The sequence below is a fragment of the Paenibacillus sp. YAF4_2 genome (assembly GCF_052113225.1).
Taxonomy (GTDB): Bacteria; Bacillota; Bacilli; order Paenibacillales; family Paenibacillaceae; genus Pristimantibacillus.
In genome coordinates, this window is sequence record NZ_JBFRCT010000014.1 from 57,672 (window position 1) to 115,342 (window position 57,671).

Consider the following 57,671-nt stretch of genomic DNA (forward strand, 5'->3'; position numbering starts at 1 on the left):
GTCCTCCTGCATTCTTTTCCAGAATTGAAACGCACAGATTTGCGCTAAAGTGTAGTCGATATAGTAGAACGGACTGCCGAAAATATGACCCTGCCGCTGCCAATAAGCACCTTGCTCCAGGTACGTATTCTCTTCATAGTTCCGGTGAGGGAGATATTTCTTCTCGATCTCCCGCCATGCAGCCTTGCGTTCAGCCGGAGTAGCATCCGGATTCTCGTAGACGAAATGCTGGTACTCATCCACCGTTACGCCGTAAGGAAGAAAGAGTAGGGCGCTAGCCAGATGCTGAAACCGGTATTTATCAACATCCTCCTTGAAGAACAGGTCCATCCACGGCCAGGTGAAGAACTCCATACTCATCGAATGAATCTCACAAGCCTCGTAAGTAGGGAAGGCATACTCAGGAACCGCGAAGCTTCTGCTTTCGTACACCTGAAAGGCATGACCGGCTTCATGCGTCAAGACGTCAATATCTCCGGAAGTGCCGTTAAAGTTGGAGAAAATAAACGGTGCGCCGAATTCGCTGATATAGGTGCAATAGCCGCCGCCTTGCTTGCCTTTCTTGGCAACCAGGTCCATCAGGCCATTATCCTGCATAAATGTGAAGAACTGCTCCGTCTCGGAGGACAGCTCGGCATACATCTTCGCCCCGTTCTGAACGATCCAGTCCGGGTCGCCCTTCGGCTTCGCATTCCCTGTCAGGAAGGCGAGATTCTCATCATAGTAATACAATTCATCGACGCCAATCCGTTCGCGCTGGCGTTCCTTCAGCTTAGTTGCAACGGGAACGATATGCTCAAGCACCTGATTGCGGAAGTTTGCAACCATTTCCGCTGTATAGTCGGTACGGTTCATTCGGGCATAACCAAGCTCAACAAAGTTCGTGAAGCCAAGCTTCTTCGCAATTCTGGTACGAACCTTCACAAGCTCATCATAGATCCGGTCGAATTGATCTTCGTTCTCAGCCATAAAGCCGGAGGATGCAACGGAGGCGCGCTTACGGACCGAACGGTCGGTGGATTGCTGGAAAGGCGATAATTGAGACAGCGTTCGTTCTTCGCCGTCGAACATGATTTTAGCGGAAGCAATCAGCTTCGAATATTCGGTAGACAGCTTGTTCTCCTGCTGAAGATCCTCGATAATCTCTGGGCTGAATGTTTTCAATGACAGCTCAGCCAGCTGGAACAGCTGACGACCCCATTTGTTCTCCAGCTCCGCACGGAACGCCGAACCAACCAGCGCGCGGTAGTAATCCGTTATGTATTCCTGCACAACAGGTCCATTCTCATCGAAGAAATCCTGCTCGGCTTTATAAAATTCATCATTCGTGTCGATCGAGTGACGGATGTAGGCAATTTGCTGCATCGTATCGAACTCGCTCCGAAGCTTGTTCATGCCCGACATAGCGGCATCCTGCTCTTCATAATTGCCTGCTGAGCTGAATGCGGCAAGAAGCTCCTTGAATTGTTTCTCAAAAGCTGCTACATCTGGACGTTCATAACGATACTCATTAAATTTCACTTGGTACACCTGCCCTCTCCGAAAATAATTAGGAATGGGATCTTATACCATTGCCTTGTCAGTCTATTCGTTAGCTGTTGCTGCTAATCCTGCTTCTACCGCAAGGAAAGAGGCTCCCTTCACCAATGTTAAGTGGAAGAGAAGCCTCTTGTGAACTTATGTTCAACTCTGTTGTTATTTCTGTTGCAGAAGCTCGAATTCTCTCCGAATTCTGGCGAGTAGAGCCGGGTTCGCGAATACATCATACGCAGTAGCGGCGAGCGTCTTAGCAGCGAAAATCATCCGCTCGAGCGCACGCTCTGACATTGCGGCATCACGAAACTCCACGGTGTGAAGGAGGAAGCGCTCCTCGACGATTTTAACATAAGGATGAATGGCCGGGCAGCGGACGGAGACATTGCCAAGATCCAGCGAACCATGATCCTTGCCCGTCTCGATTTCTTCCGGCTGCACGCCTAATTCAAGCAGATTAGCGGTAAAGCATTCCGATAACGCTTCGTTTGTAACCAGCTCGTCATAGGAGAATTCATAATTGTTCATCTCGAGTCTACAGCCAGTCTGCAGGGCAGCACCTTCTGCGCAGCGGCGTACTTTCTCCGCAAGTTCATTGGTATACGTGCGGGATGCGGATCGAACGTAAAATTGGGCAGAAGCGTAGTCAGGAATAACGTTTGGCACTCTGCCTCCATTATTAATAATGCCGTGAATCCGTGCATCGCTGCGAGTCTGCTGACGCAGGGCATTAACGCTGTTGAACAATTGAAGTATCGCATCCAGCGCATTAACACCTTCATAAGGGCTCGCTGCCGCATGGGCAGGCTTGCCGAAGTATTCGAATTGAATAGCGTCCAAGGCAAGCGACTCGCCGGATTTCTCGAACGTATAGTAGGGATGAGCCATTAGGGCGAAGTCGCAGTCATCGAATAAGCCAGCTTCGGACATCGGTACTTTGGCGCCTTTTGTCTCTTCAGCAGGAGTACCATATACGCGGATCGTTCCGCCGAATTGCTCCAGTACGGCCTTTAATCCAACAGCCGCCGCAATGCCCATCGTACAGATCAGATGATGGCCGCAGGCATGACCAATCTCCGGCAAAGCATCATATTCACATAGAAAAGCGACCGTAGGTCCCGGCTTCCCGGATGAATAAGTTCCGATAAACGCTGTAGGGATACCAAGCATACCCCGCTCAACCGAGAAGCCCTGTCTCTCAAGCTCGGCACACAGCATATCGGCTGACTTGAATTCCTGATGGCCAAGCTCCGGATTTGCCCCGATTGTACGGGAGATTTGTTTGAATGTATCTGCATAGGAATCGATCACATCAAATACGAGTTGTTTGTTGCTGCTTGTCATGGACAAGCCTCCTTCTTTCAAGCATTATCCCCAACATTATACCTCATTTGCAGCGCCATTGTCCGTGTGCCTCGAGGTGATGAGTTACCAGTTAATGAATCCCGTGCATCTTCTTGAACTGCTCAGGACTCATGTTTTCCAGCTTCTTGAAGACGGAGCTGAAGTAGCTTGCACTCTCGAAGCCAACCATGGATGCGATCTCATGCATTTTGTACTCTCTGCTTAGAAACATCAGCTCCTTGCTGCGGTTAATCCGTTCCCGGTTCACATACTCCATTGGCCGCATCCCCATCGATTGCTTGAACAACCGGCACAAATACTGTGGAGTGACGTCTATACGAGAAGATAACTCCTGGATGGACATCATGCTGTCAATATGCTCTTCAATATACCGGATGACGGGGTTCAGCTTCGTATAATATTGCTGAGCGGACTGCGTACTGACTTGAACAACCTTCATCAGATCGAGCAGGAATAAATAGACAAGCTTCGAGCATTCTATCCCGAGAAAAGGAAGCCCGGATTGTGCCATAGCCAAAATGCCCCGCAGATGAGCTACTATCATCTCGCTGTCCGTTACGGAATAGAGGCCTGGCTCCTTAATGCCGGCTAGAGCAAGCAGCTCCTTGGACATGCTGCCGCCAAAGCTGATGAAATAGATGTCCCAAGGCTCGCGGATCGTGGAATAACGATGAGGGACGCCAGGGAATAAGCAGAAGCCCTGACCGGCTTTTACCGTATACCGTTCCTCTCCAATCCATAACTCGCCTTCGCCGCCTGTTACTTGCAGCCATTGATAGTGCGGGAAGCCTTGCGGCCGGTCAATGGTTTCTTGATTGTCCCAATGTCCGATAATATCCGTATATAGAGGGAGTTTTCGGTCGGCATCTGCCACAGTCGGAAATACCAATTTATCCATAATTGGACCACTTCCAGTTTCATATTTTATAAGTAAGGTGAATATAATGTGATTTTATTGGATCTTAAAGCGTATTACAATATTAATATCGTAATAGACAAATTATCGTTTGGAGGCAGATATCCATGACTTTGAAGTTCCCGCCAATCAGCCCAAAATTCCCGCACATGCTGCATGGAGCGGATTATAACCCTGACCAATGGCTTGATTACCCTCATGTGCTTGAGGAGGATATCCGATTGATGAAGCTGTCGAGCAGCAATGTGATGTCCGTAGGCATCTTTGCATGGGCGGTATTAGAGCCTGAAGAGGGCGTATATACATTTGAATGGATGGACCAGCTGCTTGATCGTTTTGCAGCGAATGGCATCTATGCTTTGCTGGCAACACCAAGTGGTGCAAGACCAGCATGGATGTCGCTGAAATATCCAGAGGTTCTTCGTGTTGAGGAGAATGGTATTCGCAACCTGCACGGCGCACGCCATAACCATTGCTTCACATCCCCTGTATACCGCGCGAAGGTACAGGAGATGAACCGTAAGCTGGCAGAGCGTTATTCGGAGCATCCTGCTGTAATCGGCTGGCACATCTCCAATGAATTTGGCGGAGAATGCCATTGTGACTATTGTACAGAAGCATTCCAACAATGGCTGGAGAAACGTTATGGCACCATTGAAGCATTGAATAATGCTTGGTGGACTTCCTTCTGGGCGCATAAATATACAAGTTTCGGTCAAATCGATACGCCAACATACCGCGGGGAGAAAGCCGTTCATGGCATGAACCTCGACTGGAAACGGTTCGTAACCGACCAGACGGTAGACTTCTGCCGTCATGAAATGGAGCCGCTGCGTGAGATTAATCCGGAGCTGCCGATTACGACTAATTTCATGCTGGACTTTGAGCCGCTGAACTACTGGAAATTCGCTGATCTTCTCGATATGATCTCGTGGGATGCTTATCCGACTTGGCATGATGCGAAGGATCAAAGCGAGCTTGCTGCATGGATCGGCTTCAACCATGACGTATTCCGCTCGCTCAAAGGCGGCAAGCCGTTTATGCTGATGGAAAGCACACCAAGCATGACGAACTGGCAGCCTGTCAGCAAGCTGAAGAAGCCAGGCATGCACCTCCTTGCATCGATGCAGGCTGTTGCTCATGGCTCCGATACGGTTCAATATTTCCAATGGCGCAAAAGCCGCGGCTCCAGCGAGAAGCTGCATGGTGCTGTAGTTGACCATGTTGGTCATGAGAATACCCGTGTATTCAAGGATGTTACGGATGTTGGCCAAGCGCTTGAACAATTGCATGAAGTAGTAGGGACATCGGTGAAGCCGCAAGTGGCCATCATCAATGATTGGGAGAACCGCTGGGCGGTGAAAGATTCACAAGGTCCTCGTAACGGCGGTATTCATTATGAAGAAACGTTGAAGCGCCACTATCGTCCGTTCTGGGAGATGGGTGTGCCTACAGATATTATCGATTCCGAATGTTCGTTTGACTCGTACAAATTGCTTGTTGCTCCTATGCTCTACATGGTGCGTCCTGGTGTTGGCGAACGGATTGAGAAATTTGTGCAGGAAGGCGGCACCTTTGTTGCTACTTACTGGTCGGGTATCGTGGATGAAAGCGATCTTTGCTTCCTGGAAGGCTTCCCTGGACCACTTCGCAAAACACTTGGCATCTGGTCGGAGGAGATTGACTCTCTTCACGATGGTGAAACGAACAGTATCGTGATGTCCGAAGGCAATAAGCTGGGCCTGCAAGGCGAATACGAAGCTTTTGAACTATGCGATCTGATCCATTTGGAAGGCGCTGAAGCGCTCGCTGTATATGGCGATGACTTCTATGCCGGCCGTCCTGCCTTAACCGTTAATAAGCTTGGTGAAGGCAAAGCGTATTATGTAGCTTCCCGCAACACAGAGCCGTTCCACACGGATTTCTTCAAGAAGCTGGTGGAACAAGAAGGGCTGAAGCGGGTTGTTGAAACGGAGCTTCCGCAAGGTGTTACTGCTCAACTGCGCTCTGACGGTGAGAGCGACTATGTATTCGTCATGAACTTCAGCGAAGCGAAGCAGCAAGTGAAGCTTGATGAGAAGGAATACGAAGACGTCCTTGCCGGTGGTAAAGTAGCTAATGAGCTTGAGCTGCCGCTGCATGGCGTACGTATTCTGAAAAGAAAAGCAAGCTTCCATCAATAAGCAATCTGATCTAAAATAAAAAAACTGTAAGCAAAGCGCATGATGCGCTCTGCTTGCAGTTTTTTTATTTGCTGTATCTATATACTGGATGTCTTAATATTAAATATATTAAATAAGTCTAATAAAGTCGAAATTTCCTGAATCAATACGAAAATCCTCGGAAAAATGAGTCAACTAGCCTTGTTTCATTGATTAAAGGCACAAATTTGTCGTTAAAATGTAATATTGATTATATTGAATATTTATATTAAGATGTTGGGCAAGAACTTGTACAAGCTATCAAGTATATGAACGATATCTGAAGGGCATGGTTACCCTTCAAATGCCTAACTAACGGTACGACAGTAAAGGAGGAAGCGAAGCATGGGAGTGAGTAAGAAACAGGAGCGGGCCGAGTGGACGGGATTTCAGGAATCGCGTCCCTACGGGCCAAAGTATGATCTTCGAACCGATTTTGTAATGGTGTATGGGCTGACGGATCAGTTGGAGGAACGTATCGAAGGCTGGAGAAAAGCTGGCTACACGATTCATCTCATGACCGGTGTCTCATGGGGCGAGTATCAGGATTATCTGTACGAGAAATTTGACGGCAGAAATCATTGGGATGAAGCTCAAAAGGACAGGTTCGGCAACTATATTCAACATGGCAAGGACGTGCCGTATATGGTTCCGACAGTCGCTTTCTCCGAATACTTGGCTTCCTATATCAAGAAAGCAATCGACTGCGGTGTGGAAGCGATCCATCTGGAGGAGCCGGAATTCTGGGCGCAGTCGGGTTATTCGGAGGCGTTCAAGCGGGAGTGGTTGACCTACTACGGGGAACCGTGGATAGCGCCTCACCTCTCCCCGGATGCACAATACCGGGCTTCGAAGCTTAAAGCCTATTTGTATTACCGGGCGCTTGATCGGCTCTGTGCGCAGATGAAAGAATATGCACTTGTTACCTATGACAGGGTGGTGCGATTCTACGTTCCGACCCATAGCTTAATTAATTACACGCAATGGCGCATCATCAGCCCGGAGGCGCTGCTAGTATCGATGCCTTCCTGCGACGGTTTTATCGCGCAGATCTGGACAGGGACGGCGAGAACGGCAAATGTATACCAAGGTGTCCGGCGGGAGCGTACCTTCGAGACGGCCTTCCTGGAGTATGGTGTTATGCAGGAGCTGACTCGTGGTACGGGCAGAGACATGTGGTTCCTGCATGATCCGATCGAGGATAATCCCCGTTACAGCTGGAGTGATTACCGTCATAACTATCGGGCAACGGTAGTAGCAGCCCTACTTCATCCTGGTGTATCGAAGTTTGAGGTATGTCCTTGGCCATGGCGGGTATTCACACTTGGCTATCCAACTGAAGATGGTAAAGGAAAAGAAGTCATTCCGGCGAGCTACAAGACCGTTCTTCTTACGGTCATGAATGTGCTTCGGGATCTCCACAATCATGTGGAAGAAGAGGATGACATCTATACAAGAGGAATTGGACTACTATTGTCCAATTCCGCCATGTTCCAACGAGGCGATGTTATACCTGAAGAGACGGAGCAGCCGACTGCCGGCAAAAAAGCGGATGGGGTGACAACGTCAGATATGCTGTCCCCTGAGCAGCAGGAGCTGCTTGACTGGTCTGCGTTCTATGGACTTGCGCTGCCGCTCGTGAAGCATGGTATTCCGCTGCGTCCGGTTCAGCTAGATAACGCACTGACTTTCCCAGGATACCTGGACGATTATAAAGTGCTGCTTCTCAGCTATGAGTTCATGAAGCCTGAGCATGCGGGGCTGCATCAGGCCATTGCGGGATGGGTCCGAGATGGCGGTGTGCTTATCTACGTTGGCGACGGATCAGATGACTTCCATAGTGTTCGGGAGTGGTGGAACCGGGAAGGCAGCAGGCGTATCTATGAGCGTCCGGATCAGCATTTGTTCGAGACGCTGGGGTTATCGGCGGATCAAGAGAGCGGTGAATATGCAGCAGGAGATGGATTCGTCATCGTGCGCCGTGTTCATCCAACCGTTCTATCGCGTTCGAGTGATGGTGCCGACATGGTCCGTGATAGTGTGCAGCTGGCTCTGGAGCTTAGAGGCGAAGCGGAAGCGTATCGTGAAAGCGGGATGCTCCGTATTAAGCGGGGTCCTTATGTCATTGCGCAAGCACTTGATGAGACAGAACATGTGGGGAATCGGATTGAAGGGTCTTTTATCGACCTATTCGAGCATGAGCTCCCGATTCTGACTACCGTTGAATTGAAGCCAGGCAGCAATTGTTTGTTATACGATCTGAACTCGGTAGAGACTGCGACCGGCAGCAACGTTACGAAGGTTCTTGTCAGCTCATCGCGGATTGAGGATGAGATGGTGAGCGCTAAGGAGATCACATTCCGTTCGGAAAGCCCGTCGGATATGACAGTCAGCACACGGCTTCGCGCAGCTTCGGCTCCATCTCTCGTAACGGCAGATGGTCTCAAGGCGGAACATGCGTACGACGAAGCTTCGGGAACACTGCTTATCCGATACCCCGGCAAACCGGAAGGTGTTCTGGTGAAAGCAGCCTGGAACTAAAGATAAAACTGCAAGCAAGGTGCGTATAATGCGCTCTGCTTGCAGTTTTTTTCATTTTAAATGGAATTTTAACGCAGCGAAAACATTAATATGAACTGAAATTGATTCTTCAGTCCTAAAATTAGGACCAGAGCCTATAGAGAAAGGTGAGAGACCATGACGATTGCTGTATTAGAACGTCAAGCGAAAGAGAAACAAGTCGAGAAACAAATCGAGAAACAAGTCGAAACGATTGAATCATCAACCCGTCTGCTTGAATTTATTCGTTCAGCGCCTGCTATTTTATCTTCTCAGTCTTGCAAAGAAACAATAGCTTTATTTAAACAATATCCGGATAGCGAATGCATTGTTGTGTGCGATGGAGGAGAAAAGAAGGACAAGCCAGTAGGTCTCATGATGCGCAATCAATTTTTTATGCGGCTTAGCCAGCGGTTTGGCGTTGATCTGTATTATGAGAAGCCGATCTCGGAGCTGATGGATCCTTCTCCTCTCATCGTAGACGGCAGTCATTCACCACAACAATTAATAGACAGTGCACTTAAACGTGAGGACAGCGTTCTATATAACTGTGTCATCGTGACGAAAGATGGACAAATGATCGGAATCTTAACGGTCTCTGACCTGCTTCGTATGTCCCGCCAGCTTCAGCAGGAAGCAATTGATGGACAGGTCAAGACGATACATAGTGTGGGTAACCGGGTGAAGGAAATTGATCAAGCCGTAAGCTCGGTAAGACAATCCGCTGTACAAGGCAAGGAAATATCTGCGGATATGGTGGATTTGACGTTAAGCGGCAAGAATCAGCTGGACAAAGTAACCGCTGCGTTCGGTAAGCTCGCTGCTAACTCCATGCAGCAGGAGCAGCGGATGAACGACCTGCAGAATGAAGCGGGATCCATCAGCCACGTCTCTAAGCTGATCAAAGAATTAGCTGAGCAAAGTAATCTGCTTGCAATTAATGCTTCAATTGAAGCTGCGCGTGCTGGTGAGCATGGCAGAGGTTTTGCTGTTGTGGCCGGCGAGGTCATGAAGCTGGCGAGCGAGACGAAGCGCTCCGCGGAGTCGATCACGACATTGACGAAAACAATTCTGGCGGCAATTGAGCAGACGGCTGCGCTTGCACGGGAAGGCCGGGAAGAAGCGTTCGTTAGTGAGTCTGACGTCAAGGAAGCGGGTAGTGTCTTTAGCCATTTGTTCCAGGCATCGGCGAACAGTAAGGACAGTTCGGAGCAGATTGGCCGACTGTCGGAGCAGGCATATCAGCAGACCGTACATGTAAATATGGAGATCGACAAACTGCTTGGGTCTTATTTTTAACATGGAATTTACAAAACAACAATACGCTATTTACAAACGGCTAGTAGGATAGAATGGTCAGGGATTAGCCCTGCACCTTTTTTAAACAAAAATATTTCATTTTCTCTGGGATGAACTAATGATTAGGCTTCCCATTTTTTCTATTTAAATAAGCGGAGGAGAACGATCATGCAAACGACCTTGCAGACGCAGACCCTAATTAACATTAATAAGTTGAATTTGTATTATGGAGCTTTTCATGCTCTGAAAGACGTGTCACTCACCATTCCCGAGAAAGCGATCACGGCGTTTATCGGCCCTTCCGGCTGTGGGAAATCGACACTGCTTCGTACGCTTAACCGGATGAATGACATGATCCCGGGAACAAGAATCGAAGGAAGTATCGCCATCGGCGGTACAGAAATTTATTCGAATGATGTCGATGTGGAGACGCTTCGCAAGAAAGTTGGTATGGTGTTCCAGCAGCCGAATCCTTTCCCGAAATCGATCTATGATAATGTTGCTTATGGTCCACGTCTTCATGGTATTAGCAGTAAGAAGCAGCTGGATGAGATTGTAGAGACAAGCCTGAAGGCTGCAGTACTGTGGGATGAAGTAAAAGATTACTTGAAGCGTTCGGCGCTTAGCCTCTCTGGCGGACAGCAGCAGCGGCTTTGTATTGCGCGTGCGATTGCCGTGAATCCGGATGTTCTGCTCATGGACGAAGCAACCTCGGCGCTTGATCCGATCTCGACGTTGAAGATCGAAGAGCTGGCGCAAGAGCTGAAAGACCGTTATACGATCGTGATGGTTACGCACAACATGCATCAAGCGGCTCGTGTATCGAATCAGACGGTCTTTTTCTTAAATGGGGAAGTTGTAGAGTTCTCGGATACAGAGAAGTTGTTCTCCAATCCGACGGATCAACGGACAGAGGACTATATTAGCGGACGCTTCGGCTAAGACAAAGGGGACAATGATGATGATGACTAAAAGAAAAGAGTTTGACCATGGACTTGAACAGCTTCATAATTTGCTCGTTGAGATGGGGACCTTCGTCGAAGAAGCGCTTGTTGATTCGATGAAAGCCCTGAGTGGTACGGATGTAGAGAAAGCAAGAGCAATCATTAATAATGACCAGCATTTGAATCATCTGGAGGAGCAAATAACCGAGCTTGGTTCTAAGCTGATTGCTACCCAGCAGCCGGTTGCCAAAGATCTTCGCCGGATTTTGGCTGCGTTCAAGATAGCATCAGACCTCGAAAGAATGGGAGACCTGTGCGTCAATATCGCAAAGTTCGTCGTACGTCTGGAGGGGCAGGCATTAATAAAACCCTTGATTGATTTGCCGCGTATGGCGGAGATCGTACAAACGATGACTTATGAGTCGATCCAGGCTTTCGTTCAAGAAAATGTTGATTTGGCTTATAAACTGGCTGTCGAGGATGATCAGGTCGATGCCTTGTGCGCCCAGATCTCACGAGAGCTTCTGTCGCTGATGATGGAGAATCCAAGAAACATTTCGCAGGCGACCGTCCTGAACTTAGTCGCTCGCAACATTGAGCGAATTGGTGACCACGCCACAAACATTGGCGAGAGTGTAGTATACCTCGTTACGAATAAACGCCCGGATTTGAATACTCAGCATAATATCTAAGATGTGTTATGAAAAAAGAAGCCTGTTATCCGAGCTGCTCGGGTAACAGGCTTCTATCTTGTTCACTACAGTAACCGCTCGTACAGCCAGTAGGCACCAGCTGCAGCGATGAGGATGGATGCGGCTTGGACGGTCCGGAAGTAGCCTTTGTATTTCTGTGCATATCGGATGACAGGGACAGCCAGAGCGATGAGACAGAGCTGAATGACTTCGATGCCAATGTTGAAGCTGGCTAGATCGACAGCGACAAAGCGTTTTGGAATATCCATGCCGAGCAGAATGTCAGCGAAGCCCATCCCATGAATCAAACCAAAGGCGAAGGTGACAAGCCAGCGGAAACGAACTTTTTTGAAGAAGATATTCTCAATTGCGACATACACGATGCTGAAGGCAATGATGGATTCGATAAAGGTTGAAGGGAAATGCAGGATATCGAGATAAGTCAGTGTCAGTGTGATGCTGTGGGCGATTGTGAAAGCTGTAATTGTTGCTGCATACTGCTTGAAGGTTTGTCTGCCCAGCAGAAGGGCGAGCAGGAACAATAAGTGGTCATAGCCGCCAAGAATATGATGCATGCCAAGCTTGAAGAAAGAAAACCAAGCCGAGTCTTCAAAGCTGGTTTTGTGCATTTTTTTAGAAGGGCTGGTTGTTACGGGAGTATCTTGCCCTACTGCTGGAACCGTTGTGTCTGTTGCTGCTGTCTGACCTGTCTGACCTTGCTCAAGCTGCGGCTCGGTATGGATCATTGTGAAATTCCGATCATTGCCGGTAAGAATCGCTTGGCTGACATCGGAGCCGCTGTTCGCAACAAGCAGATTGGCATAATTCGTATTATTATCGTTGTAATAAAGGCCGTCATTCAGATTGACAGTAGCGCCATAGGGAACTGCAGGATAGACGAAATGGATGGTTACATAAGTCATGCTGTTCTTTTGGCTGAACTCAATGCCTGTCATTTCGCCAGCTTGTTGCTGCTGATCAACCTCCCAAGCCGTTGAATCCTCTATAAAATGGGCAATTGTCTCTTCGTTAGTTGTTAACTCCTCCTGATCAAGCTTCCCATCGCGGTTCGTATCCACATCAACTTTCTCTAGAACAGATAGCTCATCAATGGAGAAGTCAAGCTTGGTCTGCTCCTGTTCGAATGTAATTTCCGTGTAACTTGCGCTAAGTGGATGGGCGTCAGCAGTCTTTGGCAAGGTTATGATCGGTATGGTCATGATCAAAAGCAACATTATTAGTTGCTTGCTTCGTGAAATTTTGTTCAACATAATAACCCCCGAATAGAAGAAATGTTTAATAAAATTATAAATCCGTTGGAAATGTCGTGTCAATTAAATTAACTTATGACTAAAAAGTATTTACATAAACATAACATATAACTAGGTATTTGTTTACAAAACAGAGGTTTGTTGGTTATATTTAATAATACTACATCAAATTTTAACTTAGAGTTTACAAAACGGTGTTATATTTAAGTGTGATTCGACAAAAAACGCGGGCAGGTGGTTTGGGGGAAGGTAATTTTGTGGTTTTGGCAAGTTGATTCGAATGATAGCAAATTTTGAACATATGTTCAAATAGGAGAGTGACATATGCTTATTTCTTTATCAAGAAACAAGAAGAAATGGACAAGCATGCTGCTGATCGCATCATTATCGGCCGGATTGTTGTCTAGTGTCGGTGTTCCAAGCGTGCAGGGTGCTGCAGCTGCTGGGATTGCGGAACATGTAGTGATTAGTCAGGTTTATGGAGCGGGCGGGAATAGCGGTTCTGTGTATTCGTACGATTACATTGAACTTTATAATCCGACTAACACAGATGTATCGCTAGAGGGCTGGACCGTTCAATATGGAAGCGCAGCGGGAACCGCTGCTTTAGGCAAGACGAATTTGGCAGGGACGATCCGTGCGTATGGCTACTATTTGATTCAAGAATCCAAGGGAACTGCTTCGGTAGCTGAATTGCCAACGCCGGATGCTGTAGGTGCTTTCACGATGGCAGCGGGAAGTGGCAAGGTAGCATTAGTTAGCAACTCGAATGCTCTTGCAGGTACGCCTGGAGGAGATGTATCGCAATTAAATAATCCTAACTTAATTGATTATGTAGGCTATGGCGATGCCAATCAGTATGAAACCGCGAAAACAGCCGTTATTTCGGCAACGACAGCAGTTATTCGCAAATCTTCAATTACAGATACAACAGGTACTACAGGCTCTGGAGCAGGCTACGACACCAATGATAACTCGGCCGATTTCATTGTTACTGCCCCAACCCCAAGAAACTCCGCATCACCTCTTGAGGCTCCGCCAATCGATGGCGGCAGCGAGCTGCCGGCAAGCTCGAAGGCAGTAGGTAAGGAGATTAAGCTGTTATCCGGAACATTAACAGGTTACTCCGGTGCGGCTGCACCTAGTTCGACGGTTAATGTCTACACAGCAGACACTCATACGCTGATTACCTCAACCACCTCTGACATCAACGGTGCTTTTGAAGCTACGGTAGGAGCGGCAGATTCCGTTATCATTACAGTACAAGAGACGGGGAAAACGGAAAGCGTTGACCTTTCTATTAATGAAGCGGTTAAAGCACCAGCCGTAACCGTTAACGGTTACGTTGTTGACGGCTCGAACGCCGGAACGGTAGCCGGAACAGCAGGAGCAGCAGGTGCAATTATCTCTGTCTATTCCGATGAAGCTCTAACCACGAAGCTGTCGACTAGCGGAGGTGCCCAGACAGTAACCGCAGGCAGTGACAAAGCTTTCAGTTTTACTCTTAAAGATGCGCCTGCTGCGGTCTATGTGACCCAGCAAATCAATTCTGCAAGTGGCAGAGGACTCGAGAGTGATGCGATTAAAGCGGAAAGCCTTGATTCCTCAGGAACTACGCCAATCAGCACGCTTCGTCAGGTTGATACTAATGGCTCACCTGTCTATAAAGACCAGATCTTTACAATTGAAGGTGTGGCTACAGCAACCAATAATGTTCTTGGTGCAAATACGTATTATGTGCAGGATAGTACCGGTGGTGTGAACGTTTACGGAGGTACTGCTTCCGATTTGACTATTGTGCAGGGTGACCGCCTTCGCATAACTGGATCTCTTATTTTCTATAACGGATTAACGGAGTTCCAGCCTTCTGCAGTAGAGAAATTAGGGGAAGGTGTTGTCTTACCTGACCCGATTCAGACAACCGCAGCAAGCCTTACTTCCTATAACACCGCTGAGCCTCTTGAAGGAAAGTTGGTTTCTCTGACGGCAACCGTAACGGCCCAAGCCGCTTCCGGCGCCCACTATAACATGACTGTACAGGATCCAAACGATACGACCAAGACGATCACGGTACGTGTGATTTCTACGACTGGAATTGATGTTTCGTCGTCTTTGCAAGTAGGCAAAACCTATGTCATCACTGGTCTTGTCGGGCAATATGACAGCAGCAGTCCTTACACGACTGGTTACCAGCTGTTCCCGCGTTCAACGGCGGATATTATTCCTACCCTATCGATCACACATACGCCTATCCAACAGACGTACACTAATATTGATGTTAATGTTGAAGCAAGTGTGGATGGCGCGACTTCGGTAAGCCTGTATTACCGCAAGGCAGGTGTGAGCGAATATACCAAGACAGCCATGACATTGTCTGGGACAAATACGTACTCAGCTACAATCTCCAAAGGTGCGATTGGGACTTCAAATTTCGAGTACTATATTGAAGCTACATCTGCAGTTGCTTCCAAAACATCAGGCTCAGCAGCGTCTCCTTACGTTGTAACACTGACCTCAGATGCAGTTGGTCCTGAGTATACTGGCGCTGTACCGGAACAGGATTACCGTGTAGAGAACTATCGTCCTTCTATTGCTATCGAGCTGGACGATCTGAGTGGAGTAGATCTTAATTCGATCACTCTGAAGCTTGATGAATCCGATGTTACGGCTTCGATTACGAAGACACCGAACTCTGTTACGAATCAGCATGTGAAGGTAACTTATCTTCCTTCAACTGATCTTGCGCTTGGCACTCATCAATTAAAAGTAACGTCAAAAGACTCCGTTGGTAACGATAGCACATTCGAGTGGTCGTTTATTGTAAGTGAGCCATTCACAGGCGGCAATCATTACCGCGGTACGACGCATAACCATACGAACATTTCGCATGACGGCACGGGCTCACCGGAAGATGCCCTGAAGGCTGCGGAGAAATACAACTACGACTGGTTTGCTTTCTCTGATCATTCTCATGACATCGATGCCCCTGCTTCAGGTACTTTTACCGATACGGTGAAAAACGAAGGCGGCATGGAAGAGAGAACAGGCGGCGCGGATTGGCAGCTAACGAAAACTCTTTCTAAGGAGTATACGAAAAACGATGAGTTTGTCGTATTCCCGGCATTCGAGATGACTTCGACAACTTGGGGTCATTCCAATGTTTTTGGTACGGAGAACTTTATTGACCGTAAGGAAAATGGCGGCATCTACAATACCGATGTGAATCAGTATTATGCCTGGGTGCTGACACATGACGAAGCTGTTGCCCAATTCAACCACCCGAACGATCCGAAAGGTTCCTTCAATAATATGAAGCCAAATGTGGAGGCAGAGAAGCTGTTTACCATGTTTGAGGTTGGGAACGGTTCAGGTCACTACTCGTACGCGAATGCAGAGCAAACGTATTTCGGCGCTTTGGATCTTGGCTGGAAGGTTGCTCCGACTTACGGTGAGGACAACCATGACGGTACATGGGGTCAAACGATGAAACGTACCGTGATCGTGTCTGAGGATCTGTCGCCGGAGTCGCTGCTGGATTCGATGCGTAAGAGACGGGTATACATGACGGAAGATCCAAATCTTACGTTGGATTTTATGGCTAACGGTATTTATATGGGCGGTGTAGCGGAAGGCTCCAAGCTGAACTTCAGTGTACATGGCAGCGACAACGTTGCGGAAAACCGTTCCATGACCGAATATGATTATTTGCCAGCTAACTATGTCTCCAACGACAATGTGGCGAAGGTCGAACTGATCTCAAATGGCGGTAAGGTGATTGATTCCTATGTGCCAAGCGAGAGTGCTAAGTCCTTCACTTGGGAACCATCGGTTGACGTAAAGGGCGGACAGCAATGGTACATGATCCGTATGACGCAAGTAGATGGCGAACGTGCTTATTCGGCGCCAATCTGGTCGCAGGATACAGAAGTGGATGTGAAAATATCCGCTTCCGAGGTTGTAGGAAATGCACTGATTCAAGGCACAGAAGCGACACTTAAAGCGGATATCAGCAATACCGGTACAAGTGCGCTTACGAATCTTGCAGTGAAATTCTATTATGACAGCCAAGATGAAGCGCATCTGATTGGCACAAGTACAATTGATTCGATGGCAAGCAACACGATTTCCTCCGTCTCTGTGAAATGGGCGAATCCGGTTGTAGGCGATCATAAGCTTATTGCGGTGGTGTCTTCTGTTGAAGGAGATAATCCTGCTGACAATGTGTACACCATCGATGTAACGGTGAAAGCACCACTTGGCATTACGGTGATGATTGACGCCAGCCACAAGAATGAGAATACGTCTAGCGATCCAAGCAGTACGTACAAAAATAAGCTAGGCCTGTTCAAGCAAATGCTTGCTCAAGAAGGCTATACAGTAGTTGAGAACACCTCTGCTCTTACTTCTGATGTATTGGCAGGAGTTAAAGTGCTGATGGTGACGAACGCTGGCGTGGACTTCACGGCGGATGAAAATGCAGCGGTCAAAGCATTTGTTGACGGGGGCGGCTCTCTCTTCATGTTAGGTAAAAGCAACTTCACTCTTGATCCAACACTAAATAATGATTTGCTTGCATCGATCGGATCAACCATTCAAATCTCAAATGACGGCATCTATGATGATTCTGCAACAGGCAACTATTGGTCGACGCCTGCTACAGCCAAGCATGCAGTCAAGATGCTCCCGAACATCGTAGACAATGGCATCATGGATGGCGTGAGCTGGCTGGAGTATTACAGCGGCTCAAGCTTGTTCAAGCTTGGCGGTGAGCCACTCACTAACAGCAGCTCGGTATCAATTCTGGCTGGCGGTAATGAAACCACCTACCAGACGACTGTAATAGCGCCAACCTACACGTATGATACGGTGTCGGATACAACAGGTGGTTCGGCAATTCCGGCAATAGCCTCCGAGGTGCTTCCGAATAACAGCCGAATCATAGTTACCGGTATGAATGTGGTTAATGATTTGGAATGGGATAATACGTATGGCGATTATGGCAACAATGATTTTGGCCTGAATGCAATTAACTGGCTGGCAGGCCGCGGCATGACCGTATCGGACATTGGTGCTGCACGCGATTTGCCAGACGGAACGGATGTTGTTATCCAAGGTGTTGTCACGACAGGAGCGGGTGTATTCTATGATGCCTTCTATGTTCAGGACGAGACTGGCGGGGTCATGGCATTCCATGACGTGCCGGAAGGTGCGCTGAAGGTTGGCGACATCGTGCGTGTCCATGGTGAAACACAAACCTTTGAGAATAACAAAGAACTTGTTTATGAAGCCTTTGCTAAAGATGTCGTTGTAGTTGGACATGAGGCAGCAGCAAGTCCGAAGATAATGGCCACAGGTGATGCGGACTTGCCATCAAATCTAGGCTTGCTTGTTAAAGTAAAAGGTACAGTAACAAAGAGATACGACGAAAACTCTTATATGATTAATGATGGCAGCGGCGAGATGCTGGTATTCACAGACGGTTATATTGTGAATCAGTCGGGCCCAGTTCCTCAAGCGGCTATTGGCGATGAGCTCGAAGCTATCGGATTGCTCGGCGGCTTCTCGGAAGGTTATCGGATTCGTGTACGTGATACGAAGGAGCTTAGTGTCAGAGCAATCGAACATTCGCAGGATGTTACTTTGAAAGAGTTGTCGGTCTTCGATAACACGAATGAAGTGTACAAGTCGCCTGTTGTCACTCCAGGTGTGAAGAATTATTCGGTAGAAGTAGAGAGCAACACAAAACAGTTACTGATGTGCGCAGTTCCTACGGATGCGGATGCTATGGTAACGATTACCGGGGGAGTACAGGATCCGGAAGAACCGATTAAAGCGATGTTCAACATCCCGGATAAGACGACTGTCTTCACGATTGTTGTCACATCGCCAGACGGTGCAACTACCGAGACGTATACGTTAACCGTAACGAAAAAGGATGCACCGGTTGTCACTCCGCCGACAAGCGGAGGCACAACAGTACCTTCAAGCCCGCTTGAGGAAGCTTTGAAAAATGCAACTTCTTCCACGATTACCGTTCAATTGTCCGGAACTGCCTTTAGTATTAGTGCAGATGAATTGGCTTTGTTCCTTAGTCAGAATAAAGTAAATTCGATCGTGTTTAATTCCTCAACAGGATCTTATAACTTAAATCTTGGTCAATTCGACTGGAGTAAAGTAGCGGCATTGCTTGGTCTTTCCTTAACAGATCTGCAGCTCAAGATTGAGATGAAGTCTGACCAAGCTGCATCTGATGCTGCAGGGAAATTTGGCTTGAATGCTCTTGGAGCAGTCAACTTTGAACTGAAAGCAGTGAAAAAGGACGGGCAAGAGATCGCCATGAGCGATCTTGGCCATTACATCAAACGGACCGTTAAGCTAGGCAGTCAGCCAAATGATGACCATCTGGCGGTTGTTCGTGTCGATAAGGATGCGAAAGGCAATACCGTCTATACACCTGTACCGTTTACGGTTAGTGGTTCAGAGGTTTCTATCATGAGCCGTACGGACGGAACATTCCTAATCGTACAGACAGATAAGTCGTTTAATGATACCGCAGCCCATTGGGCGAAAAAAGAGATTGACGCACTGTCTAATCTGTTGATCGTCGATGGAATAGGTAATGGCAGCTTTGATCCGAATCGTTCCATTACACGAGCTGAGTTTACAGCCCTGGTTGTTCGACTGTTTGGCCTTGCGACTCCGGCAGCAGCTGGCGGAAGCAAATTCGATGATGTGCAATCTGGTGACTGGTTCTCATCCGTTGTCGCAGCAGCTACAGGAGCCGGATTAATTAACGGCTACGCGGACGGTGAGTTCAGACCAGATCAAACGATTACTCGTGACGAAATGGCTGTTATCTTAGCACGTGGTTTAGAGTTCGCAGGGTATACCAACGATGCGGACAAAGCTGGCGACTTCGCCGACCAAGGCGATATTCCGGCATGGGCGGCAGAAGCGATCAGCCAGCTTGCAGGCTTTGGAGTTGTAAATGGCAAACCGGGCAATGAATTTGATCCGGAAGGCGATGCAACTCGTGCAGAAAGTGTAGTTATGCTGTACAGATTGCTGTCGATTCTGACGTTCACGAAGTAACTTCAAATTATCGGAGATCACCGCTGGGACATTGTCCCGGCGGTTTTCTATTTACCCCGCCTGCAGCAAGGAGTTTGCTTCATAAATATGGTACAATAGAGGGTAGAAATGTTTAGTGAGGTGTCGGAATGGACAAGTGGATATTAATTGACGGCAATAGTATCGCGAACCGTGCATTTTACGCGATGCCGCCGCTTACGAACTCAGCAGGTTTACATACGAATGCGGTATTTGGATTTACAACCATGCTGCTTAGATTACTAGAAGAAGAGAAGCCAACTCATGTGCTTGTTGCCTTCGATGCAGGTAAAGTCGTGTTCCGTCATGAAGGCTATACGGAATACAAAGGCGGCCGTGCGAAAACGCCATCGGAGTTGTCTGAGCAGTTCCCGGTTATGAAGGATTTGCTTCGAGCTTTTGGGATCTCGCAATTCGAGTTATCCGGCTATGAAGCCGATGATATTATTGGGACGTTGACGCGTATGGCAGATGAGCAAAACGTGCAGACGCTAGTTGTTACCGGTGATAAAGATATGCTGCAGCTTGCTTCGGATAACGTAACAATTGCGATTACCCGTAAAGGGATCAGTGAGGTCGAGCTGTTCTCCCCTGCAGGTATTGATGAAAAGTATGGATTGAAGCCGATGCAAATTATCGACCTGAAGGGTCTAATGGGCGATACATCTGATAATATTCCGGGTATTCCGGGTGTTGGCGAGAAGACAGCGCTTAAGATGCTGCATGAGCACGGTTCCGTTGAAGAGGTATTGGCAAACACAGACAGCCTGAAAGGCAAGATGAAAGAAAAGGTCGAGACGCATAAAGAAGATGCGATCATGAGCAAAAAGCTTGCGACCATCTTCCGTGAAGTACCGCTTGAGCATGGTGCCGACGATATTCGTTATGACGGTTATGAGCCTGCCGTGCTTGCAGAAGCATTCCGCAAGCTGGAGTTCAAGTCGCTGATCGAGCGGTTGGATCTAGGCGGTGAAGGAGCACACAGCGGAGAAGCGGCAGCCCCAGCTGTTGAACTGAATGTGATTGTCATCGAATCGGATAATGATCAGGAAGCGCTGCAGAAGCTGCTTGAAGCCTTGAACGTGGAAGGTGCTGAGCATGGCCTGTACGTCGAAGCAATCGGGGAAAATCCGCATCATGCGGATGTATTAGGCCTTGCTGCAGCAGTATCTGAGGATACGGTCTATGTCGTGCCAACAGCTGCTCTTAAACAGCCGTTCACCGAAGAACTGCGAGCCTATCTAGCTGATATGGACAAGCCGAAGTTTGGCTTTGATACACATAAGATCGAACTGGCGCTTGGCTGGAACGGGATCGAATGGAAGGGTGCGGCATTTGATGTGCAGCTTGCCGCTTATTTGCTTGATCCAACGGATACGAATCTGTCGCTTAATGCTTTATGTGACCGTTATGGCCAAGCTTCGGTGCAGCTGGATGAAGCGGTATACGGCAAAGGCGCCAAGTTTAAAGTGCCTGATAATGAAACGTTATATCGCCACCTGGCTGCGAAGGCAGATGCGGTTCGCAAGTTGACTGTTCTGATGCGTGCTGATCTTGAGAAGAGCGGAATGAACAAGCTGTATTATGAGCTTGAACAGCCGCTGTCTGTTGTACTTGCAGGGATGGAGCGCCAGGGCATTAAGGTAGAAAAGGCAGAGTTGGAACGCCTTGGCAGTGAACTTGAGAGCAAGTTGACATCAGCTGTGAGTGAAATTCACCGGTTGGCTGATATGGAGTTCAATATTGGATCTCCTAAGCAACTTGGCGAGGTTTTGTTCGAAAAGCTGGGACTTCCCGTTCAGAAGAAGACGAAGACCGGCTACTCTACAGACGCGGAAGTACTGGAAAAACTAGCGCCTTATCATGAGATCGTTCCGCTAATCCTGCATTACCGTACGTTGTCTAAGCTTCAGTCGACCTATATTGAAGGCCTCCTGAAAGAGGTTCGTCAAGAGACTGGCAAAATTCATACGTATTACCGTCAGACGATCGCTGCAACAGGCCGTCTTAGCAGCCAGTTCCCGAATCTGCAGAACATTCCGATTCGCCTTGAAGAAGGCCGGCAGATCCGTAAGGCATTCGTGCCGTCCGAGCCGGGCTGGTACATTCTAGCGGCGGACTATTCGCAGATCGAGCTGCGTGTGCTTGCTCATATTTCAGGCGATGAACGGCTGAAGGAAGCTTTTATCAACGACATGGATATTCATACGAAGACGGCGATGGACGTATTTGGCGTGTCGGCTGATCAAGTTGATTCGAATATGCGTCGTTCGGCGAAAGCTGTTAACTTCGGTATCGTGTACGGAATCAGTGATTTTGGCTTATCGCAAAACTTGAACATTACGCGGAAGGAAGCGTCGAAATTCATTGAACAATATTTCGAAGTGTTCCAGGGTGTGCGCAAATATATGGACGATATCGTTATGCAGGCCCGCCGTGACGGCTATGTGACGACTCTGCTGGAGCGCCGCCGTTATTTGCCGGAAATTAAAGCTTCGAACTTCAACCTCCGCTCCTTCGCAGAGCGGACCGCAATGAATACGCCGATCCAGGGTACAGCAGCAGACATTATCAAGCTGGCAATGGTGCGGATGGATGAGACACTTCGCGAACGTGGGCTGAAGAGCCGTATGCTTTTGCAAGTACATGACGAACTTGTATTCGAAGTTCCTGAAGACGAGCTTGAGCTCATGAAGGAGCTTGTGCCTAGCGTAATGGCGGGCGCACTTGAGCTTGATGTTCCGCTGAAGGCGGACGTGAATTACGGTGTGAACTGGTATGAGGCGAAGTAAGGCTGGACTCGGGATTGACAAAACTATCCCGACTAAGCGAAGTTTCGCCTGTCTGCTGCGGGGATAATGTCCCCGCAACAGCGAAAGTTCCGCTAAGCCGTGGGATTGACAAAAGTATCCCACGCCGAAGCCTGTACGAATCAGGTATAATGGTTGTTGAGGTGAATAGAGATGCCTGAATTGCCAGAGGTAGAAACCGTAAGAAGAACGTTAATTGAACTTGTTGCCGGTAAAAAGATAACATCGGTGACGGTTAAGCTTCCCCGCATCATACAACGACCGGCTGAGCCAGAAGCGTTCGCTGCTGCGCTTGAAGGTCGGACAATCCAAACCGTTGAGCGGCGAGGGAAGTTTTTGCGAATTATATTAGATGATCTCGTGCTTGTCTCCCATCTGCGGATGGAAGGGCGTTACGGTGTGTTCCCTAGCGATGAGCAGGTAGAGCTTCATACACATGTCCTGTTTCATTTTGAAGACGGAACGGACTTAAGATATAAGGATGTACGTCAGTTTGGCACGATGCATTTGTTTGAGCCAGGCACGGAATTTGAACTAAAGCCGCTCAATAAGCTTGGGCTGGAGCCGCTTGATAATGAAGCTTTTACAGTGGATGCATTAAGAGGCATGCTTGGTAAAAAAACCGGTCTGATCAAGCCGCTTCTGCTGAATCAGGAATATGTGGTAGGGCTTGGCAATATTTATGTGGATGAGGCACTGTTTCTCGCAGGTATTCATCCGGAGCGCGCGGCTGATTCCTTGAAGAAGGCAGAATGGGATCTTCTTCATGAAGCGATTATTTCGACGCTGGCCAAGGCAGTTGCTGCAGGCGGCTCTTCGGTGAAATCATACGTGAACGGGCAAGGGGAAATGGGTATGTTCCAGCACCAATTGCTTGTGTATGGCAGGAAGAACGAGCCTTGCACCAAATGCGGCCGCTTGCTTGACAAAACCGTCGTAGGCGGCAGAGGAACGCATACATGCGCGAGCTGCCAGCCATTAGCGAAGACCCGTAAAAGGAACGTTCGGAAGGATTAATGCACCGTAGCGGATTCCCCGCATATGCTGTTGTTGTTACGAACAATAGGCGGATGTCTAGATGATTGAGACATCTGATATGCGGGGGAGGGCTGCGGGTTGTTCGCGCATTTTGCTTCTTTGCTGGTGCTTGCTTTTGCTGTCAGTGTGGATGGCTTCGGAGTAGGCGTGACATACGGATTGCGGCGAATACGAATTCCGCTCTTGTCGATTGTCATCATTGCGATTTGCTCTGGTATGGTTATTTTTCTGTCGATGCTCGTTGGTTCATGGATTACGGGATATTTATCTCCTTTTGTCGCTAAGTTAATTGGATCTGTGGTTCTTGTAGGCATTGGGACATGGGCGCTCCTGCAGCTTAGACGGAGCGGCCGGGAAACTGGAGCTGGTGACGGTGAGGCGGATGCCGAGCAGGAATCAGGAACTGAGCCATCAACCTTGGTTGATCGTTCGCATCCGGTGCTTGTTGTCATTGTTGAATTGAAGCGCTTAGGATTGGTTATACAAATATTGCGGACTCCGCAGGCTGCCGATGTTGATAAGTCGGGGACGATCTCTGCGACTGAAGCGCTTATGCTCGGTGTTGCCTTGTCATTTGATGCTTTTGGTGCAGGTATCGGGGCTGCGATGGTCGGATTATCACCTTTGTTAACCCCTATTATGATTGCCGTAGCGAGTGCCTTGTTTCTTCTTGGCGGGATACGGTTTGGCTTCCGTTTCTCGAACTGGAAAGGCATGCAGGCGATATCGGTGCTTCCGGGTATTTTATTGATTGTAATTGGGATATTAAAGCTGTTATAGGATGATTAGAACGGGGTGAAAGCTAATGAAGATCGGTTTAACCGGCGGGATCGCTACCGGCAAGAGCACCGTTGCTGCCATGTTGGTAGAACGGGGCGCATTGCTGGTCGATGCCGATCAGGTTGCGAGAGAGGTTGTTATGCCCGGCGAACCGGCTTTAGAGGCGGTCGCCTCTACATTCGGACAAGCTGTTATACATACAGACGGAACGCTCAATAGGAAAGCGCTTGGCGAGATCGTGTTCAACAATCGTCAGCGGCTCATGCAGCTTGAGAGCATTCTGCACCCTGCGATACGAAATCGCATGCAGCAGCAGATCAGGCAATATGAGGAACAGGACCCGAGACAGCTTGTTGTAGCAGACATCCCTTTATTGTATGAGACGGGTCAGGAAGAGTTGTATGAAGGCATTATGGTCGTCTATGTTCCGCAGCAGCTTCAGCTTACACGGCTGATGGAGCGGAACGGATTGGCACAGGAAGAAGCACTACGCCGAATCGGACTTCAGTTGGATATTGAGCAGAAGAGAAGCCGTGCGGACTGGGTGATTAATAACAGTAGTTCACTTGAAGAGACTAAACGTCAGGTGGACGAGTTTTGGAAAAGTCAGGATTTGCCATGAGATGGTTAATTCGAAAAAGAGTGCTGCTTATTCTGCTCATCGGCCTCATTGGTGTGTTATTCCTGAATTCTAATTGGCTTGCCCGTATGATGTATCCAATCGAGTTCAAGGAAGACATACGTGCCAGCGCCTCTAATTATGGTGTTGATCCGCATCTGATCGCGGCGATTATTCGAACAGAAACAAATTATTCGACCGGGCAGGTTTCGAAAAAAGGGGCACTTGGCCTCATGCAGATTATGCCCGATACGGCGGATTGGATTTTTCAGAAGGCGGATTTCAAGAATGTAACAGAAGACATGCTGCAGAATCGACCGGATGTCAGTATCGAAGTTGGAGCATGGTATTTGCAGTCCTTGCATAAGCAATTTGATCAAAATACGGTTGCTGTCATCGCAGCCTATAATGCGGGTCCTGGTAATGTGAGAAAATGGCTTGATTCCGGAAAATGGGACGGGAAGCTGGAGACAGCGGATCAAATTCCATATGGAGAAACTCGCCACTATGTACAACGGGTTATTTATTATTATAATAAGTACAAAGATCTTTATCCGATTCTCTGACCTAGACAAGAAGAAGCCTTGGCCGTCCGCCGCTTCAGGACGGAACAGCCAAAGCATCTGTTATACATGACTGATGAAATGATTATTGACGACCTGCAAGAGATTGTTCGGCAATTTGCACCAAACGGCGAGTAATGTTACCCCCGATGTAGCCTGCGTCTTTTGTAAGCAGGTTGCCATAGTAACCGTCTTGCGACAACGTAATACCCAGCTCTTGAGCGACCTCATATTTCATTTGGTCTAGTGCTGCAGTAGCTTGCGGTACCAGTAGTGTGCTGCTGTTGTTGTTCGAGCTCATTGATGTTCACCTCCTTGCGGTTGGTAAATGTATTATGTGCGGAATTCGCAACTTCATTCAGGTAACGATTGGTAAATTTTTTATAACCATAAAAGCAGGATTCGGAAGGAGTGAAATAGATGAAATGCCCTTATTGCGATTACGCGGGTACAAAAGTACTCGATTCAAGGCCAGCCAATGAGAACAAATCCATTCGCAGACGTCGTGAATGTGAGAAATGCAGCAGAAGGTTCACGACCTTCGAGATGATTGAGGAAACCCCGCTTATCGTCATTAAGAAAGGCGGCAGCCGGGAAGAATTCAGCCGTGATAAAATTCTCCGCGGACTCATCCGGGCTTGCGAGAAGCGTCCGGTATCTGTTGAACGTCTTGAAGTTATCGTCTCGGAAGTGGAGAAGGAGCTTCGTACGACTGCACTTGCAGAAGTAGACAGCCGAGATATAGGTGAGATTGTAATGAGCCAGCTGTTTCCAGTTGACGAAGTTGCTTATGTGCGGTTCGCATCCGTATACAGACAGTTCAAGGATATCGATATGTTCATGAAAGAGCTGAACAGTCTGTTGTCCAAGCATCCGATTAACAATCCAGGCGGCTTGTAGCTGTACGAGATAGCCCTTCCCTTAAGCCGGGAAGGGCTATTTTTGCTTCAATAAAAATAGTGTGGGAGTGACTGTATGCTGAAAATTGAAGCATTAGATCATCTTGTGTTAACCGTAGCAAGTATCGTGAAGACGGCTGCCTTTTATGAGAAGGTGTTGAATATGGAAGTTGTTGTGTTCGGCGATAATCGTAAGGCTTTGCTGTTCGGCCAACAGAAATTTAATCTGCACGAGGCGGGCAAAGAATTCGAGCCGAAGGCAAGGAAGCCCCAGACTGGTTCGGCTGATTTCTGTCTAATTACGAAGACGCCGATGGAGGAGCTTCTCCGGCATCTGGCAGCTTGCGATGTGCAGGTGGAGGAAGGGCCAGTTGCCCGAACTGGAGCTGTAGGCAAGATTGTATCTGTGTATATACGCGATCCGGATCAGAATCTGGTCGAGATATCGAATTATATGGTGAAAATCACTTAATTTCTTATATAAAGCCTTTAATCTCTAACATGCGGCCGGACCGGATCGTTCTATATAATCAATGGAGATACGTCAAACAAGAAAAGGTGATATCTTCAGATGGATAATAAAACGACAGAAGTAACAGCTGATAATCATAGAGGCCCATCGGCTCCTAAAGATCCGACCCAGAAACGAAGCGGATTTTTCATTATGTTCGAATCCATTATAGAAGCAAGTGCCCGCCAAGACGGGAAGTTCTCGCAGGAGATTTACCTGGAAGGACGGCTGAGTGATAAAGCTAAATTTACAGGCGGGGTCGAGGATGAGGAGATACTCGCACACCTGGCTAGCTGCAGCGGGATCCGTAAGCTGGTACATAGTATTGGAGTTTCTGTGAAGGCGCATGACGAGAATCAAGGCACGGAGATCTACTTTAGCCTCGAAAACTGGGGGAAAACAAACAAATACGAGTCAGGCACCAGGATCAGAATTCCTTGTGTGGCAGATGGTTCGGAAACTTTATTGGTCCTGGATGAGTATGAGTGGTCATCGGATGATGATATACCTGGAAAATTTACTTTTGAATTTGAGCAGGCAGGTGCGCTTGCGACGGCGAGCATTATTTTGTACCTGAATGATGGGTTTGAAGTTCCGGAGATTACGCCAGAATCACCTGTTGAATTCGGATCTGAGGCTTATCACGGGATGATCGCTAAGTCATTAGTGAGCAAAGGCAATAATTATAGACTGAAAGCAGCAATTGAAAAAGCAAAAAGAGGCGAGGATGTAACGATTGCCTTCATCGGAGGCTCCATTACGCAAGGTGCCGGAGCTAAGCCGATTCATAATACCTGTTACGCTTACCAAGCTTATGAGCGGTTTAAGCAGCTGTTCGGCTATCCTGATGCTGACCATATACATCTGATCAAAGCCGGAGTTGGCGGTACGCCTTCTGAGCTTGGCATTGTTCGTTATGACAGGGATGTTCTTCGAAATGGTACCGTAGAGCCGGATATCGTAATTATCGAATTTGCCGTGAATGATGCAGGTGACGAAACTAGAGGGAATTGCTATGAGAGTTTGGTGCTGAAGGCACTAAATAAAGCAAATGCTCCAGCCGTTATCTTGTTGTTCAGCGTATTCCAGAATGACTGGAATCTTCAAGATCGGCTATCGCCTGTAGGCTGGCATTATGAGCTGCCGATGGTTAGTGTGAAAGATGCGGTGGTGGAGCAGTTCCGGTTATCGAAGGCTGAGGGTAATATCATTTCGAAAAGGCAGTTCTTCTACGATATCTATCACCCGACGAATGCGGGCCATACCGTGATGTCGGATTGTCTTGGTTACTTGCTTGAAGAAACGGATCGTTCTGAAGCCGATGGCGCAGATATTTTGATTGATAAGCTGCCGGTTATCGGGAATGATTTTGTGGAGATACGCTTGTTGGATAAGAGTAATAGCGAAGACATTGATGCTGTGATTGAAGCGGGGAGCTTTATTGAGACGGACACTGATCTGCATATGGTGGAAATGGATCTCGATCCATTTGGCACGCCGCAGTTTCCACATAACTGGATGCATACGGCTGTAGCTGGAGATGGCAGCTTCAAGCTGACGATTCACAGCAAGCGACTTATCCTGGTGTTCAAAGATTCTGGCAGTCAGGACTTTGGAAGTGCGGAAATTTTGGTTGACGGGCAGCATATGAAAGCAGCAGATCCTCATATCATCAACTGGACTCATTGCAATGCTGTTATATTGTTTAACGAGCAAGAATCCAAGGAGCATACGGTGGAGATTAAGATGGCGTCCGGCCATGAGGATAAGAGGTTTACGATCCTCGGATTTGGATATGTAAAGTAAGGTTATAGAGTCTAGTAAAAGGATTGACAATTTGGAAATGACTGTGCTATCATTTTGCTTGTCCGGGGCCATAGCTCAGCTGGGAGAGCGCTTGCATGGCATGCAAGAGGTCAGGGGTTCGATCCCCCTTGGCTCCACCAAATAAACAAACAAACCACGTCATCTGACGTGGTTTTCTGTTTAATATGGTGGAGCCCAAAAGGGGGCGAACCCCGGGGTTCAGTCCGCGCGGATGTAATGGAGTGAAAAGTCTTCGAAGGGATACTTCTAATGGAGGAGCACGGCGTCTGAATCTACCTCTTAAAGTCCTCTTCGAGTAAGCTTCGTCAGCCATTCAAATAAAAGATTCGGACATCCCAAGATGAGGAGACAGCAGAGCCAAGGGGGCGAACCCGGGTTCAGTCCGCGCGGACGGAATGGATGAAACAGCTTCGAATATTTCACTTCAAATGCAGGAGCACGGCGTCTGAATCTACCTCTATATGTCCTCTTCGAGTAAACATCGTCAGCCATTAAATAGTAGATTCGGACATCCCATGATGAGAAGATGAGCTATGCGAAGTCGAATCCCCCTTTGTCGGACGACAAGAACATAAATACAACGGAAGTCGCATAATCGGCGGCTTTTTAATTTTTTTGTATAGAAGTTCTTGTAGTGAGCTCAAGACAAGAACTTCTATACATAACCGTGGCCTATAATATCCGAGTTATTAAGCTAACGGGGAGGATACTTCCAATAGCTGTATAATTAAGTATTGAGGTAGCTGTTACTCCTAAGAGGAGGTTTTTGAATGTCTGAGTTAGAACTTCCTTATATTTGGTGTCTTGTAGGAAACATAATTGAAAAGCGTTTTTTTGGAGAAAACAAAACCATTAGAAGAGGGACCAAGAAATTCACTCCTAATACAAAGGTCTACTGTTTTTCAGCTTTATGGGGAGATGGATATGAAGAAATTCAAGTAATTGGGAAGTTAAGAGGGCGAAAGAATCTTGGGGTCATCGTTACTTCATCAGCATTCATTACGAATTGGAGACTTCAAAAAGTATTTCAGCCATATGTTGTTAGAACTATGACGGAAAGAAACGGATGAGACGGGACCGAAGAATCAAGAAGGATAATTGAGACTATGCTGGATTGGCTGCCATCTCGGACGATTGCCGTCTCGGATAGTTAAACTAACTGGGAACATTAGTTGAACGATTATGGGAGCAGATTGCCGTGGCAGCTGCTCCCTGTTTTATTATGCTAAAGGGAGGTTTACGTATTTGGTGCCTGGACTACAGGGGAACAACAAAGAGGCAATTTCTATTCTGAAGATAAATCCGAAAGAGCAATTAAAAGAAAGATTTAGTTGAGAAAACGGCAACTCATCGTATTGAGATGCCGTACTGTCTGTATTGAGCCAAAGTTCTTAAGTTAGTTTAAAACAGCAACACTTATTCAGAATTTATGGATAAGATGAACTATTCCAAATGAAATTAAGCCTAATAATAATGTAACTGTTAAAATTGAAACTATTCTTCGTGAAATAAGGGATAAAACATAAACGATCTTAAGCTATCGGGAAACTATAGTAAGACAAGGAATGGAGCAGGCATAGACCAAAGCCCTATGCTACTGTCGTGTGTTTAGCAGCATCAGACCGGAGATTTTCTTTGTAAAATAGAAGGAGACCCTTCCGGTTGGATATTGTCCAGCTGGAAGGGTCCGCATTCTGTTTACGCTTTTACTTAGCCAGATATTCGACGAACCTTACAAAGATAGTGGCTACTTCGGCGCGGGTGCCGGTGGCTTTGGGGTCAAAGAGATTGTCCGGCTTGCCTAATACAATGCCGATGCCCCGCAGCGCCTCAACGGCCTCCAACGCCCATGAGCTGATCTCACTCTCGTCCGCGAAGGACTTAGATTGGCTTTCAGGTATCTCATAGCCCTTGTACTTCATGTAGTTGTATAGTATCACCAGCATCTGCTCGCGCGTCATCGGTGAATTGGGATCAAACAGGTCTGCGTTTATACCGTTGACTATGCCGGTTTCGGCCGCCCACTCGACTGCCGCCGTGTACCACTGTCCGTCCGTCACGTCGCTAAAGCGGGAACTTGTGTAGCCGGAGCGGTTTACGTTCTCAAGATTGGCCAGTACCTGCACGAACATCGCGCGCGTCATTGAGGAGCCCGGTGAGAACGTCGTGGACGTCGTGCCGTTGAAAAGACCGTATGTGTAGGCGAATTTTACGTAGCTGTAGAACCAGTCGTCCATGTTGACATCCCTGAAAGGATTGCCCGACATCACGAGGAAGCCCAACGGGGTGTCGTCATCAATCACAAGCCCCGTACCCTCATGGATGTTCAGCGACATGCCGTTGTCTAAGCCGACATTCGCACCGCCCGGTCCTACCACAACCGCGCCGCCGCTCTGTATCTTCGAGCCGCCGTGGATATCAACCTGGTTGCCGTTCGGCAGGTTCACATGCGCGTCTCCACCGCCCACTGTGACCGTACCATCGCCCGCTATCGTCGAGCCGCCCGGAATGGTCACTGTGCTGTTGCTGCCGGGTAGTGTCACTTTGGCGCTCTTGCCCGCCGGAATGGTCGCCTTATCGTTTGAATCTATGGTAGTGCCTTCGGGTACCTTAATCTTCGTCCCACCCTTGGTCGCAATCTCGCCGCCGCCGGGAAGGGTGGTGTTGCCGTTTTTGTCTGTGACCGCGGGCTTATCCTTAGGTGTATTCACAGTGTAGTTCGACTTCGATCCCGCGTCTGTCCCGGTGCCCGTATTTCCGCTGTTGCCACCAGAAGGATTGGGCACAGTGGGAGTTGTCGGCTTCGTCGGCGTAGCCGTTGCACTGATCTCCGCGCCTTCGCCCTTCGCATTTACCGCAACGATCTTGAAGGTGTAGCCTTGGTCGTTTGTCAGGCCAGTGAAGGTATATTTGGTCTCCACCGCACCCAGTGTGACTAGCGTCTCGCTGCCGTACCAGACCTTGTAACTCGATATCGCGCTGCCACCGTCGTCAGCCGGAGCAGTCCAGCTCAATGTGACTTGACCGTCGCCCGCCGTTGCCTTGAAGCCGCCCGGAGCACCGGGCCCGTCCGTTTTTCTCTGCGCGAACATCCAATCGAAGACGTCGGTGTAGTCATTTTTCCAAGCCGGCAAGTTAGAGGACTGCGCCGTGGGAGCTATGCTCCAAGTCCCCATCGTTATCTGGTTGTAAAGAACCGCAGCTTCAACCTCGTGCGCTATATAATCAGGCAGGGCAGGTGTGTTGTCCGGATTCGGCCTCTGACTCGGTTGATCAAATTGATTGTAGGGCCATGTAAGAGCCTCATTGCTCTCAAAGCGGGAAGCTCTCGCGTTGGTCATTTTCGGCATATTGGTGTTTATAAAGGTAGCGAGGTTAGTCTGGTATATTCCAACGTTATTCGCATTGATAAACATCCAATAGGCCAGTTTGGCGTGAGCGTCGTTGGTGCTCGCGTTCGGTGATCCGTTTACCGGAGACATAGGCGCAGCGGCCGCGAAGAAGCCGGGGTAGTCGTTAACTAAGCTGTTCGTATACAGGCCGCCCCACGAGAAACCCGCCACGTAAATACGGTTAGGGTCTACTACGCCGCTGGCAACCAGGTCGTCTATAACCTTCTTAACATTAGCTGTAGAGGGAGTAGATGTGCCATTATAGGAAATATTCAGTATATGGCTGGCGTATTTCTCGGGATATTCCTCCATTTTTTTCATTAGAGCGACCGAGCCGTTGGCGGATTTCATGGCCGCTGTTTGGTCTGTTTCTGCGTTTGTGCCGCCGCGTGACCTGCCGTGAGTATAGACATACAGCGGCAATCGTTGCACCACTTTACCGTTTTCATCCTTGTGAAGGTAGAGCGCGCGATTGACCGAATCGCCCGTAGGTGTTGTAAACTTGTCAAGGATCGGATTCACAACTTTGTCCTGTTCAAAAACCACGTTGCGAAGCGAATTCCCATCTGTCAGTGCGATCTTGTCGTTCTGGACGATGTTGTAAACCTGCTTGGTCGAGTTACTGTTGCCATCCAGCGTTATATTGCCGCCGCTCTCTGAATAAAACTCAAACTCAACTACGATGTAACGGCCGCTTGCCAGTCCTTCCTGATAATCCGGTGAATGGCTTACCGTCCCCAAATAGCCGCGTACCTTTGGTTCGTTGTTGGCGTATACCCTTGTGATCTTGCGCGTCCCTTCAAAGGTCACCGAGTCGCCGCTGAGGGTCGTGTTCCTAGCCGAGACGGTAAACAAGCTCGGATTAAGATCGGAGCTTAACGCCGCCTTCCCATCGCCTAAGTCAATGATAACAGCCGTCGTGTATTCGCCACGGGCAAAGTTGTCATTCCATACGATAAAGGGAAGCTGCTTCGCATCCGGATCGTTTTTGAATGTCACGTGAATGGTATGGTCAGCCGCAACATTTAGAAAGGTATAAGTGCCAGCAGCAGATAGAGTCACGGCATTGCCGTCTACCGTTACGGTATCCACAATTTTGCCGTGATTGGGGGTAAACGTAAATTGTTTGCTTGAGTCCTTAGCTAGTCTCAGAACATCGCCGGGTGGGTTCGGCGTTATTGTACCGCCCGATCCCGCCGTGGCGGTGATTGAGAATCTGGTGTCCACTTCATTAGCTGAAGAGAGCTGCAGGCTGTCTCTAAATGAAGCATCGCTGGAATAACCCGCGTCCGGAACTCCGAAAGAGGAAACGACTTCATAGCGATCACCGCCCTTGTCCGTCGAGTTATTGATATAGACCTCAAAGGTAAGCTTGCCTTCCTGTAAGGTCAAGGTTCCTTTGGGTATTCTCATCTCCACGATATATCCTGTATCCGTGATCTGGGTCCACGCAGCTCTGCCAGGAGCGGACTGCCCTGAAAACACGCCCGTCGCGCTGACACGCCATTGGTTTGAGCCTCCGGATCCGTTGCCGACATAAAACTCCAGGCTATCGTACTGGTAATCTCCGCCGGCCCCCTTATATAGATTGCTGTCCATCACAACTACGCGGGCATACAGGTAGTCGTGGTCCCACAGGATTCTGGCCGTGCCCGTGGCATGGGGTCTGGGGTCGCCGGGCACAGTGCTTTTGTTGATGAGATGCTCCATTGTCTTGGCCCACAGTGGGTCGTCTGACCCGAGCTCGGGAGTTCCGAAAATGGCGGTCGGCGTTTCATTCGACTGCAAGCTTGTAAGAGTTGTAGAACTGAGGTCGCCATCAAGTGCTTCTGCGTACTTGATGTTGCCAGAGGCGGCGGCAAAGCTGACAGTCATTAGCGACGCCACCATTACCAAGCAACAGAGGAACGCGAGCATTCTGCCAAATCGTTTTGACATAAATGAAAATCCTCCTTATTTTTCGATCCGGTGCGCCCAAGGCTTACCCGCATCGTATTCGGACACATTGTCAATTTGACAAACGCCCAACTATATGATGTGGTATATTTATCAGGTTTACAACCTGTCAAAATATAGAATTCATGGAAGCGATTGCTTCGAGAAATCTTTAACAATAATCATAATCAATTCAAATAAATGCTGATGTTAAAGTGGCTTATTGTACGCAGAGCGAGGAGAAGCATTCATGTATGTATAGAAGTTTTTGTCGTTGTACACTTGTCTGAAAACGCTTTAGCTTTTATCATATTGATAGATAAGAAGTAAAACCAATTTCTGAACGAAGTGGAAGGAATGATTATTAAATGACTCAATATAGAATGGGCAAACCAGAAGAACGAGATGAGATTGTTGATTTAGCAAACTATGCATTTGGTATCGATTTTGAAAAAATACTCCCTAAGGTATACCATGAGAATGATCAATCTTATGAGATAACTATGGTTGCCGAGAATAAGGAAGGCAAACTGGTATCGCAAATAGCGTTGCTGCCCCAAGCTTTGCATGTGGGCACTCATGAGCTCCGCGCAAAATTCCTAGGAGGAGTTGCTGTTCATCCGCGGGCTCGGGGAGAAGGACATATGAAGGTTTTGATGACGCGCTGGCTGGATGAAATGAGAGGGACTTCTGATATCAGTATTTTGAGTGGTCAGCGGCAGAGATATGAGTATTTCGGCTATACGGCTGGCGGAATCAAGTGTGAGTATACGATTACCAGAGCAAATGTCAGGCACGTAATGGAGAACATAGATAGCAGGGGGATCTCATTCTTGCCGTTATTTGAACTTGAGAATGCTGAAGCATTTGCCAGCACAATAAACACGTCGCGTCTTGCTTACATTCCGCGGGAACCACGTCTTATCCAGAAGATTTTCGCCTCCTTTGGACAAGCTCCTATTGGCATAGTATGCGAGGATACCCTTATTGGGTATTTGGTCAAGGATCATAGTGGTACAGTAATAAGTGAACTGTCGGTAACAAGCGCGGAAGATATTCGAAAAATAATGAAAGCTTATTTTGATACATATGCAATAGATCAAGTGAGAATTTCACTACCGGAATATGAGATGGAAAGCAATGCGGTGCTTAGTGTTTTTGCGGAAAATTATAAAACAGAAGCATCCAATATGTATAATATATTTGATTTTGCGAATGTACTAGAAGCTTATTTAACACTGAAATTCCATACAATTGGACTTTCTCCAGGCGTTTTTTCAGCTATTATGGATGATCAGCCGGTTACCATCCGAGTCGATCAATCAGGTGTACATGTCGAGCGGGAGGCTTGGCCAGAGGCTGTTGTTCTTGATAAAATGGAAGCACAGAAGCTGATTCTTACGCCTTTTGGCCGATATATGGACGTAGCTGCTCCAAAAGATTGGTTTCCACTCCCGATCTTTTGGTATTTAGTCGATTGCTTTTAATACTTGGAATCATTAAGGAATCGGATCTCGTTAAAAATGTTTAAAAGAAGGGACAGCTATCATTTTTATTGCTGCCCCTTCTTTTATTTTACCTGTTGACAACATTACGAATATGAGTTATCTTTAATTCAAGATATTTAATTTAAAGATAAATGAAACGAACCCTCAAAATCATACGATGGATCGCATATCGAATGGATTGTGAAATGCGAAATGCATTGGGAATTGAGTATCGTATTATAGAGGGAAGTTTTATTATCTCTTATATCTTAATTTGAAGATTATTAAATTAAAGACAAAAATTTTGGAATGAGGTGCAGATTATGATTGCTATTCTCGGACGTATTAACGAATTGAGCAGAAAACAGCATGCTGAAGGACTAAACGAGCAGGAGAAAAAAGAACAGACAGAGCTTCGTACTGAGTATTTGCAGCAGATTCGCGGTCAAGTTCACGATATGCTTCTGGGTGTCTCGGTAATCGATGACAATGGCGAGGACGTAACTCCGGCGAAGCTGGCAGCTGATAAAGTGATTATGCTAAGGGATGACCGCTAGAGGGATTATCTCAATAGTCTGAGAGGGCAGATTCGCTAGGTAAATTTAGATTAACACTATAAAAATTTGGGAGATGAATGAAATGATGGATTTGGGACTTCTTATTGTTCGGGTAGTTGTAGGATTGTTGTTTGTTGGTCATGGAGCACAGAAACTGTTCGGCTTGTTCGGGGGATATGGTCCAAAAGGGACAGGAGGCTGGATGGAGTCAGTTGGCATTCGTCATGGTGTTGTTATGGCTGTATTTGCTGGAGTATTGGAACTGCTGGGTGGGGCATTGTTCACCACGGGACTGTTCACGATAGCGGCAGGAGTGATGATTGTAATCACCATGGCAGGCGCTGTAGTTAAAGTGCATAGACCTAACGGCCTGTGGGCAACGGCAAATGGGTATGAATATCCGCTGGTTCTCGTGGCTGTAGCTATCGGTGTTGCGCTGACAGGAGCAGGAGCTTACTCACTGGATGGACTGTTGTTCTAATCTAAAAGTAGGGCGGAATTAACAAGGAGCAGCTTGCTACGGCAGCTGCTCCTTGTTTTATTTGCTATCCCCCCTACACACCAACCCTAAAATCTAGAAACCCTCACCTCAAATCTAGCGGATATATTACTTAACGGTTTCTTTTATATAATGATTACAACCATTAATACGATACTTCAGGAGGAATAGTCAATGGTTCAGAAAGATGTAAATACTGAGCTTCTAATCTGGATTAACTAAGGGGGATACACTTTGGAATTACGCCAGCTTGAATATTTTATTCATGTTTGTCAATCAGGAAGTTTGACCAAAGCCAAAGAAGAATTAGGTGTGACTCAGCCCACACTAAGTCAGCAGATTCGGGTTTTGGAAGATGAGTATAATATTCAATTGTTCAATCGGGTGAGTAGAGGAGTTGAAGTAACGGAAGCAGGTGAAATTCTCTTAAATAAGGGCAACGCTATTATGAATCTTCTTGAGGAGGCACGTAACGAAATAAATGGCCGAAACAATAAATCTAGAGAAACTATCTCTATTGGGTGTTGTCCTGCTGAGCTTGAATATCTTGCTCCTTACTTCATAAGATTTCATCAAAAATACCCGAATATTTTATTGAAAATTATCGATGCAGAGGATGTGGAGAATAAAGTATTGAAACATGAGGTAGACATTGGAATTACTGCATATCCGATTTCTGAACCTTCGGTCATTTCGACTCATTTGTATAGACAAGAAATGGTGCTATTAATTCACTCAGAACATCCTCTGGCCGATAAATCATTGATTCCTTTTCGATCTTTGAAGCAAATGAAATCAATCATGTTCCTAGAAAAAAACAAATCATTAATTGATATATATTGTTTTTCTTGTGGATTTAACTTGAAATCGACAATAGAAACGTCCTCTACTTCAGTATTGATTCATTGGGTTCGTCAAGGACTTGGAGCTGCTCTTATACCAGCATCCTCGCTGGAAAGTCTAAGGGACGATTCGTTGCGTATTGTCAAATTAGAAGGCCATATTCCTTGCTGGGATATATCTCTTTTACATCTTAATTCCGTTACTACGAGTTTAACGTCACGAATATTCATTCAAGAGATGGAATCATATGTAAGTGATGTTGAGGTGAGTCTTTCATGTTCAGGCAATTAGAATGTTTCATTCAAATTTGCAAAGAAGGAAGTTTTACTAAGGCTGCAGAGGTTTTATTGATGTCTCAACCTTCTTTAAGTCAACAGATCCGCTTTCTAGAGGTAGAAGTGGGAAGCCCTTTGTTTGAGAGAGTTGGTAGAGGGGTAAAGATTACAGCTGACGGGGAAATACTTTATGAAAAAGCTCTTTCAGTGATGAGGCTCATTGAAGAATCAAAAAAAGAAACTTACGAGTTACGTTATTCCCGGGTAAATAGACTTTCGATAGGCATTTCGCCCATGGATTTTTTTTCTTTCATACCCCGCTTTTTGAAGTTCCATGAACAGTATCCTGACATTACATTAAAATTTTCCAGTGTAGAAAATACATCACAACAATTATTGAATAGTAGTATCGATATTGGCATTACTGACAAATATACTCCAAACAAAGAAATTCATTCGATGCACCTGTATAAAGAAGAACAAGCATTGGTCGTTTATGCGGATCATCCATGGGCAGATCGAACCGTTGTTTCTTTTCAAGAGCTGGAAGATTTAGAATCTTCCTTATTTGTTGGGGATATAAGCTTAATCGAGCACCTTCATACATTCAGCGATAAAATCGCTAAATCCTTACAATCAAAGTTTGAGTCAACTTCCACGGCAATTCTTCTTTCTATGGTACTGCAAAAGATGGGGGTAGCTATCTTATCTGCTTCTTTAATTGAAAGTTTTTCCGGTCAGCAATTGAAAATGATTCGTCTCGTGAATCCAGCACCAATTCGTGAGATCAAGCTTGTTTTTAAAAAGTATCATGACAATAATCCTTCTGTTCAGAAATGTATCCATTTTTTTCTCGAATAATAAAAAGGAACATCACACCTAATGAAAGCGAGCCAAGACGAAGGGATATTTCCTTGTCGTGCTCGCCTATTTGAGTTCGCAGCGTAGGGAAACTGTAAATCTAGTTGCCATACCTAAAATGTAAGCTGTTGTCTTCCCTTTACTTGCCAGAAGCTTTATATTTATACTAGCAAAAAGTATATTGAGGCTTCTAAACAGCGTAATCCTTTTTTTGTAGAATATATTACAATAATAGGAATTTAAGTTCGACGATCGCAATCGAAGGGGAATTATGAATGTATAAAATGCGTAAATTAGCAATGCTATTACTAGCACTGATGATGTGTTGGACGTTAGCGGCTTGTTCTGGGAACACTGGTACATCGAGCAATGGCAAGCCTAAGGAGGCAGATGCTTCTCAAACGAAGCCTTCTCCGGATGAGCCTGCCTGGAAGCTGGACACGACACCAATTACGTTTGACTGGTATATCAATTTCGATTGGTTCACAAGCAAGTGGGGAGGAAACGTCGTTTCCGATTATATAACGAAGAAGACGGGCGTCAGCTTGAACTTTATCGTGCCTGCTGGTGACGCCGGCGAGAAGCTCAACACGATGATGGCCGCAAGGTCGCTCCCTGATTTTATCACGCTAGGCTCGTACGAGGATTCCGCGCTGAAGATGATTAATGGAGATATGGTGCTTCCACTAAATGAACTAGCGGATGAGTATGATCCTTATTTCTTTAAAGTCGCTGACCCTGCGAAGCTTAGTTGGTATACACAGGCTGATGGCAATGTGTATAGCTATCCGAACGCCTCTTCTTCTCCTGCGGATTATCAAAAATATGGTGAGCTTTTTACGTCTAATCAAACCTTTCTTGTTCGGAAAGACATGTATGAAGCACTCGGAAAGCCGGATATGAGCACGCCCGAAGGGTTTCTTGGCGCTCTAAGAGCAGCGAAGAAGCAGTTTCCGGAAGTAGACGGCAAGCCGCTCATTCCGATTGGCATGCACGAATTTACGGAAACAGGCAACTATTCACTGGAGGAGTATCTTCAGAACTTCCTAGCTATTCCACAGCAGAAAAACGGCAAACTATACGATCGTCGAAGTGATCCAACCTATCTAAAATGGCTAAAGGTATTCCGCCAAGCGAATGAGGACGGGCTGATACCGACGGATGTCTATATTGATGAAAAACGACTGGAAAAGGATGAGAAAATATCACAAGGTCGCTATTTTGCCATGCTGTATCAGTGGTCTGATTTTACTGAAATTAATCAGAATTTGTATCAAAAGGATCCGAATAAGGTGTATATCGCGATTGATGGCCCTGCAAATGATGCACATGATGCACCAACACTTGGAGGAAATGGTGTTTCCGGTTGGACGGTGACGCTTATCTCGAAGAACGTCAAGGATAAGAAGAGAGCAATTGCCTTTCTCAGCTATTTGCTCAGCGAAGAAGGAAACAAAGATCTGTTCTTAGGAGAGAAGGGTGTCACCTACGATACGATTGACGGCAAAGACCAGTTGCTGCCGGAAGTCAGGCATCTGCTCAATACCGATCGCCAAGCGTTCGATAGCAAATATGGCGGTTCTTATTTGTACTGGATGCTTATGGATACGAACTTGAATCTAGCTTGGATGGAAGGTATGGATGCTGAGCCAGCCAAACAAATTAGAGATTGGACGAAGGGCAAGACGATCAGTATGAGCGAGTTTGAAAATCTCGACCCGGATCCGACGACGAAGGAAGGTATTGCGGAAGGAAAAAACACACGGCTCTGGGCAGAGACGCTGCCGAAGCTGCTGATGTCGGGATCAGATTCTGAATTCGATAAGCTGTTCGCTGAATTTATGAACACCATTACCAAGGAGCCTGAGTATGAAGCTATTGCAGCTAGCCGCCAAGCAACTTATGAAAGAAATGTTCAGAAGCTGAAGTTGTCGCTCAATCAATAGTTCTATAGAGGACGCAGCAGGATGTGAGACAGGGGATGGGATTCGCAGCAATAAGGCGTTGGTTATTGGGTATACGTGCATTTACATTTAAACTTTCGCTTCAAGTCAAATTGATTCTGTCATTTGTGTTCGTTATCTTTATACCGCTTGTTCTATTTTCCTGGTATACGCTTAATGAAGAGTCCGCCAAGGCAATGAAAGAATTAACGAAGAATAGCGAGAATGTGCTGGCGGTTGAGAAGATAAACATTGAGAATAACATTGAGCTGATGGGATGGACTGGTCAACTTGCGTTATCCAATCGGGAAATGAACAATTATCTGCAAATTGAACAAATTCAGGATGCAGCGCGTGTTCTTTACATTAAGAAAGATGTGGTTAACAGCTTTCAATATTTTCTGTTCAATAATCCACGAATTACGAATGTCCGGTTGTTTACGGACAATCTTTATGTCAATGAGATTTGGCCAGTCATCCTGCAGGAATCTCGTATTCAGGACAAGCCTTGGCATGATGCTGTGATGAAGCAGAGCGGTTTGCCCTGGTGGGAGATACAGGAGAGCGTAGGCCTCACCGGTGTGCCATCCGAGCAATCGCCCAATGAGCCCTTCATGACTTACTTGCAGGAATTCAAATATCCTGACAACAGAACACATAACGGAATTTTAGAGATATCAATGAAACTGTCGGACTTTTTCTCTCAAACGTTCAGTAGTGTGCAGGACATGAACTCCCAGCTGATTGTAGTAGCAAGGAGCGGACAAGTTTTTAGCTTGAAGGCTTCGCCTGTGTTCGAGCAACACAGCGCGGAGGAATTGATGAACAACGTGAAGCTGACAAATAATCCAGAATACGAGACGGTACTGCTAAAGGTTAACGGACATTCCTACTTGGCATTTCAAAGCTACATTCCATCTATCGACGTACATCTGGTCAATATGGTTAGTCTTGCGGACACGAAGGAAGGCATTAACCATTCGAGAGTTCGTTATATTGTGCTCATTTCGTTATTAGTGGCCTTTCTCGTACTGCTGTCTTACTCGATGCAGGCTATGATTTTACGCAGGCTTAAGGTGTTAAGAGAATCGATACAACAGGTGAGAAGCGGTAACTTCAACGTCGAGCTGCCGCCGATTACCGGTACCGATGAGGTAGGAGAGCTGGGCTTGCATTACAGTAGGCTCATACTGAAGATTAATGAGCTCATTCAAGAACAGGCAACTAGGCAAGCGGCAGGCAAAGAAGCCGAGCTTCGGGCGCTAAAGAACCAAATAGATTCCCATTTCCTCTACAATACGCTAGAGAACGTCAAAATGCTGGCGGAGATTGAAGGGCAGTATCAAATTTCAGATATAATGACCTCGTTAGGCGGTATGATGCGGTACTCGATGGAATGGAAGCGGGAACACGTGATGCTCAGCGATGAAATTCAGCAAGTCAAGAATTATGTATCCGTTATGAATATCCGTTATGATGGAAGACTTGATCTACGGTTGTCGATTGAATCGGAATGCCTTAAGCAGGAATCGCTCAAAATGTCACTTCAGCCTGCAGTCGAGAATGCAATTAAACATGGGATGAGCCGCATGCATTCCAGCGACGGAAATCTTGTCATTACGATCTCTGCCGTCCGGCGTGATCACGCATGTGTCATAGAGATTACGGATAGTGGCTGCGGCATACCGGAAGAGAAACTTGTCTTATTGAATCGAATGCTGCGAATGGAAGACTCCGCTTACCAGGATGTCCGGCAATTATTCGTTCGCAAGCATAATCAGGACAGCAATGGGATCGGTCTGCGTAATGTGGACCAACGCTTAGTGATGAGCTATGGGACAGAATATGGGATTCAGATTGAGAGTCAGGAAGGAAGCTATACACGTATAATCATGACTTTACCGTATCGGGTCATGGAGGGAGATTAGAAGACATTTATGATTAGCTTGCTGATTGTCGACGACGAGAAGATCATTCGAAGGGGCTTGGAATCGGTAATTGAGAGGCAGTTTCCTAATCTGTTTAACTACCGATTTGCAGAGAATGGACAAGAGGCACTGGAGCTGCTTAGCCAGGAGCCTGCAGATATAATGTTCACAGATATCCGAATGCCAATTATGGATGGGATCGAACTACTGGAGCAACTGCAAGAGCATTCCGTAAGGCCCGAGATTGTGCTGCTGTCTGGCTATAATCAGTTTGTATATGCGCAGAAAGCAATTCGCTTTGCCGTGAAGGATTATCTCGTGAAGCCTGTGATACGAGAGGAGCTATTTGCCGTCCTGGAGCGAATGTTACATGACATAAGGACGAGAGAAGAGCGAGCAGATACGGCAGCTGAAGATGCCAGCTTTGTTGCTGCCGAGCTAATTACTCAGCATTTGACCCAGAAGGATATTGGTGATGCGGTAACACAGAATAAGCTGAAGCAGGCCGGCTTTAGCCTGTTGGATGATAGATATACGCTGGGCTTTCTTACACGGCGCGGTGGAGGATTAGAGCCTAGCAGTGCGGATGTTGCTTTTTTCAGGAATCAAATCGCTGAGTTGTTACAAGAGCATACGGATTGGATGCTCACGCGTGATGGAGAAGGCGGAACGATTATGATTGTACGCGATCCGGTTATGTTCTACCAGTTATCGGAACGGTGGAGGGTCAGTGTATATGAGTCGCAGCTGCGAATCGCGATTAGCAAAGCTGTTCAAGGGATAGAGCAGATAAGGTGGGCATACAGCCAAGCGAAGCAAACCTTGAGATATAGTATTGTTCTTCCAGAACTCGATGTGTTGGACTACACCAGCATTAATGAGCGCAATGAGCGTCATGAAGTTCCTGTTGAGTCCATTCAAAGAATATTGAATCTCATGGGAATGGGACGCGGCGATGAAATCAAACAACTTCTCGCTCAAATCCTCGATATTCGCATTATTAGAAGCAGCGAGATCGGTTATCTGGAACGTATAAGCCAGCTGCTCAACGAGGAGCTGTTCGACACGTTATTCCGCATCTATGGGCATAAGATACTTGGCCTATTAAAGACGCACGCCTGTGTTGGTCATATCGGAAACTTTGATCGATTTGAAGATTTCTACATAGCCGTCGAGCAGCTTCTCGATAATCTGGATAGGTTCATCCAAGATCGGAGAGAGCAAGTTCCGACGGAACAAAATACGATGCAAAAAGTGCTCAACTACTTGCAGACGCATTATGCCGACGATTTGAACATGGCGGTTGTGTCCAACCATTTCTCACTTAATTACTCGTACTTCAGTCATGCCTTCCAAGAATATAGCGGTGAGAATTTCTCGAACTATGTTCGCCGATTAAGGCTGGAAAAGGCGAAGGAGCTGCTGGTGCACTCCAATTTGAAGGTGTACGAAATTAGTGAGCAGGTTGGATTTGAAAACGTGAAGCATTTTACGAGAATATTCAAGGATACTGAAGGCATGACAGCGCTGGAATTCCGTAGCCAGCGAAGGCTGTTTGAAACCTAACAAAAAATGACCCATAAGAGAGCGCCTTTTTAAGGTGTCATTCTTATGGGTCTTCACATATTTATTAACTTTCCTCTATAATCCTCTCGAAAAGCCTCGAAGGCGCTCTATATGAAGGAACGGATAACTCCGTGACTATTCATTTATTTATTATTCAGGAAATGAATTAAAGCGGTATTGAATTCTTCAGGGTGAGTCGCGTTTAAACCATGTGGTCCACCTTCAATGACAACGAGTTGACTGCCCGCAACAGCTTCGTGGGAAAGTTGACCGCTTACCTCAAGCGACACGATCGCATCGGAATCGCCATGGATAACAAGTAATGGGATATCAAATTTCGCCAAATCATCACGGAAATCTGTTCGGCCGAAAGCATCAATACAATCCAGCGTCCCTTTTGGCGATGCATAAGAAGCGATATCAAGGTTGTAAGCACGGAAGGACTCGCTGACCAGGTCGGTTCTATCCCCAGCTTTATAGAAATTGTGAGTGAAGCTGTCAAGGAAGGCGACACGGTCCTTCTTCAAACCGTCTTGGAAGCCCTGAATGGTGGCCTCATCCAGACCGCCTTCCGGATGCTCGTCAGATTTATAAAAGAACGGAGGAACGGCTGCAGCGAGCACGGCTTTTTTGACGCGGCTTGTTCCGTATGTGCCAACGTAACGGGCAACCTCTCCGCCACCCATCGAAAATCCGACCAGTGTTACATCCTTAAGGTCTAGATGTTTAATAAGTTTATGGAGATCCGTCGCAAATGTATCATAGTCGTAACCGTTCCACGGCTTTGAGGATTGTCCGAACCCGCGGCGGTCATAGGTAATCACGCGGTAACCTGCTTCGATGAGCGCTGGAACTTGACCCTCCCACGAGCGCCCGCTTAGTGGCCAGCCATGGATTAATATCACTGGTTTGCCTGCGCCAAGATCCTCAAAGTACAATTCAATAGGTTGCCCGTTTTCTGTTCCAACTGTTAATTTAGCCATGCTTCATCCTTCACTCCTCTGATAATCGTCTCTCTATCGTTCACTCACTTTAAGCTATTCCCTTGGAATAGGTTTATCCCCCGTGACCGCCAAACATCGCTTGCGCATAAACAAGACCCGCGCCATAGGCACCACCATGTTGCATAGCAATCTCCAAAACTGCATCATACGTTTCTTGATTTGCCCAATCGCGTTGGTACTCAAGAAGAACAGACATCCAAGTAACAGGAATTGCTCCTGCTTGTATCATGCGTTGAACGGCAATGTCATGTGCCTCCGTGGTAGTCCCGCCTGAAGCGTCCGTTACAATGTATACTTCATATCCATCTTTAATGGCTGAAACTGTAGGGAAAGCAAGACAAACTTCCGTCCAAAGTGCAGCCATGATCAGCTTTTTACGGCCTGTTTTCTTCACTGCTGCTAAGAAATTATCATCTTCCCAAGAATTCATTGTTGTACGGTCAATTGGCTTCTGCTCTGGAAATACCTCTTGAATTTGCGGATGAATCGGGCCTGAAAATGATTCCGCTGCTACTGTTGTAAGAATGATAGGCGCATTGAAAACTTTGGCTGTTTTGGCCAATCCAACCGTATTGTTAATGATGGTTTGACGGTCAGCACTTTGAACACCAAAGAGCATTTGAGGCTGGTGGTCTACAAGAATAATTGCAGAGTTATCAGCTGTAAGTAAATCTGTTTTCGAGTTAAACATACTAAGATCCCTACCTTTTCCGGATATGATTACAACAGTTCAATAAATTGGAAATCCTGCTGCATGTACTCAGTCTATTGAAATGTAACCGTGCAAACAATTCTCAGTTTTCTATATGTTTCATAGGGAATAGCTATATATATCAAAAGTTCTATAAATGATATCCATAAGTAAATCCTATGACTGATATAGAGAAAGCCTTATTGCTAGTCAAAATGTTGACTCTTAGACTTAAGAACAGCAGGCATCTAGTAAAAACATAACACTAATAAGAATTGAGGAAGGAGAAATAAGTATGGGTTCTACGGGTTTTATGGGTTCTATGGTTCTGGCTCTTGCTGCAGGTATTGTAATTGGCGTTATTTTTCAATCGCTTAAGATCCCTTCGCCAGCACCGCCTTTTTTGGGACTACTTGGTCTCGCAGGTATGTTTTTAGGCCAGCGATTGATACCCTGGATACAGCAATTGCTAAACAACAAATAAATAATCTAAAGGGAGAGTGGAGTCATGTCTAAGAAAACGATAGATGTTGAAGCCAATTTGGTCATTCACAATGCCGGTATAGTAACGATGGACGATTCAAATCCAACAGCAACAGCAGTTGCAATTAAGGCTGGTCAATTCCTGGCTGTGGGCGATGATGCCGAAATCATGAAATATGTTGGATCATCCACTCAGGTTGTGAACGCAAACAAACGAATGTTAATACCGGGCTTGAACGATTCTCATATTCATCTCATTCGAGGTGGTCTCAACTATAACCTTGAACTTCGTTGGGATGGAGTACCATCCGTAGCGGATGCATTGCGTATGTTGAAAAAGCAGGTTGACCGTACTCCAGCTCCTCACTGGGTCCGTGTTGTAGGCGGCTGGACAGAGTTCCAATTCATTGAACGCCGTATGCCAACTCTAGATGAAATTAATCGAATTGCTCCAGACACACCAGTTTTTATTCTCAATCTTTACCGTCAAGCTTTTCTGAACAAAGCTGCCTTGCGAGTAATTGGCTATACAAAAGATACGCCGAACCCGCCAGGCGGAGAAATCCAAAGGGATAGCAAAGGTAATCCAACAGGAATGCTCATCGCAAGGCCTAATGCTACGATTTTGTATGCGACTTTAGCTAAAGGGCCAAAGCTTTCATACGATGACCAAATAAACTCAACTCGACTATTTATGAGGGAATTGAATCGATTTGGAGTCACAAGCGTTATTGACGCCGGTGGGGGCTTTCAGAACTATCCCGATGATTATCAGGTGTTTGACGAACTTGATAAACGTGAGGAAATTACAGTTCGCACGGCGTACAATTTATTCACGCAGCATCCTAAGAATGAATTAAGTGATTTTAAAGCATGGACCGCTTCATCGCAGCCGTACACGGGCAGTTCCTATTATCGTCATAACGGTGCCGGTGAAATGCTTGTTTATAGTGCAGCTGACTTTGAAGATTTTGTAGAGCCTCGTCCGGAACTCCCTGCTGTACTTGAAGATGAACTATTTGATGTTTCTAAGCATCTCGTTGAACAACGCTGGCCATTTCGTCTTCATGCAACCTATGGAGAGTCAATTACACGCTTCCTCGATGTATTTGAGCGCGTGAATAAAGAAGTGCCTTTCAAAGACCTGCGCTGGATTCTAGATCATGCCGAAACCATTCATGAGAAGGATTTGGAGCGGGTTGTGGAATTAGGTGGTTCGATTGCCGTTCAAAGCCGAATGGCTTTTCAAGGTGAGTATTTCGTCGAAAGATATGGGGCCAAAGCAGCGGAAAATGCTCCTCCGATAGCCAAAATGCTTCAGCATGGATTACGTGTCGGGGTAGGGACAGATGCGACAAGAGTAGCCAGTTATAATCCGTGGGTTGCCTTATACTGGTTAGTAACGGGTAAGACGTTAGGCGGGTTAAGCCTGTACCCTGAATCTAATCGTGTAGAGAGACATGAAGCGCTTCGCATGTATACGGCGGGGAATGCATGGTTTTCCAAAGAGGAAGATGTCAAAGGGCAAATTAAAGAGGGTCATTATGCTGATTTTTCGATTCTTTCCGATAATTTCTTACTTGTCCCCGAAGAAGCAATTAAAAAAATTGAATCGGTCTTCACGGTTGTAGGAGGCAAGATTGTCTACGGCACCAGCGAGTTTGAGTCTTTGTCGCCTCCAGCTCCGAAAGCCAGTCCTGACTGGTCTCCGCATAATGTCTTTGGAGGCTACTACAAGGAACCGCAATATGGAGGCGGATCAGGTGCCCATGCACCTAATCAGGTCCATCTTCATCATAAGTGTAACCACCATCATGGCAGCGGTTTCTGTGACCTGGACTGCTTCGTCTTCTAAATGCTTAATTAAACGCTCCCCATACGGTAAACAGGTGGAATAAGAAACCTATTACAGTATGGGGAGCGTTTTCTTGCATAGAAATAGTAATACAGCTATTGCAAACAGGAAAAATAAGCGGCTTTAGTCCAATGTAACTCAGGACCGAGGCCGCTTCATTAGTTTTTATTTCCGTTGTTTCATTCGACTTCTCAATGATACTTGGTGTTAGATTGATTGTGTTGATTGATCGGGGTAATAGTTTCCTTACGCTCTAAGCGAATAAAGAATGGGACCACGGTGCTTAACAGCAGTAATCCGGCTAACACCTCGAAAGTGATCCTATGACCTTGGGTGTTGATCAAATAAATGGAGATGATAGGGCCAAGCGAGGCTCCAATGAAAAGCATAAACATATGGAAAGAAAGAGCGCTGGCTCTTAACTCTCCAGCTAAAGTGCCTATTAATGATAACAAGGCGGGAAGGGCCATAGCTATTCCAGCAGTAAAAATAATACTCATCAGAAATAAAAATGTAAGGTTCCCCGAAGTGCCAACCAGACCTAGACCAATACCGGCCATAATCAAACCACACCACAGAACATTTTTTACCCCAAACCTGGTGACGAGCCCTCCATCAAATGGAGAAATGAACATACCGATGATACCGGCTGCACGAACCCATAGGATTTCCTGGTGGCTCAGACCGAAGAGAGGGCTGCTTAGATAGCTTCCAATCGTGGAGAAAAAACCAACGAGTGCAATAAAGAGAATGGAGGAAATGATGTAACAAATGGGCAGACCTTTTTTCCTGAAAATACCAACTAGGCGCTTTAGAGGAGTGAAAAAGCTGTCCTTCGACTTGTGTGTTATATCTTTAGGTATACCTACTGTAATCAAAAAAAGCGAAACAAAATACACGATGCCAAGAATATAAAATACGTAATTCCAGCTTAGTCCCATGACGACGGTGCTGCTATAGATCTGTCCAACGATACTGGCCATTAAAAAGGCGGTGCTTATAAAACCGAGGATCGTTACCCTTTTAGTAGCTGGGAACATCTCCATAGCGTAGGCTAACACAGAAGGTGGAAACATGGATGCTGCCAGTCCTTGTATAACCCTTAGAACAATAAGCCATTGAAACTCATGAACGGTTCCTATAAAAGGGGTTGATACGGTGAGCAGGCCTAACCCGGTTATCATCATTTTTTTTCGTCCATAGCGATCAGAAAGCCCCCCGAACAGGAGTGCTCCACCGGCAAAAGCAAATGAAAAGGCGCTGCCTGCCCAAGCCGCTTTTGAAGATGAGACCTGGAATACATCCTCAAATACGGAGAACAGAGGGATCGTTAAATAGAGGGAAGAGACGACAATTAATGAACACCAGAATAGGATAAGGGTCGTAAGATTATAACGTGGTGCAGTTGGATTCACGGGGTTAATCAAAAGTGTCCCCCCTTATTTTCAGCATACGTCTCTTGTGTTACTGCTATATTCGTTTCTTTAACATTTAAAAATACGTTGGCAGCAAAAACAAGAATTCCACATCCGGCAACGGTTTCACCTACGCGTTTTAGAGTCGATAACCATTCCTGATCATAACCGTTTGAAATAAATGATAGCGAGATCAACATGATTGGCAAGCCTGTGCCCTGCAGCCAGAAGTGCCATTTAGCTAGTCGAGATTCTGCGGCTTTGGGGAAACGCAGATAAGTAAATCCGCAAAGGGCTAAAGTTGCCCATCCGAAAAGATTGGCGTGGGCATGAACGCTAGTCAATGCAAAGTTCAATGTTGCACCCATGTAGATTCCAATCCCAATACCGAGAACAATATAAATAACTGCCATTTTTAAGAACCGTATTCCCATTCAAATTCTCCTTTATATTCGTTGTAACACCATCGTATAAACGTTGGTTCGTACGATCAATATCGATCTTTCTATGTCTCATATAGCTTTTTCTTATAGCACGAAATCTGCGTATACAGGGTTTTATTTGGTGTGTTATAGTGAGTCCTGGAATTTAGTGCTAATTTTGAAAGGGGCTTTTTTTATGTCTGAAAAACTTACGGAAATGCTAAACACTCAGATCGCGAACTGGAGTCTTCTGTTCACCAAACTGCATAACTATCATTGGTATGTCAAAGGTCCACAGTTCTTCACTTTGCATTTGAAGTTTGAAGAGCTATACACGGAAGCTGCGCTTCATGTGGACAATCTTGCCGAGCGGCTGCTGGCATTAGGCGGCAGCCCTGTAGCGACTATGCATGGAGTTCTTGAAACCGCAACGGTAAAAGATGCAGTGGGTACTGAGAGCGCTACGGAGATGGTCCGCACGCTTGTAGCCGATTTTGGAACTATTGTTAATGAGCTTAAAGAAGGGATGAGCATCGCTAATCGTGAGGACGACGAGACAACCGGTGATATGCTCTTGGCCATTCATTACTCACTTGAAAAGCACGTATGGATGTTGAAATCATTTTTAGGGTAACCTCGCCCCTCGCCAATGATATAGTAAATTCGCTATACAAGTATAGAAAAAATGGAATGGTTCGCTTGAACTCTTTTCTCTATGATTTGAAGTAGATGTATGTTCAGTTATTGGCATGATCGATAACTCGAGAGGAAAAGGAGTTTAGAAAAGATGGTTAATAACTTAATGCAAACAGCTGGTATCCATCATATTACATGTTTCGTGAAGGATGCGCAGAGAAACGTAGATTTTTATGCTGGAGTTCTAGGTCTTCGTCTTGTGAAAAAAACAATTAACTTTGATGCCCCTGAAGTCTACCATTTGTACTTTGGCAACGAAAAAGGCAACCCTGGAACCATTATTACGTTTTTCCCATACAAATTTTCTAGTAAGGGCCGCATAGGTGGAGGACAAGTAGGTACAACAACATACGTAGTACCAGTAGGCGCGATTGATTTTTGGAAAGCACGCCTCACAGCATTCGATATTTCCTTCACAGAAAGTGCTCGTTTCTCCGAAAACTATATCGAATTTGTAGATGTGGACGGTCTGCAGTTAGAGATTGTTGAAAGGGAAGAAGGAGCTCTCAATACGTTGTCATCCGGAGGTATTCCAACGGATAAGGCTATTAAAGGATTTGGGGGCGCGGTGCTATACAGCACGGCATCCACTATGACCATGAAGGTACTTGAGGACGTTTTAGGTCTTACTAAGGTAGGTCAGGATGGGGACTTTATTCGCTATAAGGCTGAAGGAGACATCGGCAACCTCATTGACGTGAACGCGGAGCCCATGGAATGGGGGATTGCCGGTGCAGGCACCGTTCACCATATCGCGTGGCGAGCCAAGGATTATGAAGACCATGATGCTTGGAGAAGCCATGTGGAAAAAAGCGGTTTTAATCCTACGCCGATTATTGATCGACAGTATTTCCATGCTATCTATTTCCGTGAACATGGCGGCATTTTGTTTGAAATCGCGACAGATCCGCCAGGTTTCGCAAATGATGAGTCTGAAGATCATCTAGGCGAGAAATTAATGCTGCCAGCATGGTTTGAAGACAGTCGTGCTGAAATTGAAAAGAACCTGCCTCCTATTCAAGTGCACGAAATGAAGCCAATCTTTTAATGAAACATATTTTTCTTTACCACAATGGGAGGGTATCATGAGTAAAATTGCAATATTTGGATTTGGACGAATCGGTCGGCAATTACTTAGAGTAGCACTTCAGGAGAAGCTCTTTGTACCTTATTCAATCTCTGATATAAAAGATGAATCTATACTTGGGGCGCTTTTTGAGGTTGATACGAATTATAAACGCTGGCCTGAAGAGGTCCTGGGTCGAGAAGGAGCTATCATCATAGGCGGCCGTGAAATTCGCTATATGAATTCGTCCAGTGAAGTGCCTAATTGGGGAGAGCTTGGTGTTGAGTTGGTGGTTGACTGTACGGGTCGTGCTGTAACAAGACCCGTTGCACAATTGCACTTGGATCGCGGCGCCAAGCGTGTGCTTGTCAGCGGGCCAAGTAAAAGTCTCGAAGACTGCGATGCCGTTTTGCTTAAAGGAATTAATCTCAGCAGCTTTGATCCCGAGAAGCATAAAATTATCAGTATGGCCAGCTGTACAACCAATGCGCTGGCACCAGTAGTGAAATTAGTTAGAGAAAATTACGGCATTAAGTATGGCCTGTTTTCAACGGTGCATTCTTATACCAATACACAATCATTAACCGATCAGCCTATGAGGGACCGGCGGGATTCTTGGGCAGCAGCAGAAAATATCATCCCCTCATCCTCTGGAGCGGCTAAGGCTCTCAAGTTTATTTGGAGTGATCTCCAAATTACTGGAAAGGCATACCGAATTCCGACTCGCACAGGCAGCATTGCGGAGCTTAATCTGATAACAGAGAAGCCATGCTCTGTTCAAGAGATTAATGAAATGTTCCGTCTTGCTGCTAATGAAGGGGAACTTAAGGGAACTCTAGATGTATTGGAGGGTGAATGGGCCTCTTCCCGTATTGTAGGTGATCCACATTCATCTATTATTGATCTGCCATTGACGCAAGTGCAAGGAGAGCTGTTATCAGTAGCTACTTGGTATGATAATGAGTGGGGCTACGCTTCACGACTAGCTGAAGTTGCTGCTTTTCTTGTTTCAAAATAGTTTGATTTGAATATTTGATATCGCAAATAAAAGAGCAGTGACTCAGGCGCTAGCTGCCTAAGTAACTGCTCTTTTTTCAATGAGGTAAATGAATTAGATATTTGAATGTCCTATGGCAGGTATAGACAAAGACATATTGATAGATATAAGTGGGAGGATTTAAGCTATTACCATCACAAGGAGGGGATAACGTGTTTCGTATAACATGGGTTTTCGTCATTATTGTTGCGTATGTTACATTGCTAACAGCATGTGGAGCTAGTAAAAATGAAGAAGTTCAACCAGGATCTGGTGAAGAGTCAAGTGCAATTGCGAATGAAGTCGTTATCACGGCAAAGAATTGGGAGTTTGATAAAGCCGAGTATAGAATTAAAAAAGGAGAGGCCGTCAAGCTAACGTTAGAGTCGGGATCTGGCGTACATGGTATTGCTTTTAAAGACCTTGAAATCAAAGAACTACGCTCTGGTGATTCCAAGGTTGTGACAATAAATGAGGCTGGTACGTATGAATTCTCCTGTAATTTGATGTGCGGCTCAGGCCACGCCAATATGAAGGCTAAACTTATAGTTGAGTAAAATAGCTGTAACTTGCTTGGAAAATAGATCAATAGTGAGGTTATTTCGAAAATGATAACATTGAAGAATGCTATGACACGGGAAGAAGTCCCAAACGTAAAACATTTTAAAACGATGAATACCTTTAAATATGAACTAAACAATACCTTGTCCGGGAGTGAACTATCTGAACGGTTAATCCGATTGGCCGAACTTTTAAGAAATGGAGAAAAGTATGATTTGACTATGCGGATTAAAGGACAAGGCATTTAATGCGATGAGTGCCTGCAGCAGCGGCTTAAGATTTCGTTGAAAGGAGCCAGTATGTTGAAATTAAACCGTATGGAAGCTTTCAGCGATGGTGTGCTAGCCATCATAATTACCATTATGGTACTTGAATTCAAAGCGCCCGAAGATCACGCTTGGAGTTCTTTGGTTGATTTGGTTCCCAAGTTGCTTAGCTACGCTGTCAGCTTTATTTATGTTGGGATATACTGGAATAATCATCACCATCTGCTCCATACGGTTCATTTCCTTTACGGGAGGCTTATGTGGTTGAATTTGTTATTGTTATTCTGGCTGTCTCTCGTGCCGTTCTCTACGGCGTGGATAGGAGAAAGTAGCTTTTCGTCTACGCCAACAGCATTTTACGGTATTGTTTTGCTTTTTACGGCCATTGCATACTCTTTGTTGCAACACGCGATTCTCAAACAGCATTCCTCCAACTCCGCTATTGCGGTTGCGATGGGTAAAGACTTTAAAGGGAAACTTTCAATCTTGTTTTACATAGTGGCTATTCCGACAGCATACCTCAATTCATGGATATCATGCTTCTTAATCGTGCTAGTAGCAGCGATTTGGTTCGTTCCTGATCAACGGATTGAGCGTGTTATTAAGAGCAGAGAATTATAACCATATGGAATATTCGCGAGTAAAAAAGAAGAGCCAGTATTTGGCTCTTCTTTTTTTGGTAAAAAGTGTTTATTCAGCTGATGGTGCTTGATGTACATCAATATAGTCGAGTGCATTGTAGATCAGCACAGCCGCATCTGCACGTGTAATTTCATCTGTTGGATTGAAGTTACCAGCCTGATCAAGCTCAGCAATTTTAAGAACAAGTGCTCTTTGGACTGATCCTTCGTAGGAGACGGATAACTCATCTTGGTCGTTAAATTCCATCGGGATGATCTTAATCATTGGCAGATTGCTGTGCTTCTCAATCGCAAGGATCAACTGATGGGTGAACTCTTCTTTTGTCCATGTTATGTTAGGATCTAGATCATTTGGCAGACCAATGTCATTGTTGGCCGCGATGATAAGTGCATTTGCATACCAAGCTTCATCGTCTGCTTTCGGGAAATAATCCGTAGCATGAGGCTCTTTAATAAAGCGAAGTGTATCAATGTTCAAATCAAGCGCATTTACGATTAGTTGGATACCTTGTGCTACAGTTAGCGTTGCGTTTGGGAAGTAGCGGTCTTTGCTAACACCTTGCACTAAACCTTTATCCTGCAGGGAAATAATTTTATCCTTAGCGCTCACATTTGTGATATCCGTGAATGTGGTTGTTGCCGCATAGCTTTGTCCAGCAATGGATAGGGTAAGCACCGCTGTAGCTGCTAATGTAATGAGTTTGAATTTGTTTGTCATGGGATCACCTCATCATGTATGTTGGAACGTTCCTTCCTCATAGACGGGTTATCCAAACTTAAATAAATTTACTAAAAATTTATTTTTGAAGAAGTTACTTGATCGTTTTAGTTACAAGGTTAATATGATCCAGTCCTGTTCCGCTCGTGCCGTTGAAGATGAACTCCAGCTGATACTTGCCGCGGACGTAGGTGATTTTCTTTTGTACGGTCTTGCCGGACTTAATGAGGACCGATTCATTTGGAGCACCCCATTGCTGAATCAGCATACGGACAGTAATGCCCCCCAAATTGGTCTGGCGCTCAACATTCGTGCCGAAGTAGCGCATTTCGCGTATTTTACCCAGCTTGTAATTTATCGCGTAGCCGGGATGGCCCATTTCCGCATGGTATACGTCGAAACCGTCGGCATCCGTAGCTGGGGACTCGGCTTTGCCGATCGTGTTAATGACTGTTTCATGTGAGGTCTTACCAAGCGTGAAGCTATGGAAATTCGGGAATTGACCTTGGAGAGCCGGTTTATAGAAGCTCATTAATGTACGGAGAGCATCATTATTCGCTTCGACGGAAGCTGCTGCAACAGCATGAGAAGGGATTGCTCCGACTGTGGATAGGGTCAGCGTTCCTACGGCTACTGCAGCAATCGCTGTTTTTTTAACATATGCATATACGTTCATTTTAATTTTCCTCCTAATGGTGTTGGATCAAGTGTGATTCTTCGTTTTAGACGCGGGTACGTTACAATAGGTTGCTTATCGCTAAATAACAAAATGTGGAATCCGAATGATATACCTCCCGATTCCGTATTTGTACAAACAAACTACTGGAGAAGCTCATCTATTTGAAGGCCGGTTGTTTAGAGAATAGCATGCAAACTAAATAAATAAACAAATAAACCACCTCAATGAGAAGTGGTTTGTTTGAGTCCAAAATGGATGTAATATAGAGAATATTCCATGAATCTACCTATCGCCTACCCTCAAAACAACCGTCGCCTTAAACAAATCCCCATCGGTCTCCAGCGTCAGACGCCCCTCATGCAGATCAATAATCGACTTGGCAATCGCGAGTCCGAGGCCAGATCCTTCCGTATGACGTGACGTATCCCCGCGTTTGAAGCGTTCGAATAACTCCTCAGCATTATCGCTGATTTCGAACTTCGATACATTCTTGAACGTAATCGTAACTTCTTGCTGCTGTTCGGAAAACTGCATCGTTATATAGGCTCGTGTCTGAACGAGCGAATACTTCATCATATTCCCAATCAGGTTATCGAACGCGCGCCACAGCTTTTGGCCATCTGCAATTACGGATATGGGCTCCTCGGGCAATGAGATACGGAACTGAATATCGGAGCTGTCCATATCCTCTTTATACTCTGCAAGCGCCTGCTGCATAAGCTGGACAAGATCTGTTTGCTCCAGGAGCAGCTTAGCATTCCCGCTTGCCATGGTCGACACTTCAAACAAATCGTCAATCATTACCTTTAAACGCTTGGATTTCTGGTCGATGATCTCGACGTAAGCAGATCTTTCCTCCTTTGTCGAGTCCTCAGACTTCAGAAGTCCCGTATAAGTGATTATTGATGTAAGGGGAGTCCGAAGATCATGGCTGACGTTCGTAATGAGCTCCGTCTTCAGCCTCTCACTTTTGGCTTGTTCATTCTGAAGTAGTCTGACTCCACGTCTTAACTCGTTAATATTGGCAGCCAGCGAAGCAAGTACGCCACTTCCCGATGGAGGAAGCTCATTTGGCATTCGGCCGGCTGCCAGCTCGTCCGCGGCCAAGGCAACCCGATTCAGATGCATGGATTGCCTTGCTGTTAAGAGGATTGCGATAATCCCAATGACCGCAAGAATAGGTACAAATAGAGCAATGAAGGAGAGCTCATTGTAGCCGGGCTCATGAAAGAAGGAGGCAACCACCCCCCATACTCCAATAAATCCTAATCCGATCAAGATAAAGGCAAGAACGAGAAGTCGTATTCCAGTACTTTTATAAATAAAGGAGTCCTTCACTGAATTCTTGATTCGATTGAATCTGGCTTTCACACGTAAGTTGCCCCGATTTAATAAAGATTTGGAACATTGTCTCCTGAAATCGCTCCAGCTGCCCAACTGATCCACAATGAGCTGTCCTTGAAGAAGGGAGAGTGCCATGCCAATCGCCGCAATGGAGAGTGCAACAAGCAACCTACCGAAGTACGACAAGGGTGCTTCGAGTATGGAAGGGTAGTGGTCCGCCAAGTTCACCAGCAAGCTGACGCTCAAAGCAGATGTTCCGGCGAAAAATAAAACTTTGGCATCAAGCGGCAGCTTACGATAGAAGGTCGTCCATAGGCTTGTCTCACTCCGAGTTGCCATGATGACTTTGAAACGCTTCAAGCATAGGACGAGCAACGTCATGCCTGCGAGACAATAGGCGAACAGGATCAACTGCTCCCAGGTGTATCTTATGGAATTTACCTGAATAGGACTGTTCATTGGCACTGCGATCCAGCCTTGATAAGGAACGATCGAGGCGTCCAGCAGTTCGTGAGCTCCGATATTGTTTTGTAACGAATTAGCGATATCTATCGTATAGTCCGTTGTATAG

At 46.3% G+C, this 57,671-nt stretch carries 43 protein-coding genes and 1 tRNA gene (2 of these 44 cut by a window edge); 31 read left to right on the top strand and 13 right to left on the bottom strand.

The window, feature by feature from the left end:
- The 3 genes from AB4Y93_RS26095 to AB4Y93_RS26105 all read right to left on the bottom strand — a co-directional run.
- Positions 1-1,521: the 5' portion of a M3 family oligoendopeptidase gene (locus tag AB4Y93_RS26095; RefSeq protein WP_441896401.1), read on the bottom strand. 174 nt of this gene lie to the left of the window's left edge; only the first 1,521 of its 1,695 coding nucleotides appear in the window; it begins with the start codon at positions 1,519-1,521; its stop codon lies beyond the left edge, outside the window.
- Positions 1,522-1,695: 174 nt separating this feature from the next.
- Positions 1,696-2,877, bottom strand: a complete 1,182-nt coding sequence (locus AB4Y93_RS26100; RefSeq protein WP_441896403.1) for a M20 family metallopeptidase — start codon at positions 2,875-2,877, stop codon at positions 1,696-1,698.
- A gap of 91 nt (positions 2,878-2,968) precedes the next feature.
- On the bottom strand, positions 2,969-3,796 hold the full coding sequence (locus tag AB4Y93_RS26105) for an AraC family transcriptional regulator (protein ID WP_441896405.1): 828 nt from the start codon (positions 3,794-3,796) through the stop codon (positions 2,969-2,971).
- A 125-nt stretch (positions 3,797-3,921) separates the two neighbouring features.
- Here AB4Y93_RS26105 and AB4Y93_RS26110 point away from each other — a divergent pair, with 125 nt between their 5' ends.
- The 5 genes from AB4Y93_RS26110 to phoU all read left to right on the top strand — a co-directional run bounded on the left by AB4Y93_RS26110 (position 3,922) and on the right by phoU (position 11,509).
- On the top strand, positions 3,922-5,997 hold the full coding sequence (locus AB4Y93_RS26110; protein WP_441896407.1) for a beta-galactosidase: 2,076 nt from the start codon (positions 3,922-3,924) through the stop codon (positions 5,995-5,997).
- Between the two features lie 363 nt (positions 5,998-6,360).
- Complete coding sequence (locus AB4Y93_RS26115; protein ID WP_441896409.1) at positions 6,361-8,556, top strand: hypothetical protein; 2,196 nt, start codon at positions 6,361-6,363, stop codon at positions 8,554-8,556.
- Positions 8,557-8,712: 156 nt separating this feature from the next.
- Positions 8,713-9,873 carry a methyl-accepting chemotaxis protein gene (locus tag AB4Y93_RS26120; protein WP_441896411.1) on the top strand — a complete coding sequence of 387 codons (1,161 nt, stop codon included), beginning with the start codon at positions 8,713-8,715 and terminating at the stop codon, positions 9,871-9,873.
- A gap of 168 nt (positions 9,874-10,041) precedes the next feature.
- Entirely contained in the window at positions 10,042-10,815 is a 774-nt protein-coding gene (pstB, locus tag AB4Y93_RS26125) for a phosphate ABC transporter ATP-binding protein PstB (protein ID WP_441896413.1), read from the top strand.
- A 22-nt stretch (positions 10,816-10,837) separates the two neighbouring features.
- Positions 10,838-11,509: a phosphate signaling complex protein PhoU gene (phoU, locus tag AB4Y93_RS26130; protein WP_441896483.1), complete on the top strand. Its 672-nt coding sequence runs from the start codon at positions 10,838-10,840 to the stop codon at positions 11,507-11,509.
- 65 nt (positions 11,510-11,574) lie between these two features.
- Here the strand turns inward: phoU and AB4Y93_RS26135 are convergent, their stop codons facing one another.
- A complete protein-coding gene (locus tag AB4Y93_RS26135; RefSeq protein WP_441896415.1) occupies positions 11,575-12,744 on the bottom strand; it encodes a HupE/UreJ family protein in 1,170 nt (389 codons plus the stop codon).
- A gap of 360 nt (positions 12,745-13,104) precedes the next feature.
- Here AB4Y93_RS26135 and AB4Y93_RS26140 point away from each other — a divergent pair, with 360 nt between their 5' ends.
- The 6 genes from AB4Y93_RS26140 to AB4Y93_RS26165 all read left to right on the top strand — a co-directional run bounded on the left by AB4Y93_RS26140 (position 13,105) and on the right by AB4Y93_RS26165 (position 25,703).
- Complete coding sequence (locus tag AB4Y93_RS26140; protein WP_441896417.1) at positions 13,105-19,872, top strand: S-layer homology domain-containing protein; 6,768 nt, start codon at positions 13,105-13,107, stop codon at positions 19,870-19,872.
- Positions 19,873-20,000: 128 nt separating this feature from the next.
- Positions 20,001-22,682, top strand: coding sequence for a DNA polymerase I (polA, locus tag AB4Y93_RS26145; protein ID WP_441896419.1), 2,682 nt, complete (start codon positions 20,001-20,003; stop codon positions 22,680-22,682).
- Between the two features lie 171 nt (positions 22,683-22,853).
- Positions 22,854-23,717 (top strand): DNA-formamidopyrimidine glycosylase, encoded by an 864-nt coding sequence (mutM, locus tag AB4Y93_RS26150; protein ID WP_441896421.1) that lies wholly within the window; start codon positions 22,854-22,856, stop codon positions 23,715-23,717.
- A gap of 99 nt (positions 23,718-23,816) precedes the next feature.
- Positions 23,817-24,518 (top strand): sporulation membrane protein YtaF, encoded by a 702-nt coding sequence (ytaF, locus tag AB4Y93_RS26155; RefSeq protein ID WP_441896423.1) that lies wholly within the window; start codon positions 23,817-23,819, stop codon positions 24,516-24,518.
- Between the two features lie 25 nt (positions 24,519-24,543).
- Positions 24,544-25,140: a dephospho-CoA kinase gene (gene coaE, locus AB4Y93_RS26160; protein ID WP_441896425.1), complete on the top strand. Its 597-nt coding sequence runs from the start codon at positions 24,544-24,546 to the stop codon at positions 25,138-25,140.
- Positions 25,137-25,703, top strand: coding sequence for a lytic transglycosylase domain-containing protein (locus tag AB4Y93_RS26165; protein ID WP_441896485.1), 567 nt, complete (start codon positions 25,137-25,139; stop codon positions 25,701-25,703). Before coaE ends, AB4Y93_RS26165 begins: the two co-directional genes overlap by 4 nt.
- Positions 25,704-25,785: 82 nt before the next feature.
- Here the strand turns inward: AB4Y93_RS26165 and AB4Y93_RS26170 are convergent, their stop codons facing one another.
- Positions 25,786-26,001, bottom strand: coding sequence for a small, acid-soluble spore protein, alpha/beta type (locus tag AB4Y93_RS26170; RefSeq protein WP_441896427.1), 216 nt, complete (start codon positions 25,999-26,001; stop codon positions 25,786-25,788).
- 119 nt (positions 26,002-26,120) lie between these two features.
- Between AB4Y93_RS26170 and nrdR the strand changes: the two genes are divergently transcribed.
- The 5 genes from nrdR to AB4Y93_RS26195 all read left to right on the top strand — a co-directional run bounded on the left by nrdR (position 26,121) and on the right by AB4Y93_RS26195 (position 30,007).
- Entirely contained in the window at positions 26,121-26,600 is a 480-nt protein-coding gene (gene nrdR / locus AB4Y93_RS26175) for a transcriptional regulator NrdR (RefSeq protein ID WP_441896429.1), read from the top strand.
- A 75-nt stretch (positions 26,601-26,675) separates the two neighbouring features.
- On the top strand, positions 26,676-27,071 hold the full coding sequence (locus AB4Y93_RS26180; protein ID WP_441896431.1) for a VOC family protein: 396 nt from the start codon (positions 26,676-26,678) through the stop codon (positions 27,069-27,071).
- Positions 27,072-27,170: 99 nt separating this feature from the next.
- Positions 27,171-28,916 carry an SGNH/GDSL hydrolase family protein gene (locus tag AB4Y93_RS26185; RefSeq protein ID WP_441896433.1) on the top strand — a complete coding sequence of 582 codons (1,746 nt, stop codon included), beginning with the start codon at positions 27,171-27,173 and terminating at the stop codon, positions 28,914-28,916.
- Positions 28,917-28,980: 64 nt separating this feature from the next.
- Positions 28,981-29,056, top strand: a tRNA-Ala gene (locus tag AB4Y93_RS26190).
- 651 nt (positions 29,057-29,707) lie between these two features.
- A complete protein-coding gene (locus tag AB4Y93_RS26195) occupies positions 29,708-30,007 on the top strand; it encodes a hypothetical protein (RefSeq protein WP_441896435.1) in 300 nt (99 codons plus the stop codon).
- A gap of 636 nt (positions 30,008-30,643) precedes the next feature.
- Here the strand turns inward: AB4Y93_RS26195 and AB4Y93_RS26200 are convergent.
- Positions 30,644-34,267, bottom strand: coding sequence for an S-layer homology domain-containing protein (locus tag AB4Y93_RS26200; protein WP_441896437.1), 3,624 nt, complete (start codon positions 34,265-34,267; stop codon positions 30,644-30,646).
- 365 nt (positions 34,268-34,632) lie between these two features.
- Between AB4Y93_RS26200 and AB4Y93_RS26205 the strand changes: the two genes are divergently transcribed.
- The 8 genes from AB4Y93_RS26205 to AB4Y93_RS26240 all read left to right on the top strand — a co-directional run bounded on the left by AB4Y93_RS26205 (position 34,633) and on the right by AB4Y93_RS26240 (position 44,223).
- Complete coding sequence (locus tag AB4Y93_RS26205) at positions 34,633-35,751, top strand: GNAT family N-acetyltransferase (RefSeq protein ID WP_441896439.1); 1,119 nt, start codon at positions 34,633-34,635, stop codon at positions 35,749-35,751.
- A 323-nt stretch (positions 35,752-36,074) separates the two neighbouring features.
- Positions 36,075-36,308: a DUF896 domain-containing protein gene (locus AB4Y93_RS26210; RefSeq protein WP_441896441.1), complete on the top strand. Its 234-nt coding sequence runs from the start codon at positions 36,075-36,077 to the stop codon at positions 36,306-36,308.
- Between the two features lie 82 nt (positions 36,309-36,390).
- A complete protein-coding gene (locus AB4Y93_RS26215) occupies positions 36,391-36,789 on the top strand; it encodes a DoxX family protein (protein ID WP_441896443.1) in 399 nt (132 codons plus the stop codon).
- 252 nt (positions 36,790-37,041) lie between these two features.
- Positions 37,042-37,941 (top strand): LysR family transcriptional regulator, encoded by a 900-nt coding sequence (locus AB4Y93_RS26220; protein ID WP_441896445.1) that lies wholly within the window; start codon positions 37,042-37,044, stop codon positions 37,939-37,941.
- The gene (locus AB4Y93_RS26225; protein WP_441896447.1) at positions 37,926-38,786 is read left to right on the top strand and encodes a LysR family transcriptional regulator; all 861 of its coding nucleotides are present in this window, start codon (positions 37,926-37,928) and stop codon (positions 38,784-38,786) included. The genes AB4Y93_RS26220 and AB4Y93_RS26225 overlap by 16 nt, the downstream gene beginning before the upstream one ends.
- A gap of 275 nt (positions 38,787-39,061) precedes the next feature.
- Entirely contained in the window at positions 39,062-40,732 is a 1,671-nt protein-coding gene (locus tag AB4Y93_RS26230) for an extracellular solute-binding protein (protein WP_441896449.1), read from the top strand.
- Positions 40,733-40,926: 194 nt separating this feature from the next.
- Positions 40,927-42,657, top strand: a complete 1,731-nt coding sequence (locus tag AB4Y93_RS26235) for a sensor histidine kinase (protein ID WP_441896451.1) — start codon at positions 40,927-40,929, stop codon at positions 42,655-42,657.
- Positions 42,658-42,666: 9 nt separating this feature from the next.
- Positions 42,667-44,223 carry a response regulator gene (locus AB4Y93_RS26240; RefSeq protein ID WP_441896453.1) on the top strand — a complete coding sequence of 519 codons (1,557 nt, stop codon included), beginning with the start codon at positions 42,667-42,669 and terminating at the stop codon, positions 44,221-44,223.
- 143 nt (positions 44,224-44,366) lie between these two features.
- Here the strand turns inward: AB4Y93_RS26240 and AB4Y93_RS26245 are convergent, their stop codons facing one another.
- Together AB4Y93_RS26245 and AB4Y93_RS26250 are read right to left on the bottom strand one after the other, a co-directional pair.
- Positions 44,367-45,206 (bottom strand): alpha/beta fold hydrolase, encoded by an 840-nt coding sequence (locus tag AB4Y93_RS26245; protein WP_441896455.1) that lies wholly within the window; start codon positions 45,204-45,206, stop codon positions 44,367-44,369.
- Between the two features lie 73 nt (positions 45,207-45,279).
- On the bottom strand, positions 45,280-45,918 hold the full coding sequence (locus AB4Y93_RS26250) for a hydrolase (RefSeq protein ID WP_441896457.1): 639 nt from the start codon (positions 45,916-45,918) through the stop codon (positions 45,280-45,282).
- Positions 45,919-46,213: 295 nt separating this feature from the next.
- On the opposite strand from AB4Y93_RS26250, the gene AB4Y93_RS26255 reads away from it, so the two are divergent.
- Positions 46,214-46,402, top strand: a complete 189-nt coding sequence (locus tag AB4Y93_RS26255; protein ID WP_441896458.1) for a XapX domain-containing protein — start codon at positions 46,214-46,216, stop codon at positions 46,400-46,402.
- Between the two features lie 24 nt (positions 46,403-46,426).
- The gene (locus tag AB4Y93_RS26260) at positions 46,427-48,256 is read left to right on the top strand and encodes an amidohydrolase (RefSeq protein ID WP_441896460.1); all 1,830 of its coding nucleotides are present in this window, start codon (positions 46,427-46,429) and stop codon (positions 48,254-48,256) included.
- A 191-nt stretch (positions 48,257-48,447) separates the two neighbouring features.
- On the opposite strand, the gene AB4Y93_RS26265 is transcribed toward AB4Y93_RS26260, so the two are convergent.
- Together AB4Y93_RS26265 and AB4Y93_RS26270 are read right to left on the bottom strand one after the other, a co-directional pair.
- Positions 48,448-49,683 carry an MFS transporter gene (locus AB4Y93_RS26265; protein ID WP_441896462.1) on the bottom strand — a complete coding sequence of 412 codons (1,236 nt, stop codon included), beginning with the start codon at positions 49,681-49,683 and terminating at the stop codon, positions 48,448-48,450.
- Positions 49,680-50,105 (bottom strand): hypothetical protein, encoded by a 426-nt coding sequence (locus tag AB4Y93_RS26270; protein ID WP_441896463.1) that lies wholly within the window; start codon positions 50,103-50,105, stop codon positions 49,680-49,682. The genes AB4Y93_RS26265 and AB4Y93_RS26270 overlap by 4 nt, the downstream gene beginning before the upstream one ends.
- 184 nt (positions 50,106-50,289) lie before the next feature.
- Here AB4Y93_RS26270 and AB4Y93_RS26275 point away from each other — a divergent pair, with 184 nt between their 5' ends.
- The 5 genes from AB4Y93_RS26275 to AB4Y93_RS26295 all read left to right on the top strand — a co-directional run bounded on the left by AB4Y93_RS26275 (position 50,290) and on the right by AB4Y93_RS26295 (position 54,339).
- Positions 50,290-50,727 carry a Dps family protein gene (locus AB4Y93_RS26275; RefSeq protein ID WP_441896465.1) on the top strand — a complete coding sequence of 146 codons (438 nt, stop codon included), beginning with the start codon at positions 50,290-50,292 and terminating at the stop codon, positions 50,725-50,727.
- Positions 50,728-50,880: 153 nt separating this feature from the next.
- The gene (locus tag AB4Y93_RS26280; protein ID WP_441896466.1) at positions 50,881-51,837 is read left to right on the top strand and encodes a ring-cleaving dioxygenase; all 957 of its coding nucleotides are present in this window, start codon (positions 50,881-50,883) and stop codon (positions 51,835-51,837) included.
- Between the two features lie 37 nt (positions 51,838-51,874).
- On the top strand, positions 51,875-52,873 hold the full coding sequence (locus tag AB4Y93_RS26285; RefSeq protein ID WP_441896467.1) for a type I glyceraldehyde-3-phosphate dehydrogenase: 999 nt from the start codon (positions 51,875-51,877) through the stop codon (positions 52,871-52,873).
- A 191-nt stretch (positions 52,874-53,064) separates the two neighbouring features.
- Complete coding sequence (locus AB4Y93_RS26290) at positions 53,065-53,448, top strand: cupredoxin domain-containing protein (protein ID WP_441896469.1); 384 nt, start codon at positions 53,065-53,067, stop codon at positions 53,446-53,448.
- Positions 53,449-53,754: 306 nt separating this feature from the next.
- Positions 53,755-54,339, top strand: a complete 585-nt coding sequence (locus tag AB4Y93_RS26295) for a TMEM175 family protein (RefSeq protein WP_441896487.1) — start codon at positions 53,755-53,757, stop codon at positions 54,337-54,339.
- A 69-nt stretch (positions 54,340-54,408) separates the two neighbouring features.
- Here AB4Y93_RS26295 and AB4Y93_RS26300 read toward each other — a convergent pair whose 3' ends face one another.
- The 3 genes from AB4Y93_RS26300 to AB4Y93_RS26310 form a co-directional block, all read right to left on the bottom strand.
- The gene (locus AB4Y93_RS26300) at positions 54,409-55,077 is read right to left on the bottom strand and encodes an S-layer homology domain-containing protein (protein WP_441896471.1); all 669 of its coding nucleotides are present in this window, start codon (positions 55,075-55,077) and stop codon (positions 54,409-54,411) included.
- A 94-nt stretch (positions 55,078-55,171) separates the two neighbouring features.
- Complete coding sequence (locus AB4Y93_RS26305; RefSeq protein WP_441896473.1) at positions 55,172-55,753, bottom strand: YjgB family protein; 582 nt, start codon at positions 55,751-55,753, stop codon at positions 55,172-55,174.
- 285 nt (positions 55,754-56,038) lie between these two features.
- Positions 56,039-57,671 carry the 3' portion of a sensor histidine kinase gene (locus AB4Y93_RS26310; protein ID WP_441896475.1) on the bottom strand. It continues 623 nt past the right edge of the window, so only the last 1,633 of its 2,256 coding nucleotides appear in the window; its start codon lies beyond the right edge, outside the window; the stop codon is at positions 56,039-56,041.

Coding starts and splice junctions, on each gene's coding strand:
- AB4Y93_RS26100 (WP_441896403.1), bottom strand. CDS start 2,877: ATGACAAGCAGCAACAAACAACTCGTATTTGATGTGATCGATTCCTAT.
- AB4Y93_RS26105 (WP_441896405.1), bottom strand. CDS start 3,796: ATGGATAAATTGGTATTTCCGACTGTGGCAGATGCCGACCGAAAACTC.
- AB4Y93_RS26110 (WP_441896407.1), top strand. CDS start 3,922: ATGACTTTGAAGTTCCCGCCAATCAGCCCAAAATTCCCGCACATGCTG.
- AB4Y93_RS26115 (WP_441896409.1), top strand. CDS start 6,361: ATGGGAGTGAGTAAGAAACAGGAGCGGGCCGAGTGGACGGGATTTCAG.
- AB4Y93_RS26120 (WP_441896411.1), top strand. CDS start 8,713: ATGACGATTGCTGTATTAGAACGTCAAGCGAAAGAGAAACAAGTCGAG.
- pstB (WP_441896413.1), top strand. CDS start 10,042: ATGCAAACGACCTTGCAGACGCAGACCCTAATTAACATTAATAAGTTG.
- phoU (WP_441896483.1), top strand. CDS start 10,838: ATGACTAAAAGAAAAGAGTTTGACCATGGACTTGAACAGCTTCATAAT.
- AB4Y93_RS26135 (WP_441896415.1), bottom strand. CDS start 12,744: ATGTTGCTTTTGATCATGACCATACCGATCATAACCTTGCCAAAGACT.
- AB4Y93_RS26140 (WP_441896417.1), top strand. CDS start 13,105: ATGCTTATTTCTTTATCAAGAAACAAGAAGAAATGGACAAGCATGCTG.
- polA (WP_441896419.1), top strand. CDS start 20,001: ATGGACAAGTGGATATTAATTGACGGCAATAGTATCGCGAACCGTGCA.
- mutM (WP_441896421.1), top strand. CDS start 22,854: ATGCCTGAATTGCCAGAGGTAGAAACCGTAAGAAGAACGTTAATTGAA.
- coaE (WP_441896425.1), top strand. CDS start 24,544: ATGAAGATCGGTTTAACCGGCGGGATCGCTACCGGCAAGAGCACCGTT.
- AB4Y93_RS26165 (WP_441896485.1), top strand. CDS start 25,137: ATGAGATGGTTAATTCGAAAAAGAGTGCTGCTTATTCTGCTCATCGGC.
- AB4Y93_RS26170 (WP_441896427.1), bottom strand. CDS start 26,001: ATGAGCTCGAACAACAACAGCAGCACACTACTGGTACCGCAAGCTACT.
- nrdR (WP_441896429.1), top strand. CDS start 26,121: ATGAAATGCCCTTATTGCGATTACGCGGGTACAAAAGTACTCGATTCA.
- AB4Y93_RS26180 (WP_441896431.1), top strand. CDS start 26,676: ATGCTGAAAATTGAAGCATTAGATCATCTTGTGTTAACCGTAGCAAGT.
- AB4Y93_RS26185 (WP_441896433.1), top strand. CDS start 27,171: ATGGATAATAAAACGACAGAAGTAACAGCTGATAATCATAGAGGCCCA.
- AB4Y93_RS26195 (WP_441896435.1), top strand. CDS start 29,708: ATGTCTGAGTTAGAACTTCCTTATATTTGGTGTCTTGTAGGAAACATA.
- AB4Y93_RS26200 (WP_441896437.1), bottom strand. CDS start 34,267: ATGTCAAAACGATTTGGCAGAATGCTCGCGTTCCTCTGTTGCTTGGTA.
- AB4Y93_RS26205 (WP_441896439.1), top strand. CDS start 34,633: ATGACTCAATATAGAATGGGCAAACCAGAAGAACGAGATGAGATTGTT.
- AB4Y93_RS26210 (WP_441896441.1), top strand. CDS start 36,075: ATGATTGCTATTCTCGGACGTATTAACGAATTGAGCAGAAAACAGCAT.
- AB4Y93_RS26215 (WP_441896443.1), top strand. CDS start 36,391: ATGATGGATTTGGGACTTCTTATTGTTCGGGTAGTTGTAGGATTGTTG.
- AB4Y93_RS26225 (WP_441896447.1), top strand. CDS start 37,926: ATGTTCAGGCAATTAGAATGTTTCATTCAAATTTGCAAAGAAGGAAGT.
- AB4Y93_RS26230 (WP_441896449.1), top strand. CDS start 39,062: ATGTATAAAATGCGTAAATTAGCAATGCTATTACTAGCACTGATGATG.
- AB4Y93_RS26235 (WP_441896451.1), top strand. CDS start 40,927: ATGAAAGAATTAACGAAGAATAGCGAGAATGTGCTGGCGGTTGAGAAG.
- AB4Y93_RS26240 (WP_441896453.1), top strand. CDS start 42,667: ATGATTAGCTTGCTGATTGTCGACGACGAGAAGATCATTCGAAGGGGC.
- AB4Y93_RS26245 (WP_441896455.1), bottom strand. CDS start 45,206: ATGGCTAAATTAACAGTTGGAACAGAAAACGGGCAACCTATTGAATTG.
- AB4Y93_RS26250 (WP_441896457.1), bottom strand. CDS start 45,918: ATGTTTAACTCGAAAACAGATTTACTTACAGCTGATAACTCTGCAATT.
- AB4Y93_RS26255 (WP_441896458.1), top strand. CDS start 46,214: ATGGGTTCTACGGGTTTTATGGGTTCTATGGTTCTGGCTCTTGCTGCA.
- AB4Y93_RS26260 (WP_441896460.1), top strand. CDS start 46,427: ATGTCTAAGAAAACGATAGATGTTGAAGCCAATTTGGTCATTCACAAT.
- AB4Y93_RS26270 (WP_441896463.1), bottom strand. CDS start 50,105: ATGGGAATACGGTTCTTAAAAATGGCAGTTATTTATATTGTTCTCGGT.
- AB4Y93_RS26275 (WP_441896465.1), top strand. CDS start 50,290: ATGTCTGAAAAACTTACGGAAATGCTAAACACTCAGATCGCGAACTGG.
- AB4Y93_RS26280 (WP_441896466.1), top strand. CDS start 50,881: ATGGTTAATAACTTAATGCAAACAGCTGGTATCCATCATATTACATGT.
- AB4Y93_RS26285 (WP_441896467.1), top strand. CDS start 51,875: ATGAGTAAAATTGCAATATTTGGATTTGGACGAATCGGTCGGCAATTA.
- AB4Y93_RS26300 (WP_441896471.1), bottom strand. CDS start 55,077: ATGACAAACAAATTCAAACTCATTACATTAGCAGCTACAGCGGTGCTT.
- AB4Y93_RS26305 (WP_441896473.1), bottom strand. CDS start 55,753: ATGAACGTATATGCATATGTTAAAAAAACAGCGATTGCTGCAGTAGCC.